General features: G+C 62.1%; 52 protein-coding genes. 25 read left to right on the forward strand and 27 right to left on the reverse strand.

Annotation, left to right across the window (positions count from 1 at the left end; translation table 11 throughout):
• The first annotated feature begins 145 nt into the window (after window positions 1–145).
• From QN413_RS07855 to QN413_RS07900, 10 genes are all read left to right on the forward strand, one after another.
• Entirely contained in the window at window positions 146–499 is a 354-nt protein-coding gene (locus QN413_RS07855) for a hypothetical protein (RefSeq protein ID WP_323496069.1), read from the forward strand.
• On the forward strand, window positions 500–859 hold the full coding sequence (locus QN413_RS07860) for a hypothetical protein (protein ID WP_323496070.1): 360 nt from the start codon (window positions 500–502) through the stop codon (window positions 857–859). It begins immediately after the preceding gene.
• A gap of 23 nt (window positions 860–882) precedes the next feature.
• Complete coding sequence (locus QN413_RS07865) at window positions 883–1,110, forward strand: hypothetical protein (RefSeq protein WP_323496071.1); 228 nt, start codon at window positions 883–885, stop codon at window positions 1,108–1,110.
• Between the two features lie 14 nt (window positions 1,111–1,124).
• Window positions 1,125–2,924, forward strand: coding sequence for a hypothetical protein (locus QN413_RS07870; RefSeq protein WP_323496072.1), 1,800 nt, complete (start codon window positions 1,125–1,127; stop codon window positions 2,922–2,924).
• Complete coding sequence (locus QN413_RS07875) at window positions 2,921–3,853, forward strand: hypothetical protein (RefSeq protein WP_323496073.1); 933 nt, start codon at window positions 2,921–2,923, stop codon at window positions 3,851–3,853. The genes QN413_RS07870 and QN413_RS07875 overlap by 4 nt, the downstream gene beginning before the upstream one ends.
• A gap of 3 nt (window positions 3,854–3,856) precedes the next feature.
• Window positions 3,857–4,603: a DUF6339 family protein gene (locus QN413_RS07880; protein ID WP_323496074.1), complete on the forward strand. Its 747-nt coding sequence runs from the start codon at window positions 3,857–3,859 to the stop codon at window positions 4,601–4,603.
• Window positions 4,600–5,901: a DNA cytosine methyltransferase gene (locus QN413_RS07885; protein WP_323496075.1), complete on the forward strand. Its 1,302-nt coding sequence runs from the start codon at window positions 4,600–4,602 to the stop codon at window positions 5,899–5,901. Before QN413_RS07880 ends, QN413_RS07885 begins: the two co-directional genes overlap by 4 nt.
• Window positions 5,902–5,907: 6 nt before the next feature.
• A complete protein-coding gene (locus QN413_RS07890; protein ID WP_323496076.1) occupies window positions 5,908–6,333 on the forward strand; it encodes a very short patch repair endonuclease in 426 nt (141 codons plus the stop codon).
• A 143-nt stretch (window positions 6,334–6,476) separates the two neighbouring features.
• Window positions 6,477–7,142 (forward strand): HNH endonuclease, encoded by a 666-nt coding sequence (locus QN413_RS07895; RefSeq protein WP_323496077.1) that lies wholly within the window; start codon window positions 6,477–6,479, stop codon window positions 7,140–7,142.
• Between the two features lie 90 nt (window positions 7,143–7,232).
• Complete coding sequence (locus QN413_RS07900; RefSeq protein ID WP_323496078.1) at window positions 7,233–8,504, forward strand: glycosyltransferase; 1,272 nt, start codon at window positions 7,233–7,235, stop codon at window positions 8,502–8,504.
• Between the two features lie 70 nt (window positions 8,505–8,574).
• Here QN413_RS07900 and QN413_RS07905 read toward each other — a convergent pair whose 3' ends face one another.
• A complete protein-coding gene (locus QN413_RS07905; RefSeq protein ID WP_323496079.1) occupies window positions 8,575–9,657 on the reverse strand; it encodes a hypothetical protein in 1,083 nt (360 codons plus the stop codon).
• Between the two features lie 804 nt (window positions 9,658–10,461).
• Here QN413_RS07905 and QN413_RS07910 point away from each other — a divergent pair.
• From QN413_RS07910 to QN413_RS07920, 3 genes are read left to right on the forward strand one after another with little or no spacing between them, the layout of a single operon-like run.
• A complete protein-coding gene (locus tag QN413_RS07910; RefSeq protein ID WP_323496080.1) occupies window positions 10,462–12,096 on the forward strand; it encodes a primase-helicase family protein in 1,635 nt (544 codons plus the stop codon).
• Window positions 12,093–13,853, forward strand: a complete 1,761-nt coding sequence (locus QN413_RS07915) for a DNA polymerase (protein ID WP_323496081.1) — start codon at window positions 12,093–12,095, stop codon at window positions 13,851–13,853. Before QN413_RS07910 ends, QN413_RS07915 begins: the two co-directional genes overlap by 4 nt.
• Before the next feature lie 7 nt (window positions 13,854–13,860).
• Window positions 13,861–14,268 carry a TnsA endonuclease N-terminal domain-containing protein gene (locus tag QN413_RS07920; protein WP_323496082.1) on the forward strand — a complete coding sequence of 136 codons (408 nt, stop codon included), beginning with the start codon at window positions 13,861–13,863 and terminating at the stop codon, window positions 14,266–14,268.
• Window positions 14,269–14,405: 137 nt separating this feature from the next.
• Here QN413_RS07920 and QN413_RS07925 read toward each other — a convergent pair whose 3' ends face one another.
• Window positions 14,406–14,690: a hypothetical protein gene (locus tag QN413_RS07925; protein ID WP_323496083.1), complete on the reverse strand. Its 285-nt coding sequence runs from the start codon at window positions 14,688–14,690 to the stop codon at window positions 14,406–14,408.
• Complete coding sequence (locus QN413_RS07930; RefSeq protein ID WP_323496084.1) at window positions 14,687–14,872, reverse strand: hypothetical protein; 186 nt, start codon at window positions 14,870–14,872, stop codon at window positions 14,687–14,689. Before QN413_RS07930 ends, QN413_RS07925 begins: the two co-directional genes overlap by 4 nt.
• Before the next feature lie 177 nt (window positions 14,873–15,049).
• On the opposite strand from QN413_RS07930, the gene QN413_RS07935 reads away from it, so the two are divergent.
• The gene (locus QN413_RS07935) at window positions 15,050–15,664 is read left to right on the forward strand and encodes a tyrosine-type recombinase/integrase (RefSeq protein ID WP_323496085.1); all 615 of its coding nucleotides are present in this window, start codon (window positions 15,050–15,052) and stop codon (window positions 15,662–15,664) included.
• 46 nt (window positions 15,665–15,710) lie between these two features.
• On the opposite strand, the gene QN413_RS07940 is transcribed toward QN413_RS07935, so the two are convergent.
• Window positions 15,711–16,742 (reverse strand): ComEC/Rec2 family competence protein, encoded by a 1,032-nt coding sequence (locus QN413_RS07940; protein WP_323496086.1) that lies wholly within the window; start codon window positions 16,740–16,742, stop codon window positions 15,711–15,713.
• A gap of 210 nt (window positions 16,743–16,952) precedes the next feature.
• Between QN413_RS07940 and QN413_RS07945 the strand changes: the two genes are divergently transcribed.
• From QN413_RS07945 to QN413_RS07960, 4 genes are all read left to right on the forward strand, one after another.
• Window positions 16,953–20,567 (forward strand): transglutaminase family protein, encoded by a 3,615-nt coding sequence (locus QN413_RS07945; protein ID WP_323496087.1) that lies wholly within the window; start codon window positions 16,953–16,955, stop codon window positions 20,565–20,567.
• Window positions 20,568–20,649: 82 nt separating this feature from the next.
• Window positions 20,650–23,358 carry a circularly permuted type 2 ATP-grasp protein gene (locus QN413_RS07950; protein WP_323496088.1) on the forward strand — a complete coding sequence of 903 codons (2,709 nt, stop codon included), beginning with the start codon at window positions 20,650–20,652 and terminating at the stop codon, window positions 23,356–23,358.
• A gap of 22 nt (window positions 23,359–23,380) precedes the next feature.
• On the forward strand, window positions 23,381–24,391 hold the full coding sequence (locus tag QN413_RS07955) for a transglutaminase family protein (protein WP_323496089.1): 1,011 nt from the start codon (window positions 23,381–23,383) through the stop codon (window positions 24,389–24,391).
• A gap of 24 nt (window positions 24,392–24,415) precedes the next feature.
• On the forward strand, window positions 24,416–24,874 hold the full coding sequence (locus QN413_RS07960; RefSeq protein WP_323496090.1) for a RidA family protein: 459 nt from the start codon (window positions 24,416–24,418) through the stop codon (window positions 24,872–24,874).
• Here the strand turns inward: QN413_RS07960 and QN413_RS07965 are convergent, their stop codons facing one another.
• The 8 genes from QN413_RS07965 to QN413_RS08000 are packed head-to-tail and all read right to left on the reverse strand — an operon-like array spanning window position 24,875 to window position 31,589.
• Window positions 24,875–25,924, reverse strand: a complete 1,050-nt coding sequence (locus QN413_RS07965) for a LacI family DNA-binding transcriptional regulator (protein WP_323496091.1) — start codon at window positions 25,922–25,924, stop codon at window positions 24,875–24,877.
• A 14-nt stretch (window positions 25,925–25,938) separates the two neighbouring features.
• On the reverse strand, window positions 25,939–26,919 hold the full coding sequence (locus tag QN413_RS07970) for a D-glycerate dehydrogenase (protein WP_323496278.1): 981 nt from the start codon (window positions 26,917–26,919) through the stop codon (window positions 25,939–25,941).
• An 8-nt stretch (window positions 26,920–26,927) separates the two neighbouring features.
• Window positions 26,928–27,893, reverse strand: a complete 966-nt coding sequence (locus QN413_RS07975) for a sugar kinase (protein ID WP_323496092.1) — start codon at window positions 27,891–27,893, stop codon at window positions 26,928–26,930.
• Between the two features lie 16 nt (window positions 27,894–27,909).
• Window positions 27,910–28,644, reverse strand: coding sequence for a sugar phosphate isomerase/epimerase family protein (locus QN413_RS07980; protein WP_416352155.1), 735 nt, complete (start codon window positions 28,642–28,644; stop codon window positions 27,910–27,912).
• The gene (locus tag QN413_RS07985) at window positions 28,644–29,399 is read right to left on the reverse strand and encodes an amino acid ABC transporter ATP-binding protein (RefSeq protein WP_323496094.1); all 756 of its coding nucleotides are present in this window, start codon (window positions 29,397–29,399) and stop codon (window positions 28,644–28,646) included. The genes QN413_RS07980 and QN413_RS07985 overlap by 1 nt, the downstream gene beginning before the upstream one ends.
• Window positions 29,399–30,205, reverse strand: a complete 807-nt coding sequence (locus QN413_RS07990) for a transporter substrate-binding domain-containing protein (protein WP_323496095.1) — start codon at window positions 30,203–30,205, stop codon at window positions 29,399–29,401. Before QN413_RS07990 ends, QN413_RS07985 begins: the two co-directional genes overlap by 1 nt.
• A gap of 40 nt (window positions 30,206–30,245) precedes the next feature.
• Entirely contained in the window at window positions 30,246–30,899 is a 654-nt protein-coding gene (locus tag QN413_RS07995; RefSeq protein WP_323496096.1) for an amino acid ABC transporter permease, read from the reverse strand.
• Between the two features lie 18 nt (window positions 30,900–30,917).
• Window positions 30,918–31,589 carry an amino acid ABC transporter permease gene (locus QN413_RS08000; protein ID WP_323496097.1) on the reverse strand — a complete coding sequence of 224 codons (672 nt, stop codon included), beginning with the start codon at window positions 31,587–31,589 and terminating at the stop codon, window positions 30,918–30,920.
• Window positions 31,590–31,747: 158 nt separating this feature from the next.
• On the opposite strand from QN413_RS08000, the gene QN413_RS08005 reads away from it, so the two are divergent.
• The 5 genes from QN413_RS08005 (at window position 31,748) to QN413_RS08025 (ending at window position 37,505) form a co-directional block, all read left to right on the forward strand.
• Window positions 31,748–32,623, forward strand: a complete 876-nt coding sequence (locus QN413_RS08005; RefSeq protein ID WP_323496098.1) for a hypothetical protein — start codon at window positions 31,748–31,750, stop codon at window positions 32,621–32,623.
• Window positions 32,624–32,799: 176 nt separating this feature from the next.
• Complete coding sequence (locus QN413_RS08010; RefSeq protein WP_323496099.1) at window positions 32,800–34,068, forward strand: ABC transporter substrate-binding protein; 1,269 nt, start codon at window positions 32,800–32,802, stop codon at window positions 34,066–34,068.
• 145 nt (window positions 34,069–34,213) lie between these two features.
• Entirely contained in the window at window positions 34,214–35,095 is an 882-nt protein-coding gene (locus QN413_RS08015; RefSeq protein ID WP_323496100.1) for a branched-chain amino acid ABC transporter permease, read from the forward strand.
• A complete protein-coding gene (locus tag QN413_RS08020) occupies window positions 35,092–36,018 on the forward strand; it encodes a branched-chain amino acid ABC transporter permease (RefSeq protein ID WP_409053809.1) in 927 nt (308 codons plus the stop codon). The genes QN413_RS08015 and QN413_RS08020 overlap by 4 nt, the downstream gene beginning before the upstream one ends.
• The gene (locus QN413_RS08025; RefSeq protein ID WP_323496102.1) at window positions 36,015–37,505 is read left to right on the forward strand and encodes an ATP-binding cassette domain-containing protein; all 1,491 of its coding nucleotides are present in this window, start codon (window positions 36,015–36,017) and stop codon (window positions 37,503–37,505) included. Before QN413_RS08020 ends, QN413_RS08025 begins: the two co-directional genes overlap by 4 nt.
• Before the next feature lie 24 nt (window positions 37,506–37,529).
• Here the strand turns inward: QN413_RS08025 and QN413_RS08030 are convergent, their stop codons facing one another.
• The 6 genes from QN413_RS08030 to QN413_RS08055 all read right to left on the reverse strand — a co-directional run bounded on the left by QN413_RS08030 (window position 37,530) and on the right by QN413_RS08055 (window position 43,756).
• Window positions 37,530–38,588, reverse strand: a complete 1,059-nt coding sequence (locus tag QN413_RS08030) for a tartrate dehydrogenase (RefSeq protein ID WP_323496103.1) — start codon at window positions 38,586–38,588, stop codon at window positions 37,530–37,532.
• Window positions 38,589–38,613: 25 nt separating this feature from the next.
• On the reverse strand, window positions 38,614–39,504 hold the full coding sequence (locus tag QN413_RS08035) for an NAD(P)-dependent oxidoreductase (protein WP_323496104.1): 891 nt from the start codon (window positions 39,502–39,504) through the stop codon (window positions 38,614–38,616).
• Between the two features lie 60 nt (window positions 39,505–39,564).
• Window positions 39,565–40,224, reverse strand: coding sequence for an aspartate/glutamate racemase family protein (locus tag QN413_RS08040; protein ID WP_323496105.1), 660 nt, complete (start codon window positions 40,222–40,224; stop codon window positions 39,565–39,567).
• A gap of 34 nt (window positions 40,225–40,258) precedes the next feature.
• Entirely contained in the window at window positions 40,259–41,764 is a 1,506-nt protein-coding gene (locus QN413_RS08045) for a sugar ABC transporter ATP-binding protein (RefSeq protein WP_323496106.1), read from the reverse strand.
• A gap of 49 nt (window positions 41,765–41,813) precedes the next feature.
• Window positions 41,814–42,761, reverse strand: a complete 948-nt coding sequence (locus tag QN413_RS08050) for a sugar-binding protein (RefSeq protein ID WP_323496279.1) — start codon at window positions 42,759–42,761, stop codon at window positions 41,814–41,816.
• 80 nt (window positions 42,762–42,841) lie between these two features.
• Complete coding sequence (locus tag QN413_RS08055) at window positions 42,842–43,756, reverse strand: ABC transporter permease (RefSeq protein ID WP_323496107.1); 915 nt, start codon at window positions 43,754–43,756, stop codon at window positions 42,842–42,844.
• A gap of 253 nt (window positions 43,757–44,009) precedes the next feature.
• Here QN413_RS08055 and QN413_RS08060 point away from each other — a divergent pair, with 253 nt between their 5' ends.
• Together QN413_RS08060 and QN413_RS08065 are read left to right on the forward strand one after the other, a co-directional pair.
• Complete coding sequence (locus tag QN413_RS08060) at window positions 44,010–44,921, forward strand: LysR family transcriptional regulator (RefSeq protein ID WP_323496108.1); 912 nt, start codon at window positions 44,010–44,012, stop codon at window positions 44,919–44,921.
• 39 nt (window positions 44,922–44,960) lie between these two features.
• Window positions 44,961–45,815 (forward strand): SDR family NAD(P)-dependent oxidoreductase, encoded by an 855-nt coding sequence (locus QN413_RS08065; RefSeq protein ID WP_323496109.1) that lies wholly within the window; start codon window positions 44,961–44,963, stop codon window positions 45,813–45,815.
• Here QN413_RS08065 and QN413_RS08070 read toward each other — a convergent pair.
• From QN413_RS08070 to QN413_RS08110, 9 genes are read right to left on the reverse strand one after another with little or no spacing between them, the layout of a single operon-like run.
• Complete coding sequence (locus tag QN413_RS08070; protein WP_323496110.1) at window positions 45,788–48,034, reverse strand: molybdopterin oxidoreductase family protein; 2,247 nt, start codon at window positions 48,032–48,034, stop codon at window positions 45,788–45,790. The two genes, QN413_RS08065 and QN413_RS08070, sit on opposite strands and share 28 nt — an antisense overlap.
• Window positions 48,031–49,161 carry an iron-containing alcohol dehydrogenase gene (locus QN413_RS08075; protein ID WP_323496111.1) on the reverse strand — a complete coding sequence of 377 codons (1,131 nt, stop codon included), beginning with the start codon at window positions 49,159–49,161 and terminating at the stop codon, window positions 48,031–48,033. The genes QN413_RS08070 and QN413_RS08075 overlap by 4 nt, the downstream gene beginning before the upstream one ends.
• Window positions 49,162–49,173: 12 nt before the next feature.
• Window positions 49,174–50,415, reverse strand: a complete 1,242-nt coding sequence (locus QN413_RS08080; protein ID WP_323496112.1) for a Zn-dependent hydrolase — start codon at window positions 50,413–50,415, stop codon at window positions 49,174–49,176.
• Between the two features lie 30 nt (window positions 50,416–50,445).
• Window positions 50,446–52,131, reverse strand: a complete 1,686-nt coding sequence (locus QN413_RS08085) for an ABC transporter ATP-binding protein (RefSeq protein WP_323496113.1) — start codon at window positions 52,129–52,131, stop codon at window positions 50,446–50,448.
• Window positions 52,128–52,970 (reverse strand): ABC transporter permease, encoded by an 843-nt coding sequence (locus QN413_RS08090; protein ID WP_323496114.1) that lies wholly within the window; start codon window positions 52,968–52,970, stop codon window positions 52,128–52,130. The genes QN413_RS08085 and QN413_RS08090 overlap by 4 nt, the downstream gene beginning before the upstream one ends.
• A complete protein-coding gene (locus QN413_RS08095) occupies window positions 52,967–53,944 on the reverse strand; it encodes an ABC transporter permease (RefSeq protein ID WP_323496115.1) in 978 nt (325 codons plus the stop codon). The genes QN413_RS08090 and QN413_RS08095 overlap by 4 nt, the downstream gene beginning before the upstream one ends.
• Window positions 53,945–53,963: 19 nt before the next feature.
• Window positions 53,964–55,556 carry an ABC transporter substrate-binding protein gene (locus tag QN413_RS08100; RefSeq protein WP_323496116.1) on the reverse strand — a complete coding sequence of 531 codons (1,593 nt, stop codon included), beginning with the start codon at window positions 55,554–55,556 and terminating at the stop codon, window positions 53,964–53,966.
• The gene (locus tag QN413_RS08105; protein WP_323496117.1) at window positions 55,553–56,563 is read right to left on the reverse strand and encodes a fatty acid desaturase; all 1,011 of its coding nucleotides are present in this window, start codon (window positions 56,561–56,563) and stop codon (window positions 55,553–55,555) included. The genes QN413_RS08100 and QN413_RS08105 overlap by 4 nt, the downstream gene beginning before the upstream one ends.
• Window positions 56,560–57,603, reverse strand: a complete 1,044-nt coding sequence (locus tag QN413_RS08110) for an alpha/beta fold hydrolase (protein WP_323496118.1) — start codon at window positions 57,601–57,603, stop codon at window positions 56,560–56,562. The genes QN413_RS08105 and QN413_RS08110 overlap by 4 nt, the downstream gene beginning before the upstream one ends.
• Window positions 57,604–57,671: the final 68 nt, after the last annotated feature.

Genomic DNA, 57,671 nt, shown 5'->3' on the forward strand with positions numbered 1-57,671 from the left:
GGACCTCGGGTGAGAACTTGTTCGACTTGTTCATGGCTCAATCCTCTCAGAGTGTTGAGCCTCCTCAAAAACCGGGGGCGATTCAAAATGGGACCTCAAGGAGCTTCAAGCAACGGTTGAGCGGCTGCATGGTGGCGACCAAGCCATGAGGGTGGGCAAGTCGGCGCAGTCGATCGTGAAGCGCCAGGAGTACATGAAGTGCCACTACAGCGAGGTAGAACGGCTTGTGGGAACGGAACTCCAGACTGCCGACTCCGAAGCTGTGCTGTTCAAATTGATGTGGAGCGATACCGCCGAATCGCGTGACTTTCACCATCGGCGCACCCATGTCGAAGCGAACTTGGTGGCCCTACTTCAATGCGTACACGCCATTGAGGACACGCTGGCGCACGTCATCTACTTCGCCAAGAACTTCGATCAGCTGGACGCGGACAAGGTCAACATTTACGCCGTGAAGAAGTTGCTTTCATCCGGGGACCTCAAAGACGAGGTTCAGTGAATGCTCGACAACGCCGATCTTCGACATGTAGCGGCACTGGTGAACACCTCAAAGCACCGCAGCGTGGTGGGTACACCTCTATCGGTGAGCTTTGTGGAAAGCGAGCTACCCCACGGGCTGAAGTTTGAGGCGTTCGAGCACCGCGGAAAGTCGTACCCCCAACATTGGGCGGTGCCGTTCTCCAAAGTCGCATTCGATGCCATCCAGCAACACATGCTCAAGATCGGTACGGTGCTGAACGCAGCGATAGAGCAAGCCGGCGACTCGCTCCAACCGAGTTCGGCGAGAAGCTTATTAAGGACATCGCAACACGCTTGTCTGCCGTATCCTATGCAGGTGTGCTACATTTTGAACGTGTAAGCAATAAACGATGAGGGTTGTCGATGAGAGACAAACGCGATCGATTTGTCGAGCTGGCTCAAGCTAGGGTTACCAAGGCCGCTCAAACGATCCGGTTGATCGGGAATCTGTCAAACCAGAACAACTACGCGTACTCGGAAGACGACGCGCAGAAAATCCTCACCACGCTTGATGGTGAGGTGAAGCTTCTTAGGGCCAAATTCCAAGCGGCTTTGAGCAAACGTGACAAAAGCGAGTTCAAACTCGACTGAAAGTGAGGGACAACATGGGATGGTTTTTCCACGTTAGCGACCCGATGGGGGGCGCTGCGGGCGAGGCGTACGCAAACACGCTGGCATCACCGGGCATGCCGCCGGCTCACGTGCTCGCACGCGAAGCGATCCAAAACTCATGCGACGCGGGAAATGGCAACAAAGTCGCCGTGAGATTTCGCTCTGATGCTCTTAGCGGGGCGCGGAAGGCCACTTTCGTGGAGGCGGCTGGGCTGATGGATCTAGCGGCGCGAATTGAGGAGCTGAAACTCACCAGCCCAAACTGCCTGCATACCCTCGACAAGCCACGTGCAGCATTGCCATTGCTTTACGTTGAAGACTACAACGCAGTGGGACTTACTGGCGAGCCACACGACTCACAGTCGAACTTCTATCGGCTGCTCTTGTCGCTGGGCGATCGATCAGAGGTCGAAACAGCAAAGGGAAGCCGAGGTGGTTCGTACGGTTTCGGAAAGTCGGTCTATTCGTCAAGTTCAAAGATTCGCACCATCTTCGCCTACACGAGGTTTAAGGCTGAAAACGGAAAGGAAATCACGCGTGTCTTTGGCTGCGGCTACTTCGTCAGCCACAGATTTAAAAAGAACCCTTACAGCGGCCGGGCTTGGCTCGGAGGAAAACCCCGCGAGGACGACCTTGGCCGCGTTGTGATTGATCCACTAGAGAACGCAACTGCCGATGCGCTCGCTACCAAGTTGGGTTTTAAGCTGCGCAAGGCGGGCGAGACCGGCACTTCGATTCTGATTGTTGATGCCCATGTAGACACAACAACGGTGATCAGGGGTGTTGAAGAGTGGTGGTGGCCGCGACTGGAGGACGGCAAGCTTGACGTCGAGTTTCTAGACGCAGACGGAACCCCCCACTACCCGAAGCCAAAGAAAAATGAAGCATTGCGTCCGTTCATTGAAGCGTTTGAGATTGCTAAGGGACGCGCTGCGGCGAAGTCCGGCACACAGAAGTACGCTGCCTTCAATCGTGAAGATGGCGTACTGATGGGAGGCTGTGGATTTGTCGTTGCTCCGGTAGCAAAGGATGGCACGCTGGTAGTTCCTGGGAATAGGCTCAACGCGGTTGCTCTCATCAGAGAGCCGCACATGGTCGTCGCTTACCATGTTGTGTCTCAGGCGCTGCCGGCCGTGGTTGGTGTTTACCTTGCGCCGGACGAAAAAAGCGTTGAAGAGGTGCTTCGCAAGAGCGAGCCCCCGGCTCATGACCGGTGGGATCCAGACTCAGAAAATCTTCGTGACGAAAGCGGCAAGAGGCAGAAGATGGTGCGGTCGATTCTGAGCCGTATCCAACAAGGTCTTAGGCGCTTCCAAGGCGAAGCTTCACCACCCGCACAGGCAAAAGAACGTCGGCTAAATCAACTGGAACGCTCACTCGGAGGCTGGTTTCGGCCTCGCGGCGCAGGAAGTCAAAACCCCGACGCATCGCCATCACCCCTGCACTTGGAATTTTTGAAGCCGGCATACGCCGAGGCGACTGACGACGGAAAGCTTCGCCTTCGAAGCACCTTCGCCATTCGCCTTGACAGTTCTTCAGAACTTGATTCCGTTGATCTGCGACTGAAGTTGAACTGCCCCGTGATGGAGGACGACAACGAAGAAGGGGAAGACCTTGATTTGAACGTATCAATTGAGGGTGTGAAAGCCCAAGTCGACGAGTCCGACCCCCTGGTGTATCGCTTCACGCTGCCGAAAAATGTGAAGGCGAAGTTCAAGGTTGAGTCGGCCCCCTACGACGCAGCTTGGACCGTTCGTCTGCGCCCTGACTTTGAGCGGGAGTCAGAACTGTGAGCAAGATCACCTGGCGCAAGTCTGCTTCGAAAGACGTCCGCCCTTTCTTTGGTGCGGCAACTCTCGAGAACAGCACGGATACCGCAGAGATCCGACTTTTTGAAGATGGTGAATTCAGCGGCGAAATGAGCTACTTGGTTGAGCCGTCTGACGCAAGCCGTCTAGCAATCACAATTCGACCACACCTATCAGCTCCTGCACTCTTGACCGGCACCATAAAGAGAGGCGATCTAGTCTTGGCGGTTAGCGTGCTCCAGCCGTTTTTGAAGAAGACGGTCGTGATCGGCCAGTACCCTGTCTCACATGCATTGCCTGACGAGATCGCAGTCGGAGCTGAGGTGCTTGAGCAACTCGGAGGTGGGTCCAATGTCGTGATTGAAGTGGCGTTGTGCCTGGCGAAAAGGCTGTCCAAGACGCCTGGCAGCCCATTTCTCCTTGGTCACTGGCTCTCGAAGAAGAGTTTTGCGCTCCGCGTCCCGAAGCCTGTCGAAGTGTTCAATGTCATTCCGATGAGTGACAAGGACTGGGAAGCGATGGGCTGGCCAGCGAAAACCATGTATTCGGTGGACTACATCGGAGGCTTTAATGACCCCGCGGCAAAAGACCGCCCGCTGGCGAATGTGCGCGTGCACTCTGACGTTCACCGCAAGCTGACTCTCGAATCGAGTCAGAGACTGGCAAAGCCGATTGAAGCAGCGCTTGCGGCCGAGATTACTGCCCAAATCGTTGCGTCGAGCCTTCACGAATGGCAAGACGCTGATGATGTGGTGCCACTGAGCCCCCTCTCGGCGTTCATGAAGCGTTTGGATGCTGTGCAAAAAACGAGCTTTGCAGAGCTCAAGAAACTCGCGATGCAGCCAGGCATGGCGAAGCTAAAGGCGCTTCTGCACTCAAGCGAGCAGACCGTCCGTTTCATCAAAGAAGGTTAAAGCATGCGCTACCCCATCATCACAGCCGTTGATGCGACAAGGTATTTACTCGCAAAGCGTGAAGGCACTGAGCCGGAATTAGACTCAATAGTTCAGCACCGTGGCTCCGGGACGGAGCTTGATCAGTGGTTCATCAAGCCATTGCGGGAGCATCTTGAACGCCAGTGCGCGAAGCTGCCAAATGGCCTGTCGTCTAAAACGGATCCCGCGGCCAATACATTCGAGGCAAGGGCGTCCAGGATCGTTCACGCAGCGATACCGAACTCGACCGAGATGCTGATCGATCCCGACTTTTGGGTCTGGCTTGCAGTCGTTCATTTTCCTGAGGTTGTCGAGTGGCGGTACCGGTACCAGAACCGGAAAAGCGACACGTTCGCGCAGCTTGACAACTATGGGATCGGTTCGCGGTCCGACAACCTCATCTATCGGCTATGGCTTAGAGCTGAGCTTGTGCTCGACGCAGACGCAAAGGATCGTTATCATTTGGCTGACGCGGGGCAGATCGACTTCTATCGGAGTCATCTGTTCCGTCAGGGGTACGCAAACGCGCGCAACTTCTCGCGCGCGCTGCTCCGCTATCAATACCCTAACAAGGACCTCACTGAACCGCGGCTCAAGACGCTTGAAATTCGCGAGCTAGTGAAGAGGCTGCGCCGCATGAAGTCCAATCTTTTTCTAGAAATCCTCGCAGAGGACGACTGCCGATACGTAATCGAGACGGAGGCAGCCGTAGTTTTGGCGGCCGAATGAATAGCGAATTGATAGAGGTCTACGCCTATGAGGGCTCAAAGGTTGTCCGCAAGATAAACGCCGCATACGGCGTTCGTAGTTCTGCGGTCGAGAACATTGCTGACAAAAACTTATCAGCATCAGCGGCTTGGTGGCAGAGCTTTCTCCGGGGCGCAAAAGTTTTTCCGGACGCCTCGGGCGCGACGATGCCGCCCCTGAGATCTGTTGACGCATTCTGCGGGTGTGGAGGGCTGACACTCGGGGCAGCTCAAGCCGCGATCGCAACTGGACGCCGGCTAGAGTCCGTCGCTGCAATTGATGTCGACAGCGGCGGCTTGGCCGTGCACCAAGCCAACTTCGGGACTAAGCTTTTGATGCACACGAATGCATCAAGCCTGGTTGATTGGCGCGTGCGGGGAGAAGGCGAGTCATCTTGCTTCGCGTATGAACCAGAAATTCTTGATGAAGAACTCGCTGCTGAGATTGGAAAAATAGACGTTTTTCTTGCTGGCCCACCTTGTCAAGGACACTCAAACTTGAATAACAAAACGCGGCGGGAGGATCCCCGTAATCTGCTCTACATCACCGCAGTCGCGCTGGGTGTTGGCCTGCGCGCCAAGTCCATCGTGATGGAGAACGTGCCGGAGGTCGTTAACGACAAAAGTAACGTGGTTAACACCGCTAAGGCGCTTCTTAAAGCGTCCGGCTACGAGTGGATCGACAGCGGTGTCCTAGCGACTGACCACCTTGGTGGCGCGCAGACACGAAAGCGATACTTCCTGATTGCGTCGCGAATTGCCGTTTCTGAAAGTACCGTACACATTAAGGACATCGCAAAGGCATTGAAGCAGCCACCTCAGCCCGTGTCGTGGGCCATCCACGATCTAATGCGCGACCCCAAGGAACTTAGCGTCTCAATCATGGACAAAACGCCGATTATGTCTGCCGAGAATGCTGCGCGCATCCAACACCTTTTCGAGCACGACCTCTATGACCTCCCGGACAAAGAACGACCTGACTCGCACAAGAACGGGAACACGTACCCGTCGGTTTACGGTCGAATGCATTGGGGTAAACCAGCACAGACGATCACTACCGGGTTCTTGACTCCGGGGCGCGGTCGTCACATCCATCCACTCCGCCGTCGAGTGATCAGCCCGCATGAGGCAGCGCGCATACAGACTTTTCCCGACACGTTCAATTTTGTTGTCGACCCGCAGGAACCACCAAGCCGCACCGCTCTTCAAAAGTGGATCGGCGACGCCGTACCTCCTCTGCTCGGTTACGCTGCGACGCTACCCCTGATGCTGCGCATGTAGGCCCCGATGGACAGTTTGCCGCCCGAACGCCGCTCTGCGCTCATGAAGCGCGTCAAGCGGTCGGACACCGAACCCGAGCTGACCCTTCGCAAAGCCCTGCACCAACTGGGCTTTCGGTACGTAATCGGTGACAAGCGTCTCCCGGGGACACCAGACCTATCATTTCCCAAGCTCAAAGCTGCGGTTTTTGTGCATGGTTGCTTTTGGCACGGACACCATTGCCGCCAAGGCCGAGCGCCTTCCAGCAATGAAAGCTACTGGCTCCCGAAAATTGAGGCCAATCGCGAGCGTGATAAGCGTAAGGAACAGGGTATTCGTGATCTTGGTTGGCGGGTCTTCACCGTTTGGGAGTGCCAATTGAAAAAGGCTCACAAACAGGAAACGGTCGCGGCGCTCGCAGTAGACCTCAAGGTCAATAACCAGGTGCGATAGACGCCTCATTAGGAGATTGCATGGCGAAAACGCAGGGTCACGGCAACCCGGATTGGAGTCGCGACGAAGTAATACTTGCGCTCGATCTGTACCTGTCATGTGGCGGAACCATTCCGAGTGGCTCGGATCCAAGAGTTAAGCACTTGTCGAAGATCTTGCGCGGTCTCGTGATTCACCCAGCGAGCAGCCGAGTGGGTTCCTTCCGGAATCCAGATGGTGTTTCCTTTAAGCTTCAAAACATCAAACAGGTGGCTTCTGGAAAAGGACTAGCGAATGTCTCACGGATAGACCGCGAAGTGTGGGCTGCCTATGGTGACAAGCCAGGAGAAGTAAAGCAAATTGCCACGGCGATTTTGGCGGTCGCGTCGCTTAACAGTCTGAGTGACGACAAAGCTGAAATTGAGGATGTATTTCCTGAGGGGGGCGTCTTAACGGCCGTTCACCACCGGCGCGAGCGGTCTCCCAAACTTCGCAAGGCGCTTTTATCCAAACGAGCGAAGACTGGAAGGGTCTGTTGCGATGCTTGCGGCTGGATTCCTTTGAACGGCGATGAGCGCTTGGCGCTAGCGGCTTTTGAAGCACACCATCTCTTGCCTTTGGCGAAAGCAGGTGAATCAAAGACCAAGCTTGACGATGTCGCGCTTCTCTGTGCGAACTGCCATCGCCTTGTACATCGGTGGATATCTGTTACCGGTGAGTGGTTGAACGCGTACAAGATTAAGTCGTTAATCGTCAATAGCGCAAACATCAATAAGGCAGGGTCTGTTGCTGTAGGCGTCGGCGATCGTTTCCACGAAAGTGGATATTGATGCATTCCTCGGAACTTTAGCTTCAAGACGTTCGACGCGATCCTGCATAACAGCTGTAGTCGCTAGCCTCGGACGGACCTTAGTCAGGCCGTGATCAAACAAGGCTTGGTGCGGTCGCCGAGCCGGCGCTGGTTGGATGTTGACGCGGATTTGCTGCATCCAATAATTGCGGGCTGGTTACCACAAGACTGGTGCTCGGTGAATGCAAATCTTGATCCACAAAGACGCGCCCGACGCCTGTTTTCGCAGGACGATGAGCGCATGAAAATTCTTGTAGAACATATCGTCCAGGAGCCCTACACCGGCAAGATCACCGGTGGCAGTGAGCGCAGCGCCTACCTTGCAGTTGATGCCCTGCGGCTTGCCGGTCATCAGGTCGACCTTGTGGTCCCCGCCGACAGCGTCAAGGGCGACCACATTAGGTCGCCGGTGCTTTCAGGTCGACGCGGCCGGCTGAATATGCGGCTCTGGTATCAATTTCTCGCAAAGGTCGGCGCCAACTACGACGTGATCTTGTTGAACCACCCTCTGGATTCGCCAACCGCGTTTCGGATGCCGCCGGATATCCTGCGTCGCTGCACTTACGTAAACCACAATGGATCCCCGTGGTACGTGTCCGCACAGGCCGGAATGCGACTGCTCGGTCATCTGAAACTGCTTCGCCACCTGGGCGGAAAGGCCATGTACCTCTCCGAACAGAATCATTTCAAGCTGCAGCGGCAATGGGCAAAGGTCGGACCGCAGTCGTACAGCACGAGTCGATTTGGCGAGGCTGGGAAGCGAGTCGTAGGCAACGCTAATTATCTCGCTGTTGACATGTTCGACGACAGGCTAGACGAAGCGATTTGTCCGCCAAACATTGCGGCACCGAGGAAAAGCGGCGTCTGCGTCGTCTCTGTCGGCCGGCCAGGTGGGGAAAAGCGGTTGCCGCTTGCGAGCCGGATGGCGAGAAAGCTTGAACTGTCGCACTTCGTCTTCACGACGAAATCTGAAGGCGGGCAGGCTGAGCAGGTGCAGAAAGTTCGAGCGCTGGGCTCAGAAGTGTTTGTAGACGCCAGCCACGACGAGATTATGGAGGTGCCGGCCGGCGCCGACGCCTTGATCCTATCCTCGCGCAAAGAGACGTACTGTCACGTTGCGATGGAGGCGATGGCGCATGGCGTGCCGGTGATGGCAATGGAAGTGCCGCCTGCCCTGCAAAGTTTCAAGGAACTGATTCTCGAGTGGGGCAGCAGATTCGAAACGACCTCGCTCAACGACAGGCAACGGATTCAAAGCTTGGTGCGCGAAAAGTACTCGCTTGAACGACTAGGCCACCGCCTTTCCACTGCGCTGATGAATCGCAATATAAGGATCTCATGAAAATTCAGAGGATCATTGCTCGGCGTTAGTACCTTGATCAGCCAGGTGGGCGCCTCCGTACCTCAAGCATTCATCTGGCGCGCGCATACGGCGCGCCCGGCCAGTTGCTCTCTGACTTAAGTTTGATCGAAAAGCCGGTTCTCTTAAAGACCGCGCCCTCGACCATCCGAGCGTCTACCGGGCGGTCGGTTCGAAATCCGTCGTGCTCAGTGAAATGTCTGACTCCGGCTCGACTCAATTCATCAACGATGGCATCGAGGATCTTGCGTTCTTGAGAAAAGTAAAAACACCATTTTTGCGAGCCAGTCTTAAACCTCCGTTTGCAAGGCGGCGCACTGGAACTGGAGAGCCCTTCCGTCGTCGGACTCTCCTTGTCCTGCTCGATTTGTTCAAGGCGGTTCCACACGAGTGCGATTTCCCAGCGCAAGCGTCGTATTTCGGCGCAGCTTTGCAAGCTTTCCATAGCTGCTCGATCGCAACGCAGCATGCGAAAAATGGCGCAGTATCGGCTGCGGGCCAAGCGAGCGCCATTGAACAGACTATTGATCAGGCGCTTTGACTCCTTCATGGAAAGTCCCGTCAGCTCCATGACGTGCTTTCTGAGAATCGCCTTGTCGTGCAGGTAGCTCTGAAGGCATAGGAGCAAGCTCGCGCAAAGTCCCGCCCTACGCGCAAGTTGAAAGAGAACGGTCGGTGCACATGCCTCAATGTCATAGTCGAAAGGAAGATAGTCAGCCCAAAAAGCCTTTTTCTCTCCAGACGGCAACTGCTGCAACCGATGAAAATACCGATCCGACTTGAGGCTGTACTCGAACTTCAAGGTCCGCAGTTCAGGCTCTGAATCTATGGCACTTGTAGCAACCATATGCTGTGTGCTGTGCAGTAACTTGTCGAAGCCAATCTGCTTTCGAAGGTAACTGTAAGAAGATTTACCGGGCTGGTAGCTCCCCGTTAAAACTAGCAGGTTCGCCCGCAAGAACTTTGTTAACTGATTGGTTGCATTGCCAAAAACTCGGTGAAGCACGTCGTGATGAACTGGTATTGCCCTTTTCTCGGACAGGTGATGGGAACACCAGTCGAGAACTGCCGTAACGCGCCGTCGAACGCGGGGGTCGTTGAAGTTGGGCTCGTATGTGGTCAGTGTCAGGCGCATGTTCTTGTCTTCCGTCGTGTGGCCTGGCGCCGCCAAGTACCAGGGTCAGCAGAGGAAAGCCCACTCACTAGGCAGTACGGCTATGCGCCGGCAAGATGTCGGCGACAGCGCTTCCCAATGCTGACTCTGTATGTATAGCGGCGCGAAAAGCTCGACGCGCCATCGACCTCCACGCGTTGAGCTCAGAACGTGTGGAGGTCGACTGCCATGCACGAGCAAACGCAATTTGCGCGTTGACGTCTGCCATGCCGCCATTCTTCATCCGGCTAGCAGATGTTCCCCTGCACGGCGTACGCGCCCGCTGCCCGCCATAACGCGAGGCTCGCGCAACGGCTCGCGCTTCTACTTCACGCAGACACTCCGTCAATGTGGATTTTTCTTTGCGCAGCGCGTGGAGTCGACGTATAGTCCAAGTACTGTCTGGACCGCCCCTTTGTCACAGACGGGACCCACTGTCCGACCCTGGTCGGCACAGCACTGGGGAGTGCGCAATGCGCCACAAATTCGCTTTTTCGTCCTAGGCCGCGCCAGCGCGGCCTTGCGCTAGCCATGCCGATCATCCGGCATGCGCCTCCTACGCGTGTCGGATCGCCCGGTGTCGAAACTGCGGCCGTCCTGTTACGTCTGTATCTGCGCCCGCGTGCGCCCCAATCTGCCCCGCCGGAATTCGGACACAGCACGTCGGCCGCCGGGGTGGACCACCACCGGCGCCGCTGCCTCCGGAGCGCGTTCTGACTCCTTCGCGACCCAGCGCGCCGCGTCCAGTGGACCCCAGTCATTCACCTGATTCCTGATCGATTTGTCATGTCCAAAACAGTGCTGCGCGCTGAAAGCGCAACCGAGGCGTACACGCTACTTGAGCGAGAGGTCTTTGGCCTCATCTCAACCTACTTCCGTCTGTTTAAGACGGCCCAGCGCAGCCAGGACGAATACCTCCTGATCCGCGCGCTGCCTGGCTCTGACCCGAACCGGTTTTTGCCGACAACGTACCGTGCCGATCGCGACGTCATCGACATGCTTGCAGCTGCCGATATCCCCACTGCCATCGTTTATCCGACTGTCTCAGATTCTGGCAACGCGAAGATGTACCGGGACAACATTCTGGCTGCCTGGCGTCGGCAGCCGGCGACCCAGGTCGGGCGCCTGTCTGGCTTCTGCTACCTGCCCGGCGGTCCCGAGATCGTCAATGACAAGCTGAACATGTACAAGGATGTCTCCGTCGTAGCGATCGAACCCCCGGACTCCGGCGCCTTGCAAGACATTTTCGGCCACCTGCTGGAGAACATTTGCAACGAAAACGTCGCCTACTTTGAGTACCTGCTCAAGTGGTTGGCGCACATGATGCAGAAGCCTGCTGTTCGTCCAAAGACGGGCATCGCCATCATCGGCAGTCAAGGTACGGGCAAAGGCGTCTTCATGGACTTCCTACGCGTTCTCCTCGGCGGCGATCGGAACTGCAACACCACCGCCTCCAGCACCGACACGAAGTCGTTCAATTTCGCTCTTGCCAACAAGGTGCTAGTCGTCTTTGACGAGGCCACTTTCGCCGGTGACCGTTCGCAGTCCGACTTTATGAAAAAGCTGGTCACCGAGCCCCGCCTGCGGGTTGAACAGAAAGGCATTGACGCCTTCGAGGTGGATAACTTTGCCCGTGTCCTGATCACATCGAACAACATGCACAGCGCCGTGCCGGCCTCACTGGCCGATCGGCGTTGGCTCATCATGGAGTGCAAAGCTGGGGTACCGGCAGCCAAGCTCAAAGCGCTGGCAGACAAGATCGGTAACAACGGCGAAGTGCCTGGCGCCGAGCCGAACTACGCCAGTTGGTTCAAGCACCACCTGATGTCATTGGACATCTCCGCTTTCGATCCGGTCGCACTGCCCATGCAGGACACCGGCTTCGACACCAAGCTGCGCGGCTTGTACAAGGATGACCCGATCACGGCGATGTGGTGGGAGTGGTTGCGCGACGAGAACCTCACGCTCTACCGCCACAGCTCGGTGTCGATCGGTGGTGGCGATAGGCAAGAAATCGATTTGCCACTCACCTGGAGGCGTGAGGTTCTGTTCGCTGACTTTTACGCTGTGCTTGAGGAGCTGTGCAAAGCGTCATATGCGAACGTGCCAGCGCGCAACCGCATTAAAGGCCTGCTTTTGCCCTATGGCGCAAACACCGTCACGCGCGCGCAGCACACCATCTACGTTGCGTTGCCAAAGCCAGCGGACATGCTCGCCGCGCTCCAGAAGAGCGCGCGCTTTGACGCGCCGATCAGCGACGCGCAATTTGAAATCATCGCTGGCTGGTCCGATGACGAGCCCGCAGCGCCGCAGGCTCTCCCACAGCAGCCACCGCCGGACGAACCCCTGCAACCTGGCCAGATGGTGCCACTCACCATTCAAACCATCGACGAGTTTTTCGCGGAGGTGACCAAGCCATGAAGCTCTTCGACATCGAAGCCAATGGCCTGCTCCACATGGTCACGAAGGTGCACTGCATCGTCATGATGGACACAAAGACGGGCCGGAGGGATCAGTTCGCTGGTGAGACGCTGGAGGACGGCGTGCGCGCGTTAATGGAAGCGACCATGGCCGGCGAACTGATTGCTGGCCACAACATCATCAAGTACGACATCCCGGTACTCAAAAGGCTGTACGACTGGTTCAACGTTCTCGACGCCTCACTGGTCGACTCGCTGGTGCTTGCCCGCGTGATGTGGAGCGATATCGGGGCGCAGGACGATGTTTTGATCTCCCGCAACACGCCAAGCAATACGCGGTTCCCGAAGGCCCTTCGGGGCCGCCATTCACTGCAGGCTTGGGGCTGGCGACTGGGCAATCGCAAGGGTGACTTCGGTGCTGACGATGAGGAGCGCAGGTGGGACGTCTTTGTCCCCGAAATGCTCGATTACTGCACGCAGGACGTTGATGTCGCGCACACGCTCATGCGTTTCCTCACGCGCCAGCCATATCCGCGCGGTGCAATCGCGCTGGAGCACGCGGTGGCGCACACCTGCGCCCAAATGGAACGCGCTGGCTGGCCCTTTGATGAGACGACGGCCGCGACGCTGACGTCTAAGCTCGTCGCTGAGCGGACGGCCATCAGCGAGCAGCTGCAGGTGGCGTTTCCGCCCTTGACAGTCGAAAAGGCTGGCAAGGCCACTATCCAGGATTTCAACCCTGGCAGCCGCAAGCAGATTGCCGACCGCCTAACCGCCAAGTACAGGTGGGTACCTACCGAGAAGACGACGAAGGGCGCGGTCAAGATTGATGACGACATCCTGGCCGCGTTGCATTTTCCCGAGGCGAAGATCCTGTCCCGATACTTCACCGTCGACAAGCGTCTCGGTCAGTTGGCTGAAGGCAATCAGGCCTGGCTCAAGCTGGTGCGAGATGGGCATCTCCATGGGTCGATAAACACAAACGGCGCGGTGACGGGCCGTTGCACGCACGCGCGTCCCAACATCGCCCAGGTGCCCTCCTCTAACACAGCGTATGGCCCTGAGTGCCGGGCCCTTTTCACAGTGCGGCCGGGGTTCAGCGCCGTCGGTGCTGATCTCTCGGGCATCGAGCTGCGTTGCCTGGCGCACTACATGGCTCCCTGGGACCACTGCAAGTACGTCGAGACCATCCTCTATGGGGATGTGCACACCGAGAACCAGCACACGGCGGGCCTGCCGACCCGTGATGCCGCAAAGACGTTCATCTATGCGTTTCTGTACGGTGCCGGTGACGAGCGCCTTGGCCAAGTGATCGGTGCTGACCGAGCAGCTGGCGCGCGCCTGCGACAGACGTTTCTCTCCAGAACCCCGGCGCTACGCTTCCTGAAGGCGTCCATCGCGCTGGAAGCTCAGCGGGGTGTTCTCACTGGTCTCGACGGTCGCCACTTGCCCGTGCGCAGCGCGCACGCCGCGCTGAACACCAAGCTGCAATCCGCAGGCGCCTTGATCAGCAAGCGATGGCTCGTCGAGTGTGTGCTGGAAGCTGAACGGCGCGGTCTTCGGCACGGCTGGGATGGCGATTTCGTGCTGCTTGGTTACATCCACGACGAACTGCAGTGGGCTACGAGGACTGATATCGCTGACGACTTCGGAAGGATGGTGGTCGTGTGCGCAGAGCGGGCCGGCACGTTCTTTTTGTTCAAGTGCCCGATCGCCGCCGAGTTCAAGGTCGGCGCGAATTGGCACGACACACACTGATGACAAGATGAAAACCGATCGCTACCTGTTTAAGCCGGTCAACCGATCCAGGTACACCGGCGATCTGTCGTACCTTCGCGCCCGCAGCTCATGGGAGATCACTTTCATGGAGCACCTTGATCTGCATCCAGCGGTCATGTGTTGGAACTACGAGCCGTTTTTCATCCCCTACTTGAACCCACTTTGGCCCGACCGCGTCAGCAAATACCTCCCGGATTTTTGGGTGGAGTGCAGCGGACGTGGCGGTGAGGAGATGAAGTTTATCGTTGAGATTAAGCCGGCGAAGCACCTCGTCCTAGCGGCCACGGCGGGCCAAGACGAGCGCTTCCGCTACATCGTCAATCAAGCGAAGTTCAAGGCTGCTCGATCGTTCGCGGTGCAACAGGGCGCGACCTTCCGAATACTCACCAGATAGCTCTGGAAGGGGGAGGGCTACAAGGTGAGATGGTTCTCCCATAAGGGACCAGCATGAACGTCGGGAGTACGGCCGCAGAACATCAGAAGCCGCATGAACTCCAACTGCTTCGCTTGCAGCTGTCGCATTCAGCGCCCTCAGTAGTCGGCCGGCAGCATCAGCGTCGTGCTCGCTCTCTGCCCGTCATCGCTGACCGCTTCCGTAATCACCCAGACTCTGGCACCGCTCTTGAGATGGTACGCCGAGAAGATGCGGCTCCCATGGCGAAGCGCCTGTATGTTCGCCGCGCGATCCTCGTTGCCGAGGTCGCCCCAGTCGCCGCGCACATGGCGCCCGAGCAACTCCGCAAACGACACCCCGGCACGCTCGATCGCGTCGAGCGCTCCGGGCGTCGCATAGCAATTCCCGGTGTCGAACTTCATGCGGACATGAACGTCTTCAGCGCGCCCGCGAGGTTAGAGATCGCGTCGAGGTCTTCGTTGCTGATCTTCCCTTGCAAAGCGGCTCGCTTCATCTGTTCGGTCACGCGCTGAACCGTGGCGATAGGCGCCTTTGCGACCTTTGGTGCAGACGGTGCTTTAGTAGCTTGAACTTGAGTTGCCATTTGATTCTTCCAGTCTTAAACACCACGACGATGTGGTACTGGCTATTGAATCAAGACGGGGGTCGAGTGCCTATTTTTTAGGCAAACGTTACACCCCTTGTGTTCCCTTGAGAACTGCTTCACCCCGGGTCAGTGTTCTTCAATATCTTGTGTACTTTTTGAGGGCCTTGATTACGATTGACTGAACAACTGTCAACGTCTACTGCAATGTTCAACCCTGGTCATAAGCCCGCACACAAAGGCCGGATCGTCACGACCGACCCCATCCGAGGAAACGACATAATGCGGGTGCGCGACTACCTTCGCGACCGTCCACGAGATCTCGCGATCTGGTCTGTGGGAACGAACTGCGCGCTGCGTGCCGGTGACCTACTGGCACTCAAATGGAGTGACCTCGAAGATTCTGCTGGTCGCTTCGCCATCCTTTTGCGTGAGAAAAAGACAGGAAAAATCCGTCGGATCGTCTTGAATCTCGTCGCGAGTGCTGACCTTCGCGCTTGGAAAACTCTTTCTACTTCTGACTATGTGTTCTCCGGTCAGCGTGGCCCGCTCACCGTTGCATCGGTAGGTCGGATGCTTAAGTCAATTGCATGCGACGCCGGTGTGAACGCACAGCGGGTTTCGACTCACAGTCTTCGCAAGACCTGGGTCCGAGCGCAGCATGAGATCCACAAGGTACCGCTCTATATCCTTTCTCAAGCATTGGGTCACGCCTCCGAAGCCCAAACGCGCGTCTACATGGGCCTGTTAGCTGATGGAGTTGCTGAGGCCTATGACAACGTAATTGCCTGATGCCCAGAGCCTCCTGGATGTGTCGATATCGAGTTCGTTGTTAGACCTACACCTGCATAAGACCGAGCGCACTGGGTGTCACGCCGCAAGTCCAGATGGAAAAATGTGCTATTTCTAAAGTGACATATACACCTGAAATGCTCATCAAATGGGCGACGCCGGTGGCACGAAAGACATCCCAGTCGGCTCGATCGATCGCGTTCTGATCGCCGGTGATGAGCGCCGCGATGACGCCGGCCAACTTGCGATCCGGCACGTGCGTGAACACGGCATCGCGCACCGACTCGCGCCCACGCTCGATCGGGTGCTGCCATGTATCGGCAAGGCGCAAGGGGGCCGCATCGCCCGCGCCGGTGCGCACGTAGCCGTTGGCCTGCAAGCCCTGCTCCCACATCCACAACTCGAAGTCGTAGCCATGCGGGTTCGAGCTGCCATGCTTTGCCTTGAGCCGCACGGTCATGCGCCAGCGTTCGCCTGCGTGCAGGGGGCCGGGTGCAACCGCAGGTCGGGTGCGCGCGCCATCGTCGGATGCATTGCCCCACGCCGAGGTGTTGGCGGCATACCAACCGAGAGCGATGCCCGGCGGCACGACAGGTGCGGCCGGTGCCGTCCGTGTGGCCCGTGTCGGTCCGGACGAGTCGTCGTCGTTTGCGGGCGCGGACGTTTGCATGGCCCATCGTGCCGATGCGACTTCCAACCGGAAGCGCGTACCCGTCTCACTGTGCTGCGGCATCTGCGCCACCACGCCCTCGACCACGACATCACGGCCTTCGAGTGCCGGGGCGAGCGCGTCACGCAAATAGCTTGCAGCGCGCCATCCGGCGGACCCAGCGCCGGCCAGCATGCCCGCCGCACACGCGATGACGAGCAGGAGACTGCGGAGCCTGGTCGTGTCCGCTCGAATCCGTGCCATCAGGCACAACCCGACCACGCCGACAGCCAGAAAAGCCGCGTAAACAACTGCATTCCAGAGCTCGCCCTGTTGCAACTGCACGACAGCGCCAGCGACCGAACCCGCCAGTGCGGCAAAGGCACCGCGGCCGCGCACCCCCGTGTCCGACTCCGCGTCGGCGCTCACGAACGCACACCCGCAGCGCCACAAAACCGACGCACGCGTGTGCTCAGATCCACTCCCTGTGGCATGACTTGAATCACTCCCTGATCAATCTCGTTGAGGCGCTCTTTGGCGCGTTAATTGCTTGACCTCGGCTAGTATGCGTCTCGAACGAGGCCTTCGCTCAACCGCCTCTCAGCCTGCACTTTTCGACGCTTCCGGCGCCCAAAAAACATGTCTATTCACGCCGCACTTCACCACGTCACGCATTACAAGTACGACCGTCCGGTGCAATTGGGGCCGCAGGTCGTTCGGCTCCGCCCGGCACCACATTGCCGCAGCAACATCATTTCGTATTCGTTGCAGGTCGAGCCTGCAGAGCATTTCGTCAACTGGATGCAAGACCCGTTCGCCAACTACCAGGCGCGGCTGGTGTTCCCGGAGAAGACAACCGAATTCAAGGTCACGGTCGACCTGGTGGTCGAAATGGCGGTCTACAACCCGTTCGACTTTTTCCTCGAGCCGCAGGCCGAGAACTTCCCCTTCAAGTACACCGAGTCGCAGGCTGTCGAACTTGCGCCTTACCTTGTCGCAGACCCGGGGACACCGCTGGTCGAGGCCTATCTTGAAAAAGTCGATCGCAAAGAGCAGCCCACCATCGACTTTCTGGTCGGCATCAACCAGCAGGTGCAGAAGGACGTCAACTACCTGATTCGCATGGAGCCCGGTGTGCAAACGCCGGAAGAAACGCTGACCAACGGCAGTGGTTCTTGTCGCGATTCGGGCTGGCTGCTGGTTCAGTTGCTGCGTCACATCGGCCTGGCGGCGCGCTTCGTTTCGGGCTACCTCATCCAGCTCACGCCGGACGTGAAAGCACTCGACGGCCCGAGCGGTACGACGGTCGACTTCACCGATCTGCACGCATGGTGCGAAGTGTTCCTGCCGGGGGCAGGCTGGGTCGGCCTCGACGCCACCTCCGGCCTGCTCGCCGGCGAAGGCCACATTCCGCTCGCCTGCACGCCGACGCCGTCGAGTGCCGCGCCGATCGAAGGCGTGGTCGACGATGCAGAGGTCGAATTCGGCCATGAAATGAAGGTCTCGCGCATCTACGAATCGCCGCGCGTGACCAAGCCCTACACCGAAGAGCAATGGGCCGAAGTGCTGGCCCTCGGCGATGCGGTCGACAAGCGGCTGCAAGCCGGCGACGTGCGCTTGACGATGGGCGGAGAACCGACCTATGTGGCGACCAGCGACCGCGATGCGGCGGAATGGAACATCGACGCCCTCGGCCCGACGAAGCGCGGCTACGCGACCGAGTTGGTCCAAAAGCTGCGTGCCGAATACGGCAAAGGCGGCTTTCTGCATTTCGGCCAGGGCAAGTGGTATCCCGGCGAGCAATTGCCGCGATGGGCACTGTCGATTTTCTGGCGTGGCGACGGCGAGACGCTGTGGCACAACCCCGAACTCTTCGCCGACGAACGCGTGCCGACGCACTACACCAGCGAAGACGCGCGCCGCTTCACCACCGTACTGGCGCACAAGCTGGGCTTGACCGAGCGCTACATGCAGCCGGGCTACGAAGACGTTTACTACTATCTCTGGCGCGAGCGTCGGCTGCCTGTCAACGTCGACCCGTTCGAGTCGAAGCTCGACGACGAACTGGAGCGCGTGCGCCTGCGCCGCGTGTTCACCCAAAAGCTCGATGCGGTCATCGGCTACATGCTGCCGATCGAGCCCGGCAGCGCCGACAAGGATGCGCCGCCGCTGGAGGGACCGGGCTGGAAAACCGGCCCGTGGTTCCTGCGTGACGACCGGCTGTATCTCATCCCCGGTGACTCGCCGATGGGTTACCGCTTGCCGCTCGATTCGCAGCCCTGGGCCAGCAAGGGCGACTACCCATACCTGATCGAACGCGATCCGACAGCACCGCGCGCCGCGCTGCCGACTTCAGCGGACTACCGCGAACGCTACGCGACCAGCTCTGAGCCCCCGACAGGTGACCTGGGTGCCGTGCCCTATGTCTTCGGCGCGCCACCGGTTACCGCGCCGGAGCTGCGCTTTCAAGGCGCTGGTGGCCATGCTGCTGCTGCTGCCGCAGCAGACGGTGCGAGCGCTGCCGCTGAGGCATCGGCCACCGGCGCAGAGGCCACGACCGCCGCTGCTGCCGGTGAAGGCCCTGCGGCGGAGGTCGATGCCGCTTCAGCCAGTGCTGCTGCCGCGTCCGTTGCACCCGGCGCCACGCGGCAACCGCAACGCGGCGAGTCGGCCCATTGGGTCACGCGCACCGCGCTCTGCGTCGAAGTGCGCGACCCGCGCCGCGCCAATGGCCCGGCCGCTGAAAAGGTCGGTACTGCATCGGGCGTGCTGTACGTCTTCATGCCGCCACTGGCACGCCTCGAGGATTACCTCGACCTCGTCGCCGCCATCGAAGCGACGTCGGCCCAACTCGGCGTGCAGGTCGTCATGGAAGGCTATCCGCCACCACGCGATCCGCGCTTGAAGATGCTGGCCGTCACGCCCGACCCGGGCGTCATCGAAGTCAACATCCATCCCGCCAGCAACTGGAAGGAACTGGTCGAGCACACCGAGTTCCTCTACAACGCCGCGTTCGAGACACGCCTGTCGGCCGAGAAGTTCATGACCGACGGCCGCCATACCGGCACTGGCGGCGGCAATCACTTCGTGATGGGCGGCGCCACGCCGGCGGACAGCCCGTTCCTGCGCCGACCGGAGCTGCTCGCCAGCCTGCTGCTGTATTGGCACAACCATCCGTCGCTCAGCTACTTGTTCTCGGGCATGTTCATCGGCCCGACAAGCCAGGCGCCGCGTGTGGACGAAGCCCGCAACGATCAGGTGTACGAGCTTGAAATCGCGCTGAAAGAGATCGCTCGAAACCGCGAGATCTACGGCGAGAACATGCCGGCCTGGTTGGTCGACCGCACGCTGCGCAACATCCTGGTGGACGTGTCGGGCAACACGCACCGCAGCGAGTTCTGCATCGACAAGCTCTACTCGCCCGATTCGAGCACCGGCCGCCTCGGCCTGCTGGAATTGCGTGCCTTTGAAATGCCGCCGCACGCACGCATGAGCATTGCGCAACAGTTGCTGATTCGCGCCTTCGTCGCCCGCTTCTGGGACGAGCCGTATAAGGCGCCGATGACGCGCTGGGGCACCGAGCTGCACGACCGCTTTCTGCTGCCGACATTCGTCAAGATGGACTTCGACGACGTCATCAGCGAGATGCGCCAAGCCGGCTTTCCGTTCGATCCGAACTGGTTCGCGCCGCACCTCGAGTTCCGCTTTCCGCTGGTCGGCCAGATTCAGGCCATGGGTGTGGAGCTGTCGCTTCGCAACGCGCTCGAACCGTGGCATGTCATGGGCGAAGAAGGCTCCTCGGGCGGCACCGTTCGCTATGTCGACTCGTCGCTGGAGCGAATCGAAGTTCGCGTGACCGGCCTGAACGAGAGCCGCCACGTCATCACCGTCAATGGCAAGGTGCTGCCGCTGCAACCCACCGGCACCACCGGCGAGTTCGTGGCCGGCGTGCGCTACAAGGCCTGGAATCCGCCGTCGGCGCTGCATCCGAGCATCGGCGCGCATGCACCGCTGACCTTCGACCTGGTCGACACCTGGATGAAGCGTTCGCTGGGCGGATGCCAATACTTCGTGGCGCATCCGGGTGGTCGCAACTACGAGACATTTCCGGTGAATGCCTACGAGGCCGAGAGCCGGCGCCACTCGCGCTTTACGCGCATGGGCCACACCCCCGGCGTGCTCAATACGCCGCCAGCGACCATCGAACTGGCGGGCAGCCGCGAGTTCCCGTTCACGCTCGATCTGCGTCGTTGATTGTGTCTAGCCACACTTCAGCCGGCTATTTCGTTTAGTGGTCACTCCATCAAAGTGAGCGCGATGTGACAATCCACAGTCTGTGGAACCTCTGAACGAATCTCTCTTCGGCGCGCAAGCGCTCGAATCACCCGCCGCGCTTGCCTCATCGCTTGCGCCTGCGGCCGCGCCCGGTCATTACGATGAGTTGCGAGGCGAGGCCACGCGGCCGACGCCGGCGCGAACCGTCAACCCGCCGCCCGGCGCACCGCTGTACGACACGGCGTCGGCTCAGCCCGCGCCTCCAGTGCCGGCGCCTGAAGAAGCCGCAGGACCGCAAGACAAGCCGCCGCTGACACCGGCCTGGGGCAAGTTTTTCGAGAACCTGGGTTCAGGCAGCTTCAGCGACCTGCCGCGCCGCGCCGTCAGTCTTGAACGGCAGATTCGCGACAACGGCGTCACTTACAACGTCTATGCAGACGCCGACGGTCCGCAGCGGCCTTGGTCGCTCGACCTGTTTCCGCTCATCGTCTCGCCCGAAAGCTGGGCGCAGATCGAGGCCGGCGTGCTGCAACGCGTGCGCGTGCTCGATCGCGTCATGGCAGACGTCTACGGTCCGCAGCAATTGCTGGCAGAAGGCTTGTTGCCGGCGGCGCTGGTGCGCGGCCATCCGGGCTACCTGCGGCCGATGCACGGCGTCAAACCGCCCGGCGATACATGGCTGCACATCACCGCGTTCGATCTCGCTCGCGGCCCCGACGGCAACTGGTGGGTCGTGTCGCAGCGCACGCAGGCGCCTTCAGGCCTCGGCTACCTGCTCGAAAACCGGCTCGCGATCTCACGTCAGTTTCCGCAGGCGTTCGAAGCGCTCGACGTGCAGCGACTGGCTTCGACCTACAGCGCAATGATGGAGGGCCTGCAGGCCATGTGCCCCGCGGGCGCGCCGCCGCACATCGCCCTGCTGACGCCCGGCCCGTACAACGAAACCTACTTCGAGCACGCGTACCTCGCGCGCTACCTCGGCGTAACGTTGGTCGAAGGCAGCGACCTCACCGTGCGCGACCAGCGGCTCTATCTCAAGACCTTGCAAGGCTTGCGGCCGGTGCACGGCCTCATCAAGCGGCTCGACGACCAATACCTTGACCCGCTCGAACTGCGCCCCGACTCGACGCTCGGCGTACCGGGCTTGCTACAGGCTATTCGCGCCGGCAACCTTCTCGTCGCCAACATGCCGGGCTCGGCGTTCCTCGAATCGCCGGCGCTCCTTGGGTTCTTGCCCGCACTGGCCCGTCGGCTCATCGGCGAAAAGCTGCAGCTCCCCGCCTTGCCGACCTGGTGGTGCGGCGAGCGCGCGGCCATGGAAGCCGTGCTGCCGCAGCTTGGCGATTGCGCCATCAAGCCCACCTACCCCGGCTCCAACGCGCACACCACCTTCGAGGCAGTGCTCGGCAGCCAGTTGGGTCGCCGCGAGCTCGACGAATGGGCCGGCCGCATCGTGCGACAGGGCGAAGCGCACACCGTTCAAAGCTACCTTCCGCTGTCGCAGATGCCGACCTGGACGGCCGACCTCAGCCCCGGCCACATCGCGCCGCGCGCCATGCTGCTGCGCGTCTTCGCAGTGAGCGATGGCGCCCAGTCCTGGCGCGTACTGCCAGGCGGCCTGGCGAGGCTCACCGGCTCCAACGCGCAAATCGCATCGATGCAGCGTGGCGGCAGCAGTGCCGACGTCTGGGTTCAAACGCACGGCGAGGTCGACCGGACCACCCTGCTGCAACCGCACGCCACGCCCGCGTCGCTGGCGCGCCATCGGGCCCCGGTCACGAGCCGTGCCGCCGAACACATGTTCTGGTTGGGCCGCTACACCGAACGCGCCGAAAACGCCGTGCGTTTGTCGCGCCTCACCCTCGATCTGCTGCGCGGCGAAGACCAGTCATCGCGCCCGCTCCTCGCCTGGCTGCATCGCCTGGCGCTGCGCAATGCACTGGTGCCACGCGACGTTCCAAGCGCTCCCAAATCGCGCCGCGTGTTCGAACGCGCGCTCATCGCCGAGTTGGGCAACGTCGACAAAGGCGGAAGCGTCGGCTTCAGTCTCCGCTGCATCCGTGAATCGGCCGCCGCAGTGCGAGAACGTCTGTCGCAAGATCACTGGAACCAGATCGTTCGCGCTGAAGACGAATTCCTGCGCCGCAGCGTGGAGCAGGCGGGTGAAGTCGGCGAAGGCAGCTACGCCACCGGCGCGGCCATGCGATCACTCGAAGCCGCCAGCGCAGCGCTCGCAGCCATGACCGGCGCGCAAACCGACCGCATGACGCGCGACGATGCCTGGCGCCTGCTGTCGATCGGTCGCCACATCGAGCGGCTGGGATTCCTGTCGAGCGCACTCGCATCCGGCTTTGCGAACGGCGCCGTCCACGAGATCAGTGGTTTCGAAGCGATGATCGCCCTGTTCGACAGCACCATCACTTTTCATGCGCGCTACCAGCAGCGCCGCGATGTTGCAACGATGGTCGACCTGCTGGTGCTCGACGGGGACAATCCGCGCTCGCTGGCATGGGTCACACAGACGCTGCGGGGCCGCATTGCAAAGTTGGCCGGCAGCGCACCGGGCAAGCTGAGTGCCCTTTCCTACGAGCTGCCCGACCCCGCCAGCTGGACGCTGGAACGCATGTGCGAAGCCGGCGCCGAGGCCCAGTACCCCGCCCTCGTGGACCTGTTCGGCGCGTGCGAGCTGGCGGCTTACCATGTGTCGGACGCGATCGGCATTCGCTACTTCACCCTGACGTCCGAATCGCTTCGCTCCGTCGGAGCCTAGCCGGAACGCACCGGAGCCAAACATGCTGCTGCACGTCACCCACGAAACCCGCTACGACTACACGCCGCCCGTCGAGACGGCGCAGCACCTTGCGCACTTGAAGCCGCTCGCCACCGCGTCGCAGCGGCTCGTGAGCCACACGCTGCGCATCACGCCCGAGCCGGCGCAACGCAGCGAGTTGCCTGATTTGTACGGCAACGCACGCGCATTTTTTGCGCTCGATTCGACGCACGACGAATTGGTCGTCATCGCTGAAAGCGTGGTCGATACGAAGACCCCCGTGCTCTCGCCGGCCGTGGCACGCGACCTGGCTTGGGAAGCGGTCCGCGAGCGCTTCATCTACCGCAAGGGCACGACCTTCGATGCCGCCTCGGACTTTGTCTTTCCGTCGCCTTACGTGCCGCGTCACGACAATTTCGCGGCCTATGCACGGCCCAGCTTCGTGCCCGGCCGGCCGACCTTCGACGTCGCGATGGACTTGACGCAGCGCATGTACCGCGACTTCGACTACGAGCCTGAAAGCACCGAGATCAACACGCCCGCGGTCGAGGCACTGGCGCAGCGCAAAGGCGTCTGCCAGGACTTCGCGCACATCATGATCGCGTGCTTTCGCACGATGGGTCTGCCGGCGCGCTATGTGAGCGGCTACCTGCTCACGCAACCACCGCCCGGCAAGGCCCGCCTCATCGGCGCCGACGCTTCGCATGCCTGGGTATCGGTGTACCTGCCGGGCCGCGGCGACGGCGCGGGAAGCGCTGGCGACTGGGCCGACTTCGATCCCACCAACGGTCGCCAGCCTGGCGAAGACTATGTGACGCTGGCGCTGGGCCGCGACTATTCCGACGTGTCTCCGATGCGCGGCGTGCTGCACGGCGGCGCCAGGCATACGCTGCATGTCGGCGTGACGGTGCAGCCTGCCGAAGAGTTGCGGGAGCGCGAAGCGAAAGCGGCTGCTGCACTCGCTGCCGCCGGTTCTGCGTCTTCATCCCAATCTCAATCTCAATCTCAATCTCAATCCCAATCGCAGCGCTGACGCTGCCCTTCTTTCGGAATCCCCATGAGCGTTTACGACAAACTGACCCAACTCGGCATCTCCCTGCCAGCCGTCTCCGTGCCCGCCGCGGCCTATGTGCCCTTCGTGCAAACCGGCAACCTGATCTTTCTGTCGGGTCACATCGCCAAGCAAGACGGCAAGCCATGGGTCGGCCAGCTGGGCGTCAACATCGGCACCGACGAAGGCAGGAAGGCGGCCCGCGCCATCGCCATCGACCTGCTCGGCACCCTGCATGCGGCAGTCGGCGATCTGAACAAGATCACGCGCATCGTCAAGGTCATGAGCCTGGTCAATTCCGCGCCCACCTTTACCGAACAGCATCTGGTCACCAACGGCGCCAGCGAGCTCTTCGCGGAAGTCTTTGGCGCCGTCAAAGGCGCGCATGCGCGCAGCGCGTTCGGCGTGGCGCAGATCCCGATGGGTGCTTGTGTGGAGATCGAGCTGATCGCTGAAGTAGGCTGATCAGCCCGCCACGCGCAGCGAAGATCCTCGCACCACCAGCTCCCCCGGCAGCAACAACTGCCGCGGTGCCGAATCAAGCCCCTTCAACCGTTCGATCAGACAATTCGCTGCCGCGCGGCCGATCTCGTCGGTCGGCTGCGAGATGGTGCTGAGTCCCGGCCCGATCAACGAGGCCCAGTCCGGGTCGTCGAATCCCACGAAGCCGATGTCGCGTCCGAACTGCAGATCGAGCCGCGCCATCGCCTGCGCCACGCGCAGCGTGACGACTGCGTTGCCGGCAATGACTGCGGCACCTTTGCCAGAAGTTGTTCGCTGACCCCGCATGGCGCGCTTGCGCAGTGCACGCAGTGCTTCGTCGAGCGCTGCACCTCCATCTCCTACGCTCTCGAAGACTTCTCCCGCTACCTTCGGCTGGTGCGCGGTCATGCAGGCGCCGAAAGCCGCTGTGCGCTCGCGCCGTGAACTCACGCCCTTCGACGGTTCGGTGATGTAAAGCAATTCGCGATAGCCGCCATCGACCAGATGCCCGCAGGCAGCTCGCATCGCAGAACGGTTGTCGAGTGAGACGAAGTCGGTGTGCATGCCCGCGTGCCGACGGTCGACCAGCACCGCCGGTTTGCCATGCAGCGCATCGGCATCGACCAGACCCGCGCCGCGGCCCAACGTATTGAGGATGAAGCCGTCGACCTGGTACCCGGCCAGTGCATCGATCGCCTCGCGCTCCCGATCGACGTCGTTGCCCAGGTTGAACAGCATCACGAGGTAGCCAGCGTCCTGACAGGCCTTCTCGGCGCCGCGCAACACCGCCACCGAATAGGGGTTGGTGATGTCCGCGACGATCAGGCCGATGAGGCGCGAACGACCGCGGCTCAGCGCTTGCGCCATCGGGCTCGGCGAATAACCGAGCGCGGCGATGGCGGTTTCGACGCGCGTCGCGATGTCGGGGCTCAGCAATCGTTCGCGGTGATTCAGAAAGCGCGAGACCGTCGCTTTCGAGACGCCCGCCGCCGCTGCCACATCGGCGATGGTGGATTTGCCGGGGCGCTGCAAGGAAGCCTTTGCGGTCAACCTGCGGCCGTGTCGTACGCGGCAGTCGGCTGCTCCCCCGCCAACGCCTGCAGCAAGTTGGTAGTGGCCAGCGCAGCCATCGCGTGTCGCGTCTCGTGCGTGGCCGAGCCGATGTGCGGCAATGGCGTGACGCGCGGATGCGTGCGCAGCGGTGAATCGAGCGGCAGTGGTTCTTTCGCGAACACATCGAGCCCGGCTGCACGAAGGCTGCCTTGATCGAGTGCGGCCAGCAACGCGGCCTCATCGACCGTTGCGCCGCGGCCCACATTGATGAAAGCCGCACCCGGCTTCATGCGCGCGAAGAACTTCGCATCGATCATCCCGCGCGTTGCATCAGACAAAGGCAGCATCGCCAGCACGATATCCGACTGCGCGAGCAGCGCATCGAGCGGCGTGTGGGTGGCGCGGCCTTGAAGTTCCGGTGCTTGCGTAGCAAGGTCGACCGCGCGGCGCGAGTGATACAGAACCGGCATGCCGAAGCCGAGCGCCGCACGACGCGCCACCGCTTGACCGATGCGCCCGAAGCCGAGGATGCCGAGCGTCTTGCCGTGCACGTCGTAGCCGAACAAGTCTTCGCCCACGCTGCTCTTCCATTGCCCATCGCGCACCAGATTCGCCAGCTCGACCACACGCCGTTGCGTGGCCATCAACAACACGAACACCGTGTCCGCCACGGTTTCGGTGAGTACGCCGGGGGTGTGGCACAGCACGATGCCGCGCGCATTCAGCTCGGCCAGCGGGTAGTTGTCGACGCCGACCGAAATGCTGGAAATCACCTCGAGTCGCGGTGCTGCATCGAGCAGCGCCGCGTCGACCGGATGGCTGGCGCCGATGAGTCCGTGCGTCGTCGGCAGCGCGGCGTTGAACACGTCGGGCAGCGTGCGCGGATCGGCCACCGTCACTTCATGCGCCGCTCGCAGACGAGCCAGTTGATCTTCGGGGAGATCGCGAAACACCAATACGTTCTTGCGCGTCATAGTCACTGTCACAGTCCTGCCTCATTGAGTTGTGCCCGCGTCGGCAGGCCTTCGGTATCGCCCAGCACCTGCACCGCGCGCGCGCCGATCCAGGCGCCGCGACGGACGGCCTCCGGCACGCTCTTGCCTTCGAGCAGCGCGCTGACGACACCAGCGGCAAAGCCGTCACCGGCGCCTACGGTGTCGATCACTTCCGCCACGGGAAAACCTTCGATGCAGCCCGTGCCGACCACGTCACTGTCGTAGTAAGCGCCCTGGGCACCGAGCTTGACCACGACCAGTTTCGCGCCGAGCCGGCGGTAGAACTTAGCGATGGCTTCCGGCTCGGTTTCGCCGGTCAGGAGCAAGCCTTCTTCCAAGCCTGGCAAGACCCAGTCGGCACGCGACGCAAGCTCGTTGATCCAATGCCGCATGGCCTCGGTCGAAGTCCAGAGCGTCGGCCGCAGGTTAGGGTCGAAAGAGATGCTGCGGCCTGCCGCGCGCATGACGTCCATCGTTTTCAGCGCAGCTTGCAGACTCGTGTCGGAGATGGCGGCGAAGACGCCGGTGGCGTGCAGATGTCGCGCCGATCGCAGCCATGCCTCGTCGACATCGGCCGACCCCATCTGGCTCGCAGCCGAACCCTTGCGGTGGTACTCGACCGGCGGATCGCTGCCGTCGGTCACGCGACCTTTGAACTGAAAGCCGGTGCGCTGTGCTGCGTCGCAAATCACATGCGAACAATCGATGCCCTCGCCCTTCATGGCCGCAATCAGGTAGCGCCCCATCGAATCGGTGCCGAGCCGGCTGGCCCAGCCGACCTTGAGTCCGAGGCGCGCCAAACCAATGGCCACGTTGGTTTCGGCGCCGGCGGTACGCTTGTAAAAAGACTCGGCGTTCTCGAGGGGACCGGGCCGGTCGGCGACCAGCAACAGCATCGCTTCCCCGAACAGCGCGACATCGAACAGCGGGATGTCGAGGGCAGCGTCTGTCATGCGGATTCCAGTGCGCTCACAACGCGCGGACGAACGCGATCTGCTCGCGCGCCACGGCCAGCAGGTCGTCGCCCGTCAGCGGGTATTCGATGGCGCGCGGCACATCGGCTGGCAAGACCCGGAACAGCGCACGCCAGGGTGCTGCGGATTCAGCGAGCGGCACCGCCACCCACTTCGCAGGCAGCCGTTGCACGCCTTTGCAATGGACATAGCGCACGCGTTTGCCGAGCGCCTTGGCCGCCTCGATCGGACATTCACCGACGTAGTGCCAGTTGCCCATGTCGAATGTCATTCCGAGTGAAATGCCGGCGGTCTCCGCCGCATTGAAGAAGGTCATCAAGGCCGGCAGCGAGCCCGCCGACACGGTCTGGTCGTTCTCGATCAGGAGCTCGATGCGCGTCTCGGACAACTGCACCTTCAGGCCCCACAGCGATCCGTGCGAGCTGGCCCGAAAGTCACCGATCGACATCTTCAACCGCTTGGCACCGAGTGTGGTCGCTGCCGCGATGCCGCGACCCAGCGCGGCGCTGTCGAGCCAGCCGCCTTCGGCCCACAAGCCTTCGGGACTCGAGTAGACCGAAGCCAGGCCAGCCAGTGCAGGCAATTCAGTCGCCGCATCGCGCAGCATTTCGCCGCGCACTTCGACCGAATCCGCACCGGCGGATTTCGCCAACTGGGCGTACCACAACTGACCATGGCGGCCGACTTCGGCAGCGCCGAAAGACGACAGCGAAACGAGAACGGTGGACATCAATGCGCCTGATTCGAGCTGAGGATCTGTCCGAGAAACTGCTTGAGCTTTTCGTTCTTCGGGTTGCCGAAGAATTCGGCGGGCGGCGCTTGTTCGAGGATCTTGCCGTCGGCCATGAAAATCACGCGGTCGGCCACGCTGCGGGCAAAGCCCATCTCGTGCGTGACGCACAGCATCGTCATGCCGTCGTCGGCCAGGCTGATCATGGTGTCGAGAACTTCCTTGACCATCTCGGGGTCGAGCGCAGAGGTCGGCTCGTCGAACAACATGATCTTCGGCGTCATGCAGAGCGCGCGCGCAATCGCCACGCGTTGCTGCTGGCCACCCGACAACTGGCTCGGGTACTTGTGCGCCTGCTCGGGGATGCGCACACGCGTGAGGTACTTCATCGCGACTTCCTCGGCTTGCGGCTTCGTCATGCCGCGCGAGCGCATCGGCGCCAGCGTGCAGTTTTGCAAAATCGTCAGGTGCGGGAACAGGTTGAACTGCTGGAACACCATGCCGACCTCGGCCCGCACCGCATCGACGTTCTTGCCGCCGGCCGTGAGGTCGATGCCGTCGACGACGATCTTTCCCTTTTGCACGGTCTCGAGCCTGTTGATGCAACGAATCAGCGTCGACTTGCCCGAGCCCGAAGGCCCGCACACCACGATGCGCTCACCCTGCTTCACGTCGAGGTCGATGTCGGTCAGCACCTGGAAAGTGCCGTACCACTTGTTGACCGCTTCGATGCGGATGATCGAATCGACCGCCATCACTGCATCTTCGGCAGATCGACGCCCAGCCATTTTCTATACAGCTTGTTGAGTTCGCCGTTTGCGGTGTTTCGCGCAACGAACTCGTTCAGGTTCTTCAGCAGATCGTCTTGCCCGAGTCGCATGACGATGCCCATGAATTGCTGGCGCACCACGAATTTCTCTTCGAATGTGTTGGCAGGCACGCGCTTGGCGATTTGCGCTGCAACGGTGGTGGGGCAGCCGATGGCGTCGACCTGGCCCGAGATCAGCGCCTGCATGGCCGAAGCATCGTCGTCGAAGCGGCGGATCTCGGTACCTTCAGGTGCCACTGCCGACAGCGCCACGTCCTGCGTACTCGCACGCGCCACGCCAACGCGAATCCCCTTCAGATCGGCTGCGCTCTTGATGGGTGATTTGACCGACCCGTAGAGAACGATGGTCGCGGCCGAATATGGCGACGAAAACTGAACCTGCTTCGACCGTTCGGGCGTGATGGCGAGCACGGCGACCAACACATCGACCTTGTTGGTCAGCACATAGGGAATGCGGTTCGGGCCGGTCACCGTCACGGTGTTGACCTTGACGCCCCAGTCCTTGCCAAGCAACTTGGCCACGTCGGCGTCATAGCCATCGGGCTGATTCTGGACGTCGGTGGTCGCATACGGCGGTACGTCGACCATCACCCCGATGGTGATCTCGCCCTTCTTCTTTATGTCGGCCATGGACTGTGCAAACGCGAGCGGAGAAAAAGCGACAAGCGCGGCGCCAAGACCCAATGCGGCCATGGCACCCGTCAAAGCGCGGCGAAAAATAGGATGGGACATTCGTTATCTCCTAGGTATGTGAATGTGATTGGACTGGGAATCAGCGCGTGAAAGTACGGGCACCCCGGCGCTCGATGCGAGCCGCCAGCAGCGAAAGCGGCCAGCAGATCGCAAAGTAGATGACCGCCACGACCGAGAAGACAACGAGCGGCTGGAAAGTCGCACTGTTGATGATCTGGCCGGCGCGCGTGATCTCGGTGAAGCCGATGATCGCGGCCAGCGATGTGCCTTTGATGATCTGCACCAGGTAGCCAACCGTCGGCGCCAAAGCGATCTTGAATGCCTGCGGCAACACGACGTCGCGCATGCGGGCGACGTACTTCAGGCTCAACGCTTCGGCCGCTTCACGCTGACCGCTCGGTACCGCCTCGATGCAGCCGCGCCAGATCTCGCCGAGGAAGGCGGCGCTGTTCAGGATCAGTGCGACACCTGCGGCGATCCACGGGTTGATGTCGAAGCCGAGCACCGGAGCGCCGAAGAAGATCAGGAACAGTTGCAGCAGCAGCGGCGTGCCCTGAAAGATCTGGATGAACACGGTCGACCCGCGGCGCGCCGCCATCGAGTCCGACGTGCGCATCAACGCGATGATCAGGCCCAGAACGGCGCCGCCGATGAAAGCGATGAGCGACAAGGCCAGCGTCCAGCGCGCCGCCTCGAGGATGAACATGAATTCGGGAAATCCGAAGGTACGCATGGTCGTGGTGCCCCTGCCTTACCGGCGGTCCGGATAGTTGAGCGTGCGCTGATAGATCAGCTTGAACAACGCCGAGAAAGCGAGCGCCAGCAGCAGGTAGATCGCAGCCACGACGATGTAGATCTCGAAGCTGCGAAAGGTCTGCGACTGCAGGTTGGCGGCGACAGAGGTGAGGTCGTCCGCCGAGATCACCGACACCACCGCCGAACTCAGCATCAGCAAAATGAATTGGCTGGTGAGCGCCGGGTAGATCGCCTTCAACGCTGGCTTGATGATCACGAAGCGAAAGATTTCCCACGCCTTCAGGTTGAGCGCGCGGCCCGCTTCGATCTGTCCCTTGGGAATCGACTCGATGCCAGCGCGAATGATCTCGGTCGCATAGGCGCCGAGGTTGACCACCATCGCCACCAGCGCGGCGGTTTGCGGCGACCAGCGCAGCCCGATGGCCGGCAGCGCGAAGAAGAAGAAAAAGAGCTGGACGAGGAAAGGCGTGTTGCGAATGACCTCGATGTACGCATTGATCACGAAGCGCAGCCAGCCCGGACCGGAGGTCTTGCCCCATGCACAGAAGATGGCGACGACCAGGCCGAGCACGGTCGCGATCAGCGACAGCTGGATGGTGATCCAGGTGCCCTTGAGCAGCAGCGGCCATGCCGCGAACACTGCATCGAACTGGAATTGATAGTTCACTCGTGCGACCCGCGTGCGACGGGTTTCGTTTCCACGAAGCGGATTGTATGAAACCGGTTTCAGGCGACCATCAGGGATTGCCCTAGTCACCCGTTGGCGTGACGGGGCACGCAGGCCTAGACTTGCGAACGCCCCAAGACACAGACGAGACCGAACCCATGCCACACACGCCCACCCGCCTGAATTTTCCCGCCCGTCGCTGGGCTGCCCACGCGAGCGCAGCGGCTTTCGCCTTGGTCGGCCTCGCGGCCTGCGTGGCGCCGCCCGCGCGAGGACCGGACCAGCCGACACTCTCACCGGACCGCATCGCGCAGATCGTCTCCAGTCCCGACCGAAGCGAAGCGGACCGCCGCAACGACGCACGACGCAAGCCGCAGGAAATGCTGGCTTTCATCGGCGTGTATCCCGGCATGGTGGCGCTGGACCTGAGCGCCGCCGGGGGCTACACGACCGAACTCATCGCGCGCGCAACGGGCCCGACCGGCCGTGTCTACGGACAGAGCCCGCCGCGTCCGCCGAGCAGTCGGCCCGCACAACCGGAAGGCGCTACCGGGCCCATGCCAGCAGCCGTTGCAGGCGCCGCGCCGCGGCCATCACCGATGGCGCTGGCCGAACGCGCAAAGAACCCGAATGCGTCCAACATCGTGGCGGTCGTCCGGCCGTTCGAGGACCCCGTGCCACCGGAACTCGCATCGAACGGACTGGACCTGGTCACGCTGATGTTCAACTACCACGACTTCGGTCATATGGGCGTCGACCGCGCGGCGGTCAACCGCGCCGTCTTCGCTGCCCTGAAACCCGGCGGCGTCTACGTCATCGCCGACCACGCGGGGCGGCCGGGTACGGGCATTTCAGAAGCGGGCACGCTGCATCGCATCGAAGAGAGCTTCCTGCGTAACGAGGTCGAGCAGGCCGGATTCAGGTTGGCCGCCGAGGGCAACTTCATGCACAACCCAGCCGACGCACGCGACAGCAACACGCCACCGCCACCCCAATCCAAGGACGAATTCGTGCTCAAGTTCGTCAAGCCCTGAAGGTGCAGAGCCAAGGCGCCACAACGTCTCCTTTCAGAACCCTGTTCCAGGACGTTTCTGCGAGGCGCTAAGGCGACCCGCTCTAAGGGAAAGTCCTTGAGACCGTCTGCGGGTAGCGTTGAACAATGGACCCGTTGACCTCGCCAACATCCAAAACAACATCGAAGGCACTTGACATGGCACGACGTACTGCTTTGCTTTATTCACGCGCATTGCGCAACCGCTGGCTTCCGGTCGCGCTCACACTGTGCGCAACCGGCGGCGCCTCGACGCTGGCGGTGGCGGCCGACACCATCAAAATCGGCGTGATCGCCGAGGCGCAGGCCATTGCCGGCGCGTCCATCCCGCAGGCAGCGCAACTGGCCGCCGACGAGATCAATGCCAAAGGTGGCATCGACGGGCGAAAGATCGAACTCGTCACTTACGACGACCACAGTTCCTCCGCCGATGCGGTGCGTGCGTTTCAGCGCGCGGTGAGCGAAGACAAGGTGGTGGCCGTGATCGGCAGCTACATCAGCGAAGTGGTGCTGGCGCTCGAGCCCTGGGCGGCGCGCCTGAAGACGCCCTTCATCACGCCAGGCGCCGCCTCCAACGAGATCAGCCTGAGCGTGCACAAGGACTACGAGAAGAACAAGTACACCTTCCACGGCTACCTGACCTCGGATGCGCTAGCCAACTCGGTCTGCGATGCCGCCAAGGACGTGCTGGTCGATGGCATGCACATGAAGACGGCAGTGATCATGAGCGAAGACGCAGCGTGGACCAAGCCGCTCGATGTCGCCTACGAGGCCTGTCTGCCGAAGGTCGGGCTGAAGGTGCTCGACCACATCCGCTTCTCCCCGGACACCACCGACTTCACGCCGATCTTCAACAAGATCGAAGGCGTCAAACCGGACGTCATCATCACCGGCATCTCGCATGTGGGGGTTCAGCCGACGGTGCAATGGAAGACGCAGGAGGTGCCGATTCCGATGTTCGGGATCACCTCGCAGGCCTCCAGCAGCACGTTCTGGAACGATACCAACGGGGCGGCCGCGGGCGTTGTTTTGCAGGCGGTGTCGGCACCTGACGCACCGATGACGCCGAAGACGATTCCCTTCGCCGATGCCTTCAAGAAGCGCTTCGGCAACTTCCCTTCGTACGCCGGATACACCTCTTACGACGAGGTCTACTTCATTGCCGATGCCATTCATCGCGCCGGCTCGACCGATGCAGACAAGTTGGTCGCGGCACTCGAAAAAACCGATTGGGAGGGCACGATTGGTCGCGTCCAGTTCTACGGTCAGGCCGATACATTCACCCACTCCATCAAGTACGGCAAGGGCCTGATCACCGGACTGATGTCGCAATGGCAGGACGGCAAGCAGGTCACGGTGTGGCCGAAAGAGCTCGCGAAGGGCAAGCTCAAGTTCCCCGCTTTCGTCAAGCTGAACGCCAGCAACTAGCCGAGGCGATCCCGCCGCCGATGCCGATGCCCGTGCCGGTGCAAAGGCGGGCGGTTCGCAAGCTGGGCGTCACGCGCCTGATTGCACGGTTCGCTATTTTTTCCGCTCATTACCCAGACCAGCCGGTCACGGCGGTCCACGCTCCATGACTGCCCTTCAAATTCTGATAGATGGCTTTGCCATCAGTGCGCTCTATGCCCTAGGCGCGACCGGCTTCACCCTGATCTTCGGTGTCTCCGGCGTACTTAACCTGTCGCACGGCGCGATCATGGTGTCGGCGGCGGTGGCCGCATGGGCGGCCGGGAACGTGCTTCACCTCGACAGCTATGCGGGCGCGCTGGTCGGTCTGGCCACAGCGCTGCTGGCGGCTTTGGCGACCTACTTCCTGATCGTCAAGCCGATCCAGCGCTCCAAGCGGATTGCGACCGAAGAGAAAGAGATCTTCATCCTCACCGCCACCTTGCTGTGGGGAATCATGCTGCAGGAGCTGGTGGCGTATTTCTTCACCAACAACGCCAAGACCGTGATGCCGATCGTCGAAGGCGTGATCTCGATCCTGGGCGTGAGAACACCGAAGAACGAGATCTTCACCGCCATCGTCTGCTGGGGCGTGATCGGCATGCTGTGGCTCTTCGTCAACCGCACGAAGATGGGCAAGGTGGTGCTGGCGGCTTCGATGAATCCACGCGGCGTGACACTGCTGGGCCATGAACTGACGCAGGTGTACATCGTGGTCTGGGCCATCTACGGCCTGCTCGCAGGGATTGCCGGCGTGCTGCTCGGCATGTTTCTCGGCGTCAGCTCGTACAGCGTCGGGCCGCTCACCGCGAGCGCCTTTTCGATCGTGGTGTTGGGCGGCCTGGGCAGCGTGTCCGGCTCGCTCATCGCCGCCTACGTGGTCGGCTATCTCGAAACCATGACGGCCTACCTGATCTCGCCGGCTTACCGCACGGTGCCGGCGCTGCTGCTGCTGATCGTCGTGATGTACATCAAGCCGCAAGGTCTGCTAGGGCGGCGTGCGTCATGAGAGCGCTCGTGACATCGCGCTTCTTCTGGATCACGCTCGGGATCCTGGTGGTCGCCGCCACGTTGCCATGGTACGTGTCGGCCTACATCCTCGGCTTGCTGACGGTCGCCTACTATTTCGGCGTCTTCGCGATGAGCTGGGACCTGCTGTTCGGGTTTGCCGGCGAGGTCAATTTCGGCCCGACCTTTTTGATCGGCGTTGGTGCGTACACGGCCGGCATCCTCAACCACCAATACGGCCTGTCGGTGTATCTCTGCATCGCTTGCGGTGCCGCCGCTTCCGTGCTGGCTGGCTTCGTGCTGGCGTTGCCGGCGCTGCGTTTGCGCGGGCCCTACTTCGGACTCACGACGCTGGTGGCGGTGCTGATCCTGCAAAACTTCGTGGTCGTCTTTGCCGACCTGACCGGTGGCGAGATCGGCCTCACGATCCCGGATGTGCTGACCATCGACGCCGGTGCCAACTACTGGATCGCGCTGGGCTTCATGGCCGTCAGCGGCGCCATCCTGTATGGGCTGGCGCAATCGCCCGTCGGCCTGATCCTGCAGGCCAGCGGCCAAGACCCGGTGCAGGCCGGTGCGTTGGGCTTCAACATCGTCAAGCACAAGCTCGCCGCGTTCATCGTCAGCGCCTTTTTCTCCGGGCTGGCGGGCGCCTTGCTGGTGTTCTACATGGGCACGGCCTCGGTCAGCACGGTGGTCGACGTGGCGGTCGGTGTCCAGGTGATCGTGGCCGCGGTGCTGGGCGGACGCCGCACCGTGCTCGGTGCGGCGCTGGGTGCGGTGTTCCTGATCGTGGCCGGCGAGTTCCTCCGGCCGGCCGGCGAGTTGGCGACCTTCATCGTCTCGGCCGTCGCGCTGTTGGCCATCCTTTTCTTCCCGAACGGCTTCCTGGGTTCCGTGCTGTCGCGAGGCACCCGATCGTGACACGCACTGTGACCGCAGCGGCGCCGCAACCCCTCCTCCAGGTCCGCAAGCTGACCAAGCGCTTTGGCGGCCTGATCGCCGTCAAGGACCTGAGCTTCGACCTCGCGGCCGGCGAAATCCTCGGGCTGATCGGGCCGAACGGGTCGGGCAAATCGACCGCCATGAAAAGCATCATGGGGATCGAGCGCCCGACCGATGGCCAGGTGCTGTTCCATGGCGACAACCTTGCCGGTCTGCCGGCACACAAGATCGCGCGTCGCGGCTTCGGCATGGTGTTCCAGCACTCGCGGCCGCTGAACCGCCAGACCGTGCTCGAGAACATCATGGTGGCGCTGCTCCCCGACAGCCTGCTGAAGGTGTTTGCCGATCGCTCGCTGAAAGAGCGAGCCGAAAAAATCGCCGAGCGGGTCGGCCTCGGTGCCGTGGTCGACCGGCGCCCGCCCACGCTGCCCTTCGCCGACCTGCGGCGCCTCGAACTGGCCAAAGCCATCGCGCGCGATCCGCAAGTCGTGCTGGTCGACGAACCGTTTGCCGGCCTGACGCTCGCCGAGGTCGGCGCCTTCTCCGACCTGATCCGCAGCTTTCGCGACGAAGGCCGCGCCGTGCTGCTGGTCGACCACAACGTCAAGAGCGTGTCTTCGCTGGTCGACCGCGTGCTGGCGATGTACCTGGGCGAAGAGATCGTCACCGGTCGTGCAGAGGAGGTGCTGCAGAACGAGACCGTGCGCCGCGTCTACCTCGGCGGCGCGATCGAGACATCGGCCCGCCCGGAGACCAACTTCGCGGACCAGAGGCCGCTGCTGCAGGTCGAGAATCTCAGTGTTTACTACGGCAAGGCGCAGGCACTCGACACCGTGTCAATCCATGTTCACCGGGGCGAATTCGTATCGGTCGTCGGCCTCAACGGTGCGGGCAAGACGACGCTGTTCAATGCGATCTCGGGCTTTGTGCCCTACGCCGGCGAGATCGTTCGCGACGGTGTCAAGCAGCGCGGCCTGACTCCGGCACGCATCGCCCGCAGCGGCCTCGTGCAATGCCCCGAGACGCGCGAGCTGTTCGGCGAAATGAGCATCCGCGAGAACCTCGACCTCGGCGGCCAGCACCTGCCGGACGTTGAACGGGCTGCACAACTGGCGTGGCTGTTCGAGCTCTTTCCGATCCTGCAGTCGCGCCAGACGCAGATGGCACAGACCCTGAGCGGTGGGGAACAACAGATGCTGGCCATCGGCCGTGCCCTGATGATGAAGCCGGAAATCCTGATCCTCGACGAGCCCACGCTCGGCCTGGCGCCGGTGATCCTGGAGCAGTTGTCCAAGGCGCTCGAAAAACTGCGTCAGACCACATCGATCACCGTGCTGCTGGGTGAGCAGAACGTGACCTTTGCGTTGCCGCATGCCGACCGTGTCTATGTGCTGGAGCACGCGCGCATCGTCTGGGAGGGTGACCCTGCGCGCTTCGCCAAAGAGGCGGGCGCGAACTACCTGTAACGGGCTGCGCGGTCGGCCTGAAGCTCAGGCAGTCAGGGCACGGCACACGGCCGCCGTCACGCTGCGCGTTGTCGCTTGGCCGCCAAGGTCTGGCGTGTGCTCGCCGGTCGCAGTGGTCGCCTCGATGGCATGCATCAGCCGCTGTGCCGCCCTGGCTTCGCCGAGGTGCTCCAGCATCATGACGACCGACCAGAACGTCGCGATCGGATTGGCGATGCCCTTGCCTGTGATGTCGAATGCCGAGCCATGGATAGGTTCGAACATCGAAGGAAACTGTCGTGAAGGATTCAGGTTGGCGGTCGGCCCGATGCCCAGACTGCCCGACAACGCGGACGCCAGGTCCGACAGGATGTCGGCATGCAGGTTGGTTGCCACCATCACGTCGAGCGAGTCCGGCTTCAACACCATGCGGGTGGTCGCCGCGTCCACCAATTCCCGGTCGATCTTGACCGTCGGGTAGTCGCGCGCAACCTCAAAGAAGATCTCGTCCCACATCACCATGCCGAAGCGCTGCGCGTTCGACTTGGTGACCAGCGTCAGATGACGGCGCGGCCGCTGACTCGCCAACTCGAAAGCGAAGCGGTGGATACGCTCGACGCCGACTCGGGTGAACACCGCCGTCTCGGTTCCGACTTCGATCGGCAAGCCGCGGTGCGCCCGGCCGCCGTGCCCTGCGTACTCGCCTTCAGAGTTCTCGCGGACGATGACCCAGTCGATGTCGTCGCCTTTGTCCAACGGACTGCTGACGCCGGGCAACAGCCGCGCTGGCCGCACATTGGCGTATTGGTCGAAGGCCTGCACGATCGCCAGTCGCAAGCCCCACAGCGACACATCGTCGGGTACGCGCTGGCTGCCCACCGCACCGAAAAGGATGGCGTCGAAAGTCCGCAGTTGCTCCAGCCCGCCGTCGGGAATGTAGTGACCATGCAGCAGGTAGTTCTCGGAGTTCCAGTCGAAGGCCTGGATCGCCACGCCGAAGCCACCGTCGGTCGCGGCGCACACACGCAGTACCTCCAGGCCGGCCTCGATGACTTCGGGCCCGATACCATCGCCGGGAATAGCTGCCAATCTGTAGTCGTGCATGCAAGGCTCCGTATATCGTGCGAAGTCAGCTGACGTGGCTGCGCCAGTTGTGCTGCTGCTTGAAGCCGAGCAGGCGCTTGATCTTCTCGTTGCTCAAGAGCGTTTCGAACTCGCCCAACTCCTTCTTGAGTGGCACCGTCGGATAGAAACGTTTGAGCAACTCGGCGGTCGGCAGGTCGGAAGAGACATCGTCGGCAGCAACGTTCATTACCTGAAAACCCAGCCCGTCCGTGTCGACGGCCAGACGCGAAGCCGTTGCAAGGTCGCGCGCATCGATATAGCTCCAGGTAATCCGGCGTCGGAACCCGGGATCCTTGAAGTACTCGGGAAATTTTGCGTACTCGACCGGGTCGATCACGTTGCCGATGCGCAGGCAGTAGATGTCCGAGCCGGTGCGCGCATGGAACGCCTTGGCCGTTGCCTCATTGATGACTTTGGACATGGCGTAGCTGTCCATCGGATCGACCGGATAGTCCTCGTCCAAGGGCAGGTACTCGGGCATGCGGTAACTGTCCGCGAAGACAATGCCGTAGGTGGTCTCGCTCGACGCGATGATCACCTTCTTGATGCCGTACTTGGACGCTGCATCCAGCACGTTGTAGGTGCTCATCACATTGATGCGAAAAACCTCGTTGTCCGGGTGCGTCATGATCCGCGGGATCGCCGCGAAATGAATGATCGCATCGATCGGCTCAGGCTTGATCGAGGGGCTGAATTCGTGGCGCACCGTCGTGCTGCACAGCGCGTTGAAGACCTGGCCCGCGTCGGTCAGGTCGGTGATGACGGTGCGTGCCGCCGAGTCCTTGAGCACGGTGCGATCGAGGTTCATCACGCGGTGCCCGTGATCGAGCAGGTCCTTGACGACCCACTTGCCAGCCATGCCGCTGCCGCCTGTCACGATGATATTTTTTGACATGTCGATGCCTTCTTCAGAATGTTGTTGGTCGGTTAAAAAGTAACAAAAGCGGCAGTGGACTCAAACAAGCGTTTCGAGCAAGGCGCGCACCGCCTCCACGCCGCTGCGCGGAGACGACAGCACGGGCACTTTCAGGTCACCGAGCGAGCTGGTCAGTCGCGCCATGGAGGCCTGTGCCAGGACGATGACATCGACCTTGTCCACCAGCGACAGAATCGTCCGCCGTACGACTTCGTCGTGTGCCTCGGTCTTGCCTTCGAGCAAAGCCTGGAAGGCGCCCTCGGCCAACCCCTCGCTGATCTCGATCTGTTGGCCGGTCTCCTCGGCCTTGGCCCGGATCAGCCGGATGGTCGGCTCCAGCGTCGTACGGACGGTTGCCACCACACCGATGCGGGGCCCCAGGGCAACGGCGCGTTCGGCCATCCTTTCGTCGATCTTGACGACCGGAATCGAAAGCCCCGCACGCGCAGCCGTGGCCGCTTCCCCTACCGATGAACAGGCATTGAGGATGGCGACTGCGCCCATCTTCTGCCCCTCCTGCATGTAGGTGAGGATGCGGCCGGCAACCGCCTCGGTCAGATGACCTGCTGCGATCACGTCGTTCAGCAGGCTGTCGTCGACGATATTGATCACACGCACGTCGGGCAACAGTTCCTGAAACTGCTGTTTGATCGGTTGCACGGTTGCGGGTCCGGTGTGGACGACTGCGACGGTTTTCATGGTTCAACTTTCAAATGGATTGCAAAGAAAATATTCAAGCTGCGGCGGCTTCCATCACCGAAGTTTGCGATGCGTTTTCACGACTCAACTCTGCGACGATGCGGCCTTCCCGCACGACGGTCACACGATCGCTGATCGCCAGTACTTCGGGCAAGTCGGAGGACACGACGATGATCGCCATCCCGCGGCTGGCGAGCTCCTGAAGGAGCTTGTGGACATCGGCTTTCGCGGCAATGTCGATGCCGCGCGTCGGTTCGTCGACGATGAGGACTTTGGGCGAGCGAGCAACCCATTTCGCGATCACGATTTTTTGCTGGTTACCTCCGCTGAGCTTGTCGGATCTCTGTTCGACGGTCGGAGTTTTTATGCCGAGCCGGCGCACGAAAGTCTGACAACCCAGCGCTTCGGCAAGACGATCGATAAAACTCAGCTTCGTATAGCTTTCTAGGTGGGTCAGGCTGAAGTTCTCGCGCACTGTCATACCGAGCACCAGTCCATCTTTTTTGCGGTCTTCGGTGACAAAGCCAATACCGTTGTCGATCGCGTCGCGTGGACTCCGGATAGCCACAACCTGGCCCCCGATGGCCACCGAGCCGCGATGCGGACGAAGGCCGAAAACCATTTCCATCATCTCGGTGCGCCCTGCACCAATCAATCCGAAGAACCCCAGGATTTCGCCCTCATGAACCCGAAAGCTGTTGCCCCCGACCGCACCCGACTGGGTAAGCCGGTGATTCAGGTCCAGGCCTTTGACTTCGAGCGCCACTGTCCGAGTGGCATGACACTCGTACTCGCCGTAGAGGTCGCTGTGTTCGCGGTCGACCATCATTCGCACCAGTCGGGTGCGATCGATATCGCCGACGGCGAGGGTGCCGACACTTTGCCCGTCGCGCAGCACTGCAACGCGGTCTGCAATGTCGAAGATCTCTTCAAGCCGGTGCGTGATGTAGATGACGCCGATACCGTCGGCCTTGAGCTTTCGAATCGTCGCCTTCAGGGCCATGGCCTCATGGTGACTGAGGGAGGCGGTCGGCTCGTCCATGATGACGATCTTGGAGCGATTCGAAATCGCCTTGGCGATTTCCACCATTTGCTTTTGGCCGACGCTGAGTCGACCTACGCGGGTGGTGGGATCGAGCGTGATGCCCAGCGTATCGAGCAGGCCGCGTGCCGCCGCGTTCATGCTGCGCCTGTCGAGAAAACCAAGCCGGTTGGTTATTTCTTTGCTCAGGAAGATGTTCTCTGCAATCGTCAGGTTGTCGACGACGGACAGCTCCTGGTAAATGATGCACACGCCGAGGTCCCGCGCGTGAGCCGTGCCGGTGAGCTGCGGCACGCGCTTGCCGTCGATCCAGATCTCTCCGCCTTCGTCCGGCTGGTAGACGCCGGTCATGATCTTCATCAAGGTGCTTTTGCCAGCGCCGTTCTCGCCAGCGATAGCCAAGACCTCTCCACAGGCCACATCGAGGCTGACTTGACTCAAAGCCTTCACTCCCGTGAAGGTCTTCGATATATTTTTGACCTGCAGAAAAGATGCCACGCGCGACTCCGGAAGACAAAGGCCCGCGTCGGGCCCCTGTCGACGCTGGTTACTTGGTGTAAGACCCAAGGTTCTGACTCGTCACGACGTTGACGCCGGTGTCAACGTTGGACGAAGTCGTTTCCTTCCCGCTGATCTGATCGACCAGATGTTCGACCGACAGCTTGCCCATGGTGACCGGACGCTGGACCATGATTCCCTGGATGTAGCCCTCCTTCACACCCTTGATGGTGTCCGGCAGATCATCAAACGCAAAGACTTTGACCGTGTTCTTTTTGGCGGCGAACTCCTTGGTCGCCATGACTTTGGAGACTGCCGGACCACCGACCTGGCTGACACCGAAGATTCCCTTGAGCGCAGGATGGGCGCGCATGATCGATTCGGTCGTGGCGACAGCCTTTGCCAGATCGTCTTCGGTGCCTTCGGTGGCGACGATCTTGATCTTCGGATACTTGCCTAGCGCCGATTTGATTCCTGCAATGCGCTCGTTCAGGTTCACCGCACCGAGTTGACCCGTCACCACAGCGACTTCCCCTTCGCCATCGAGTGCCTTGGCCATCGACTCACCCATCGTCTCACCCGCTGCGGTATTGATGGTGCCGATATACATCGACCGTCCGCTGTTAGGAGAGTCCGAATCGAAGGTGACGACCTTGATGCCACTCGCAATGGCCTTCTTGATGGCAGCTTCGACCGACTTCGGCTCATTCACCGAGATGGCAATGCCATCGACCTTCTTGGCGATCAGATCTTCAAGGATTCGCACTTGGGTCGAGCCCTGCGTGTTTTGCGGCACTACCCACTGGTACTGAACACCCAGCGCTGCGGCCGCTGCCTTGGCGCCGGTATTGCAATCATCGAAGAAGGGTACCGCCACCTTGGGGATCACGGCGATCTGCAGATCCTTCAGGTCCTTTGCGAATGCGCTGGTCTGAGATGCCAGCGACAGGGGCAAGGCAAGAACGGCAACTTGAATTAGCGAAAGAATTTTTTTCATGATGTCTCGTAGTTTTTGAGTTTGAAGATTCGGGCTGGTTACCTTGCGGCCCAAAGTGGGCCTCTGTTTGATCGGCGGGGTTAGTTCTCCTTTGCTCCATGGCGCCAAACATCGATGCTCACGGCGATGAGGATGACCGCTCCAGTGATGGCCTGTTGCGCATAGGTATTGATGTTCATCAGCACTACGCCATTTGCAATGATTCCAGTGAGGGCGGCGCCAATGACGGTGCCCTGCACGCTGCCCACGCCGCCCGCGAGGCTGGCGCCGCCGATCGCAGCGGCGGCAATCACGTCGAGTTCGACGCCGAAGCCAGAGGCCGGCTCGGCCGACAGAAAGCGAGAGAACGCGACGATGCCAGCCAGGGAAGAGATGGCTCCGGACAGCGTGTACACGATGAGCTTGGTGCGGGCGGTGTTCACGCCGCTGATCCAGGCGGCATGCTCGTTGCCGCCGGTCGCATAAACGTGCCGGCCGAAGGTCGTATAGGACATGACCACGGAGAAAACGATCGCCAGCACGACCATGATCACCACAGGTGCCGGCACGCTGCCAAGGTAACCCTGTCCGATCTGGTTGAATATCTCCGGAGTCTCGGGCGTAACGGGAACACCCTTGGTGACGATGTACATCAGGCCGCGTCCGATACTCAACGTGCCCAGCGTCGCGATGAAGGGCGGCAAGCGCCCGACAGTCACCAGCAAGCCATTCGTCATTCCGAACGCCACTCCGACACCCAGCCCGCACGCCACACTGACGACAGTCGAAAAGCCGTGCTGAAAAGCCAGAGCGGTGACCAGACCCGCAAGTCCCATTACCGAGCCGACCGAAAGATCGATGCCCCCGGTGATGATGACCATCACCATGCCGATCGACATGATCGCGGTTGTCGAAAATGAGCGGAAGACGCCCATGAGGTTGTCGCTCGTCAGAAAGTACGGCGTCGCCATCGCAATGCCCGCACTGACCAGCACCAAGGCTATCAGCACGCTCATTTCACGGGCGCGTGTGAGACTCAGCAACGCCCGCCCTATCGCAGGCAGCGTCCACCGGCTCGGCGGGTTCAATCCAGCTTCCACTTTGTCTCCTGGCATTGCTCTTATGGCTGAAGGGACGGGCGGGGCTCCGCATCGTTCTCCTCCACTCGCAATGCAGATCGCGAGCAGTGCAATGTAGGGTCATCGGTACGGCGCTACGCTCCCGTGAAAGCAATCCTTTGTTAACTTCAAGTCAAGAATGCAGGCAACCATGCTGACGGATATCCAGCCCGGCGATCTGGGGTTTTTTTCGACTCTCGCCGCTTCGGGGAGCCTCACGGCAGCAGCGCGCGAGCTGGGAATTTCACCGCCGGCGGTGAGCAAACGACTTTCCCAGATGGAAGCTCGGCTCGGCGTGGCACTGGTCACCCGGACCACGCGGCGAATGAGCATGACTCCAGAGGGAGAAATTTACCTGGAGCACGCGCGCCGCATCCTCGGAGAAATCGATGAGCTGAAGCAGTTGCTCGGTAGTGCCAAGGTGACGCCCAAGGGGCTGCTGCGCGTCAATGCGACCCTGGGCTTCGGTCGCTGCGAGGTGGCGCCGATCATTTCAAAATTTGCACGCAAGTACCCGTTGGTCGAGGTACAACTCCAGCTCTCGGTCAATCCACCGCTGATAACCGACGACGTCTTCGACGTGTGCGTGCGCTTTGGCGAGCCGCCCGACTCGCGCGTCATCGCCCGCCGCCTCGCCAACAACCGGCGCCTCCTGTGCGCAGCGCCCAGTTACATCGCGCGCCACGGACAACCCAAGACTCCACAGCAACTGACCACCCACAATTGCATCGGTATCCGGCAAGGCGATGAAGCCCATGGCGTCTGGCGACTCAGCAGTGGCCGAGGTGAAAGCCGTCGAACCGAGTCGATCAAAGTACGCGGAAACCTGGTGACCAATGACGGAGAGATTGCCGTTAATTGGGCGCTCGAGGGGCATGGCATCCTGATGCGCGCACAGTGGGACGTCGCCCGGCACCTGCGCAGTGGTCGCCTGGTGGAGATCCTGCCGACCTTCGAGACGCCGGACGCGGATATCTTTGCTGTGTATCCGCAACGGCATCAACATTCCCCGAGGGTGCTGGCCTTCGTGGAGTTTCTGGCCCAGTCGCTTTCTGCGCGCTGAGGTGCCTTTTTTCAACAAAACTGATCAATGGACTCATTCATGACACACCCAGCACTTACACCCGGTTCCGTCGCCGTGGTCACGGGCGCCGCCGCCGGCATTGGCTTTGCGGCCGCGCTACGTTTTGCCAAGTTGGGGCTCAATGTGTGCCTCGCGGACATTGACGTCGACCAACTTTCACGCGCGGCGAAACAGGTCGCCGCAGTAGCTTCCGGCGGTGAAAGCCAAGTCATTTATCAGCAAACCGATGTCGCCGAAGTCGAAGACCTGCAGCGGCTGGAGCAAGTGGTGAGGGACCGCTTTGGCGGCACGGATGTCTTGATGAACAACGCCGGTATCCAGCCGGGCAGCACTGTCTTCGGGCCTGTCGAAAACTGGCACCGGGTGCTCGGCGTGAATCTGTGGGGTGTAGTTCATGGGGTGCAGGCGTTCGTGCCTTCGATGATCCGGCGCGGCCGACCTGGTTGCGTGATCAACACCGGCTCCAAGCAAGGCATTACGACCCCGCCGGGCGATCCGGCATACAACGTGTCCAAGGTTGGCGTCAAAGCATGCACTGAAGCGCTGCAGCACGAATTGAGAAATACGTCGAGCTGCCAAATCAGCGCGCACTTGCTTATTCCGGGATTCGTGTTTACCCAACTCACTGCACAAGGTCGAGCCGAAAGGCCTGCCGCCGCATGGACACCCGAGCAGACTGTGGACTTCATGATGGAACGATTGGATGCCGGAGACTTCTACATCCTGTGCCCGGACAATGACGTGCCGCGGTCGCTCGACGAGAAGCGCATCCTGTGGGCGGCTGGCGATATCGTCGAGAACAGGCCACCTTTGTCCCGTTGGCTTCCCGAGTACCAAGAGGCCTTTCAAAGCTTCAGTCGCGCATTGGAGTGAGCCGGCTCCGGTTGAACCGGCCCTATCGGCTCCAGACTTCGCTCCCATGCCGCCAGCGTGAAGCCGGCCGCCAAGCCGTCGGACTTTGTACTGGTGGGGAGCCCGATGGTCCCTAGTGGAAAAAGCGGCGCTATCTCCACCGCAGTGTCGTAATAAGTAGCGCCGCGGCCGATATCGGTCAGCCCGTCGGAGGTCACGGCGTTCGAGTTTTCCCCGTCCGCCGACTTCTTCTGCCACCAGATCGACGGCGCCACCAACACGCCGGGGCGCACCTTGGTGTTGACGCGCGCGTTCACGGTAAAGGTGCCACGCTGGTTGAAAACTCGCACGCGGTCGCCATCTGAAATTCCTCGCGCGGCAGCATCGGCCGCATGAACTTCGACCCACGGCTCACCAACTTCTTTGATCAGCGAGTCGATCGACGAGAAGCTTGAATTCAAATAATGCCGCGCAGGCGGTGTCAGCAACATCAACGGAAATTGCTTCGCAAGCTCGGGGTTTCCCAATGACGATTCCCGCGGCGGAATGAACTCCGGCACGGCGCTCCATCCCTGTTTCGCCGCGGAGGCACTCTCGAACTCGCACTTACCCGAAGGCGTCGGGAAGTTGCCGTTGGCAAACGGCGCATAGCGGTCCGCCACGTCGAGCCGCTGCCAGCCATTGCGCTTCAGCGCATCGAAATCCAGCGTCGCATTGACGGGCGCTGTCATGTCGTGAGCCTGTCGCGCGACCTCTTCATCGCTTTGCTTGAAGCAGTCGTCGTCGTAGCCCATGCGCGCTGCCAGCCGACGAAACAGCTCGGCGTTGGAGCAAGCCTCGCCAAGCGGCGCGATGGCCTGCTGGTTGAGCATGGTGTAGAGCGTGCCGTAAGGCCGATGCACATCGAACTGCTCCAGCTGCGTCGTGGCGGGCAGCACGATGTCGGCGTAGTCGCAGGTGTCGGTCAAAAAGATCTCGTGCACGACGGTGAACAGGTCGGGCCGCAGGAAGCCCTGGCGCAACAGCATGTTGTTGGGAGCGACCGCCATCGGATTCGAGGCGTAGACGAACATCGCCTGGATCGGCGGGTCATTCAACTCGTTGAGGGCGCGGCCTATCTGCGCCATGTTGACGCTGCGCGGCGGATGCGCCGGGTCGGGCAACAAGTGCCGGCCATCGAGCGCAGCCAGGTCGATCGCGTGCGCCCCTGCGTTGTCGAGCAACACGCCGCCGGCCGCTTCGCGCCATGCGCCGGTGAGCGCCGGCAAGCAAGCGATGGCGCGCACCGCATTGCCGCCGCCGGCATGGCGTTGCAGGCCGAAGTTGACGCGGATGGCGCTGGCCCGCTCGGCGCCGTATTCGCGCGCCAATTGGTAGATGTCGTCGGCATCGAGCCCGGTGATGCCGGCAACCACGTCGGGGGTGAAGTCCGCCGCACGCTTCGCCAGCGCATCGAAGCCAAGGGTGTGCTTGTCGATGTAGTCGCGGTCGATCAGGCCCTCGCGGATCAGCACATGCATGATTCCGAATGCCAGCGCGCCATCGGTGCCGGGCAGCGGCGCCAGGTGCCAGTCGGCCTTTTCCGCCGACTGCGAGCGGTAAGGATCGATCGCGATCACGCGCGCTCCCTTGCGGCGCGCTTCGGCAATGCGCGTCCACAAGTGCAGGTTCGAGGTGATCGGGTTGGTGCCCCACAAAATGATCAGCCGCGACTCGGCGAAGTGCGTGATGTCGGTGCCGATCTGCGCACCGATCACGGTGTTGTAGCCCATGCGGCCCGCGGTTGCGCACAGCACGCGCTCGGGTTGCGAAGCGCCCAGCTTGTGGAAGAAACGCCGCGGCATGCCGAAGTTGTGCACCAGCCCGAGCGTGCCCGAATACGCGTACGGCATGACGCCCTGCGCGTCGACTGCGGCGATCGCTTTCAGCTTTGCCGAAACGATGTCGAGCGCCTCGTCCCAGCCGATTCGCTCGAAGCTGCCCTGCCCCGGTCCCTTGCCGCCGACGCGGCGCATCGGGTACAGCACGCGGTCGGGGCTGTAGGTGCGCTCGAGGTAGCGCGAGACCTTGGTGCACAGCACGCCTTGCGTGGTCGGGTGATCCGGGTCGCCCCGCACCTTGGTCGCAACGCCATCCTTCACCGTGATCAGCATGGCGCAGGTGTCCGGGCAATCGTGCGGACAGGTGCCATGGACGATGCGTTCGGCAACCGTGTCGGCAGCCGCGATGTCGGTGCTCATTGGTAGGCTTCCGTGAACAGGGCCGCCAGGTTCTCGCGCGTCAGCGGACGCGGGTTGGTCGGTGTCGAATGATCGGCCAATGCGCCGTCGACGATGTGCTCCAGCACATCGGGTGGCACGCCCATGGCGCGCAGGCTCGTCGGCAGTCCGAGCCGCAGGTTGAGCGCCTGCACCGCATCGGCCAGATCGACACTTTCGTCAAGCCCGAAGGCCGTGCGCAACCGTGCGTATTTGTCGCCCACGTGGTCCGCGTTGAAGCGCAACACGGCTGGAAGGATGACCGCATTGACTGTGCCGTGGTGCAGTGACGGCGATGTGAGCGCGCCCAGCGGGTGCGCCAGCGCATGCACCGCGCCCAGACCCTTTTGAAAGGCCAGTCCGCCCTGGATGCCGGCCATCATCATCTCCCAGCGCGCCTGCCGGTCGTCCGGGTGCGTCACGGCACGTTCGATCCAGCGCCATGCGCGTGCCGCGCCGTCGAGCGCGATGGCCTCGGCCGGCGGATTGATGCGGGGCGAAAGAAAAGTCTCGATGCAGTGCGTGAAGGCGTCCATGCCGGTGCCCGCCGTCAGCGCAGCTGGCATGCCGAGTGTCAGGTCCGGATCGCACAGCGCGCGCCGGGGCAACAGATGCGGGCTGACGAACACCAGCTTGCGGCCGTCGCGCAGCCGGATCAGCGCGCCTCGGCCGACCTCACTGCCGGTGCCGGCGGTCGTGGGCACGGCGACGATCGGCGCCGCGTGCGCGCCGATCAAAGGCATCGCGGCCATGCCGGCATAGCGCGCGAACGGACCTTCGTGCGTTGCCATCAATGCCACGCCCTTGGCCAGGTCGATCGGCGAGCCGCCGCCGATGGCGACCAACCCGTCGCAGCCTTCCGCGAGGTATTGCGCAGCGGCGGCTTCCACTGCCTCTTCGGTCGGATTGGGCGGCGTTCCGGTGAACACGGCGACGTCGTCCGGCGAAGGCAATAGCGCGAGGATGCGGGCGAGGATCCCGGTCTGCACGATGCCCGCATCGGTGACCAGCATGGGTCGCCTGATGGCGAGTTCAGCGAGCACGCCGGGCAGCAGCGCAACCGCGCCGGCCTCGAGCTCGATGTGCGTCAGATAGTGAATGGCAGCCATGGGTCGTGTTGCTCAGGCAGCCGCGTGCAGCATGGCGTCGAGCAGCACGTTGCAGCCGGCGGTCAGGTGCTCTGGCTTGGCGTCTTCGATTTCGTTGTGCGAAATACCGTCCTTGCAGGGGACGAAGATCATCGCCACCGGTAACTGGCTCGCGACGTACACCGCGTCGTGGCCGGCTCCGCTCACCACGTCCATGCAGCTATAGCCGCGCGTCTGCGCGCCCTGGCGCACGCCTTCGACAAGATGGGGTGCGAAGGCGGTCGGCGGGAAGTACACGACCTGTTCGATGTCGACCTTGGTCCGGGTCGCGGCAGCCACTTCGGCACAGGATGCGCGGATCTCGGTGTCCATCTTCGACAGCGTTTCGTCGTCGATGTTGCGCAAGTCGGCGGTGAACTTCACGCGGCCAGGGATCACATTGCGCGAGCTCGGGAACACGTCGACCGTGCCGACCGTGCCGCGACCGTGCGGCGCGTGGCGCAGCGCGACGGCTACGGTCTCCTGCATCAGCCGGGTAGCGGCCTGCAGCGCGTCGCGGCGCAACGCCATCGGCGTCGGGCCGGCGTGCGCCTCCTGGCCGGTCACCGTGATGTCGTACCAGCGCTGGCCGAGCGCACCGGTCACGGCGCCGATCACGATGTCGGCGTCTTCCAGCACCGGGCCCTGTTCGATGTGCGCTTCGAAGTAGGCCGCGAAGAGCGGTGCGCCGGCCGATACGGCAGCGGCCGTGTCGCCGGCGTAGCCGATGGCCTTGAGCGCGGCCTCGACGCTGATGCCCTCGCGGTCGACCGCAGCCAGCGCGGTGGCGAGCGTGAAGGCGCCGGCATACACGCCCGAGCCCATCATCACGGGCACGAAGCGCGAGCCTTCCTCGTTGGTCCAGATCGCCATCTCGAGCGGTAGGCGCGTCTGGATGTCGTGGTCGTTCAGCGTGCGGAACACTTCCAGCACCGCCAGCACACCGTAGTTGCCGTCGAACTTGCCGCCGGTCGGCTGCGTGTCGATGTGGCTGCCCGAGGCCACCGCCGGTGCGTCGTTCTCGCGACCGAAACGGCGCGCGAAGATGTTGCCGATCTGGTCGATGCGAATGGTGCAGCCGGCCTCACGAGCCCAGCCGATGACCTTGTCGCGGCCTTGCCTGTCCAGGTCGGTGAGGGCCAGGCGACAGACGCCGCCGGCCGGTGTGGCGCCGATGGCGGCCAGTTCCATCAGGCTGGCCCAGAGGCGGTCGCCGTTGATCGATAGCGTGCTCATGTGGTTCAGTTCCTTGTACGTGATGGCCGCTCAGGCGGCCCGGGAAAGAAGTGCGGCGCCAGGCGCCTGCGTCGGATTCCATTGCTGGCCGGGCACTGCGGCGATCAGCCGTTGCGTGTAGGTGTGCTGCGGGGCGTCGAAAATCTGCTGCGAACTGCCGCGCTCGACGATGCGGCCACGGTGCATCACGAGCACCGTGTCGCATACCTGTGCCGCCACGCGCAGGTCGTGCGTGATGAAGACCAGCGCGATCTGCAACTGCTGCTGCAACCGATGCAGCAGCGCCAGCACCTGCGCCTGAACCGATACGTCGAGAGCAGAAACCGACTCGTCGGCCACCAGCACCTGCGGGTCGAGCGCCAACGCGCGTGCGATGCCGATGCGCTGCCGCTGGCCACCGGAAAACTCGTTCGGATAGCGGTCGAACGATGAATCTTCCAGCCCGACCAGTGTCAGCAGTTCGCGCGCCCTGGCCTCGGCCTGGGCCCGCGTCTTGCCGCTCGCGACCGGGCCGTCGCTGACGATGCGACCCACCGTCTGGCGTGGATTGAGCGAGGCGAACGGGTCCTGAAAAATCATCTGGATGTCCTTGCGCAGCGGGCGAAAGGCGTGCGCCGACAGCGCGGCGATGTCGCGGCCGTTGAACAGCATTTGCCCAGCGTCGACCGACACCAGCTTCAACAGGCACTTGCCGATGGTCGACTTGCCTGAGCCCGATTCGCCGACGATGCCCAGCGTCTCGCCACGGCGCACCGTGAAGCTGACATCGTCGACAGCCTGCACCACGCGCTTGGTGCCGAACCAGCCGCCGCCGGTGGCGTAGGTTTTCTTCAGGTTGCGCACGTCCAGCACGGGAACGCTGTCGGCCACGGCCTCGCGCACGGCGCTGCGCCGACGCGGCACGGCGGCTATCAGACGCTGCGTGTAGGGATGCTGCGGTGCGTTGAGTACCTGCGCCGCCGTGCCGACCTCGACCAGCACGCCTTTCTCCATCACCGCCACGCGATCGGCGATCTCGGCGACCACGCCGAAGTCGTGCGTGATGAACATCACGCCCATGCCGCTGGCGCTGCCATCGCTGCCGCCTCGCTTGCTGCGCTGGATCGACTGGATCAGCGCAAGGATCTGCGCCTGCGTGGTCACGTCCAGCGCGGTGGTCGGTTCGTCGGCGATCAGCACAGCCGGTTCGAGTGCCAGTGCCATCGCAATCATCACGCGCTGGCGTTGGCCACCGGACAGGCGAAACGGGTAGGAATGCCGGATCACGTCGGGATCGGGCAGGCCGACAAAAGCGATCAGCTCACGCACGCGGCGCGCCACCTGCGCGGTGTCGCGCACGCCATGCACCTCGAGCACCTCGGCGATCTGATCGCCCACGCGCATCACCGGGTTCAGTGCCGACAACGGCTCCTGGAAGATCATGCCGATGGCGCTGCCGCGCAGTTTGCGCAGTGCGGTTTCCGGCAGGCGCAGCAGATCCTGGCCCTGAAACAGGATGCGGCCGGCCGAAGGCTGCATGTACGAAGGCAGCAGGCCCATCACGGCATTGGCGCTCATCGACTTGCCCGAGCCGGACTCGCCCACCACGCACAGGATCTCACCCGCATACAGCGTGAGATGGATGTCCTGCACGGCGAAGGCGCGGTCGCCGCCGCCCGGGATCGGGATCGACAGGCCCTCGATCTGCAACAAGGGCGAGCCTGGGCTGCCGCTCATCGCTCGCCCCGGTTGCGCAGATGCGGGTTCAGCGCATCGTTCAAACCTTCACCGATCAGGTTGACGGCCAGCACCGTCAACAGGATCGCCAACCCCGGCAGAAAGCTCATCCACCAGGCCTCGCGAATCATGGTGCGGGCGGCACCGATCATGAAGCCCCAACTCATCAGGTTGCGGTCGCCCAGGCCGAGGAAGGCCAGCGCCGATTCGGTCAGGATGGCGGTCGCGATCATCAGCGAGGCGGTCACGATGATGGGCGACATGGTGTTGGGCAGGATCTGCGTGAAGATGATGCGCGGCGCGCTCTGGCCGATGACAACGGCCGCCTGCACGAACTCGCGCGAGCGCAGCGACATGAACTCGCCGCGCACCAGCCGCGCCACAGGCGGCCACGACACCACGGCGATGGCGGTGATGATCGACGTCAGGCTGGGCTGGAAGATGGCGACCAGCACCACGGCCATCGCCAGCGTCGGGATGGTCTGGAAGAACTCGGTCAGGCGCATCAGGACGTCGTCGATGCGGCCGCCGTAGTAGCCGGCGACGGCCCCGATCGAGATGCCGATGAAGGTCGCCACCGCCGTGCTGACCAGCCCGACCAGCAACGACACGCGCGCGCCGTAGGCCAGCCCGGATGCGATGTCGCGGCCCAGCATGTCGGTGCCGAGCGGATAGGCCGCATCGGTCAACGGATCGAGCAAAGGTTCGCCGACGGCGTTCCAGGGGCTGCCGGGGAACACCAGGCCGGCGAACAGCGCCACCAGCATCACCACGCCGACGATGACGAGGCCGACCACGGCACCCTTGTTGCGCGCGAAGCGTCGAAAGAAATGTCTCATGAGCTGGCCTCGATGCGCGGGTCGATGAAGCGGTAGAACACGTCGGTCAGCAGGTTCACCAGCACCACCAGCACGGAGGTCACCAGGAACACGCCGAGCAACACCGGATAGTCGCGCTGGATCAACGCGTCGAACATCAGGCGGCCGATGCCGGGCCAGGCAAACACGGTTTCGGTGAGCACCGCGCCACCCAGAATCTGGCCGGCCTGGATGCCGGCGAAGGTGAAGACCGGCAGCACTGCGTTGCGCAGTACGTGGCGGCGCGTGATCTGCCCGGCCGGCACGCCCTTGGCGCGCGCCGTCTTGACGAAGTCGAGCGAGCCGACTTCGAGCATCGAAGCACGCGTCAGGCGCGTGTAGATGGCAGTGAAGAACAGGCCGAGCGTCACGACTGGCAACACCATGTGCTGCATCACGTCCCAGATGCGGGCTGCACCGGTGAGGCCGCCGCCGATGGTCTCCATGCCGAACGGCGGCAACCAGTCGAGGTGAATGGAGAACACCAGCATCGCCATCAGCGAGACCCAGAACAGCGGCGTGGCATAGAACAGCAACGCGCCGGACATGATGAGCGAATCGGCCAGCTTGCCGCGGCGCACCGCCGCCATCACGCCGAGAAGGACGCCCAGCAGCAGCGAAAAAACGAAGGCCGATGCGCTCAACAGCAGCGTGGCCGGCAGGCGGTCGAGGATGAGCTCGCTCACTGGCAGGTTGTTGCGGTAAGAGAAGCCCATGTTGAAGGTCAGCACGCCTTTGACGTACAGCCACAGCTGCATGTACAAGGGCTGATCGAGCCCGAATTGCTGGCGCAACTGCGCCAGGAACTGGGCATCGCCAGCGCCCGACTCCCCGGCGATGACGGTCGCCGGATCGCCCGGCGCCAGGTGGATCAGCAGGAAGTTGAACACCACCACGCCCAGCACCACGAACGCCGCCTTCAGCAGCCGCTTGAAAAGAAACTCGAGCGAGTTCATTCCGACCTGCAGGCGAGCGTTACTTCGAAATCCAGACGTTGTCGAGCGACTCGTTCAGGCCGATGCCGGTCGTCACCAGGTTGTGCACCTTGTTGCGGTAGAGCGTGGCGTACTGCATTTCGATCAGGTAGCCCACCGCCACGTCGTCGACCAGGATGCGTTGAGCTTCCGAGTACATGCGCTGGCGGGCGTCGGCACTCTTGAGCAGGGGCGCAGCGCCCAACAGGCGGTCGACTTCGGGGTTGTTGTAGCCGTGGTTGTTGCCGAACGGCGTGCCCTTGATGATGTTGGTGCTGACGTAGTTGCGCGTCACGCCGATGGCCGGGTCGGCGTATTGGTAGAGGAAGTTCATCGTCAGGTCGAAGTCGAAGTCCGAAACCTTCTTCGACCAACCGGCCGGGTCGGTCGCCTCGATGGTGACCTTGAAGCCGAGCTGCTCCAGTTGCTGCTTGGTGTATTCACCCAACCGGTCCCAGACCGAGCCGTAGGGAATGGGCAGCACCTTGATGGTGTAGTCGCCCGGCTTCACGCCCGCGTCGGCCAGCATCTTTTTGGCCTTGACCATGTCGTAGTTGTAGCTCGGGACGTTCTTGTCGTAGTAGAGCGTGGTCGACGCGATCGGACCGGTCGCGACCTTGCCGACGTTGAAGAAAATGTTCTTCAAAACGAAGTTGCGGTCCATTGCATACATGATCGCCTGGCGCACTTCCTTCTTGTCGAACGGCGGCTTGCGCAGGTTCATCTGCAGCCACAGGTTGGGCGAGAACATTTCCCAGCCGGCGGTGGTCACACCGACGTCGGGCAGCTTCTGCAGGCGCCGCACTTCGAAATTCTCCACGTCGCCGCCGCGCAGCACATCGACCGTGCCGCGCTCGAAGGCCACCGCACGCGAGGCCGCGTCGGGGATCACGCGCAGGTAGATCTCGTCGAGGTAAGGCAGGCCGGGCTTGTAGTAGTCGGGGTTCTTGACCAGGTGGATGTACGAGCCGCGCTTCCACTCCTTCAGCTTGAACGGGCCTGTGCCGATGGGCGTGTTGTTGGCCGGATTGGTGCGGTAGTCGGTGCCGTCGTAGATGTGCTTGGGCACGATCGGCATCGTCGACACCTCGAAGGCATAGATGAAGGGGTTGAACGGTTCCTTGAGCCTGAACACCACCTTGTCGTCGCCATCGGCCTTGACCGACTCGACGCGCTGGTTCATCAGCGCGCGCAGGCGCGGGTGCGTCTCACGCAGGAACTTATCGGCGGAGAACACGACGTCGGCGGAGCTGAAAGGCTTGCCGTCGTGCCACTTGACGTTCTTCTGCAGCACGAAGGTGTAGGTCAAATTGTCGGGCGAGATGGTCCACGAGGTGGCGAGCGAAGGCAGCGGTTTCAGGTCGGGCCCGTACGTCAGCAACGATTGGTAGATCTTGCTGGCCGCGAATTGCGTCGGGCCGAGTTGGTTGAGGCCCAACATCAGCGACGGCGGTTCGGGCTGCACCAGCATGTTGAGCGTCCCGCCCGACACCGGCTTGTCTTGCGCCAGGGCCGCCCCCGGCAGCTGCGTGAGAAAGATGCTTGCGCCGGCAAGGAGCAGCCGCACGAGCAGGCTTCTTTTGTGTGCATTCATGGAAGTTTTCTTTCGGGGGTTGATGAAGACGAGGCAGGAAGCGAACGGAGATGGCGAAGCACGTCGACAGTGGCTGCGGGGTAGCCATCGACGATATGCGTGATGTGCGCGGCCAGCAGCGCATTGAGCCGGGGCAGCGCATGAAAAGGCACGGCGGGGTAGGCGTGGTGCTCGACATGGAACGGCATGTTCCAGGCAAAGAAATGCACGACGCGGTTGGTGTACGTGGTGCGCGTGTTCTCCAGCATGTCGGGCGAATGCGCGCAGCCGGTGTGCTCGGCCAGCAGGTAGGGGCGCAGGAACAACTGGCCGACCGCCAACGGGATGACCCAAAGCCAGAGCGCGGCCAGCGATCCGGCCGCCAGAGAGACGGCAATCACCACTGCGTAGCCTGCAAGGTAGCAACGCGCCTCGCGCACGATCAACGCTCGCTTGTCCTCCGGCACCCACGGTACGCTGACCTTGCCCAACACGCCATGGACGAACAGCAGTCGGGCCCGGCCGATCCAGATCGGCATGCCGGTCCACAGCCATGCGATGCCAGGACGGGTGTGCGGCAACGGCGCCGCGAGTTCGGGGTCCAGCGCAGGGTCCTGCGTGTGGCGGTGGTGCACCCAGTGGTAGGCGCGGTAGTACTCGTAGGGCAGGAAGATCGCGAAGCCGGCAAGGTGGCCGAGCAGGTAGTTGCCGGTGCGTGTCTTGAAAGCAGTCTGGTGCGCTGTTTCATGCACCGCCGTGAACAGGAAGGCGATGAAGTAGCCCTGCAGCAGCGTGAGCGGGACGGCCCACACGGTGCCGAGCGCATGCCACAGCGCGAAGCCGCCGAGCGCGATGGCGCTCAGGTGGCCGGCGGCGCGGCGCACGGCGGCAGCGTCGGAACGCACGGCCAGCGCCTTCAGGTCCTGCGCGCCGACGCGGAAAGTGGCCGGCTTGCGAGCGGCGCGCGGCGCGGCAGTGTTCGTCGCATGGTCGGGAGCGGCGGTGTCGATGTGGATGGAAGTGGTCATGTTGCAAGCAGCGTCTTGACGCGGGTTTCGATGAAAGCCCGGTCCTCCGGCTGGTTCACCGGGTTGCCCGCGCGATGGCCCCACACCGACGGAATCGGTGCGAGCTCGGCATTGCGAAGGTGCGCCATCTCGGCGCGGTTGTCGTCGACCTGGAAGTACAGGTCGTGATCGCCGGGCATCAGCAGCACGCGGGCGCGGATGGCGCCGAGCGCCTTCTTCAAATCGCCGCCATACAGGTCGTTGGCGCTGATGTCGCCGCTTTGCCAGGTTCGGAACTGCGCGAGCAGATCGGCCGGGTCGCGGCGCGCGAAAGTGGTCTCCCACGACGTCACCAGATAGTCTTCGAGCGACGAGGCGCCCAGCCCGCGCCACATCTCTTCGCGGTAGAAAGTCTGCGACAGTGCCCAGCCTGCGTAGACCCGGCCCATGGCGCGGAAGCCGCGCACCGGCCGCTCGGTGAACACGCCGTCTCGGTAGGCCGGGTCGGCCATCAGCGCGTGCATCGCGCCTTCGATAAACACCTTGTTGTGAGGGGCACAGCGGGCCGATCCGCAGACCACTGCGATGCGCTCGACCGCGTCCGGGAACAGGGCGGCCCAGTGATAAGCCTGCATCGCCCCCATCGACCAGCCGTACACCAGCGCCACCTTGTCGATGCCCCACAACTCGGCCAGCATGCGCCGCTGCACGTGCACCGCGTCGAAGTACGTCACATCGGGATAGCGCGTGCCGACGTCCGGCCAGGGCGTGTTCGAGGGTGAACTCGAAAGGCCGTTGCCGAACAGGTTGGGAATCACGATGAAGTATTTCGACGGATCGAGCGCGCCGCCCTCGCTCACCATGAACTGCGTGTCGTGGTGCTGCGCGCTGTACGACGTCGGGTAGACGATCACGTTCGAGCGGTCGGCGTTCAGCGTGCCGAAGGTCTTGTAGACGATCGACATGTTGCGGAAGGTGCGGCCGGACTGCAGCACGACGTTGCCGGCCTGAAAGACTTCGCTGTCGCTCGCGACAGCTGCCGATGCAAAGTCTTTTTTCATGTTTATCCGATTGGTTTGGGCGACTCGTGCATTGCACAGATCGCATTAACTATACGCGTCGTACAGTA

Origin of the sequence: Variovorax sp. LG9.2 (assembly GCF_035018885.1) — a bacterium.
Classification (GTDB): domain Bacteria; phylum Pseudomonadota; class Gammaproteobacteria; order Burkholderiales; family Burkholderiaceae_C; genus Variovorax.

Bases quoted from the DNA above. Each gene is read 5' to 3' on its own strand.
- QN413_RS07880 (WP_323496074.1), top strand. From the start codon at position 3,857: ATGCGCTACCCCATCATCACAGCCGTTGATGCGACAAGGTATTTACTC.
- QN413_RS07995 (WP_323496096.1), bottom strand. From the start codon at position 30,899: ATGCGTACCTTCGGATTTCCCGAATTCATGTTCATCCTCGAGGCGGCG.
- QN413_RS07865 (WP_323496071.1), top strand. From the start codon at position 883: ATGAGAGACAAACGCGATCGATTTGTCGAGCTGGCTCAAGCTAGGGTT.
- QN413_RS07915 (WP_323496081.1), top strand. From the start codon at position 12,093: ATGAAGCTCTTCGACATCGAAGCCAATGGCCTGCTCCACATGGTCACG.
- QN413_RS08100 (WP_323496116.1), bottom strand. From the start codon at position 55,556: ATGAATGCACACAAAAGAAGCCTGCTCGTGCGGCTGCTCCTTGCCGGC.
- QN413_RS08075 (WP_323496111.1), bottom strand. From the start codon at position 49,161: ATGGCTGCCATTCACTATCTGACGCACATCGAGCTCGAGGCCGGCGCG.
- QN413_RS08015 (WP_323496100.1), top strand. From the start codon at position 34,214: ATGACTGCCCTTCAAATTCTGATAGATGGCTTTGCCATCAGTGCGCTC.
- QN413_RS07960 (WP_323496090.1), top strand. From the start codon at position 24,416: ATGAGCGTTTACGACAAACTGACCCAACTCGGCATCTCCCTGCCAGCC.
- QN413_RS07990 (WP_323496095.1), bottom strand. From the start codon at position 30,205: ATGTCCCATCCTATTTTTCGCCGCGCTTTGACGGGTGCCATGGCCGCA.
- QN413_RS08010 (WP_323496099.1), top strand. From the start codon at position 32,800: ATGGCACGACGTACTGCTTTGCTTTATTCACGCGCATTGCGCAACCGC.
- QN413_RS08110 (WP_323496118.1), bottom strand. From the start codon at position 57,603: ATGAAAAAAGACTTTGCATCGGCAGCTGTCGCGAGCGACAGCGAAGTC.
- QN413_RS07870 (WP_323496072.1), top strand. From the start codon at position 1,125: ATGGGATGGTTTTTCCACGTTAGCGACCCGATGGGGGGCGCTGCGGGC.
- QN413_RS07980 (WP_416352155.1), bottom strand. From the start codon at position 28,644: ATGTCCACCGTTCTCGTTTCGCTGTCGTCTTTCGGCGCTGCCGAAGTC.
- QN413_RS08090 (WP_323496114.1), bottom strand. From the start codon at position 52,970: ATGAGACATTTCTTTCGACGCTTCGCGCGCAACAAGGGTGCCGTGGTC.
- QN413_RS08050 (WP_323496279.1), bottom strand. From the start codon at position 42,761: ATGAAAAAAATTCTTTCGCTAATTCAAGTTGCCGTTCTTGCCTTGCCC.
- QN413_RS07975 (WP_323496092.1), bottom strand. From the start codon at position 27,893: ATGACAGACGCTGCCCTCGACATCCCGCTGTTCGATGTCGCGCTGTTC.
- QN413_RS08095 (WP_323496115.1), bottom strand. From the start codon at position 53,944: ATGAACTCGCTCGAGTTTCTTTTCAAGCGGCTGCTGAAGGCGGCGTTC.
- QN413_RS08065 (WP_323496109.1), top strand. From the start codon at position 44,961: ATGACACACCCAGCACTTACACCCGGTTCCGTCGCCGTGGTCACGGGC.
- QN413_RS07945 (WP_323496087.1), top strand. From the start codon at position 16,953: ATGTCTATTCACGCCGCACTTCACCACGTCACGCATTACAAGTACGAC.
- QN413_RS07890 (WP_323496076.1), top strand. From the start codon at position 5,908: ATGGACAGTTTGCCGCCCGAACGCCGCTCTGCGCTCATGAAGCGCGTC.
- QN413_RS08020 (WP_409053809.1), top strand. From the start codon at position 35,092: ATGAGAGCGCTCGTGACATCGCGCTTCTTCTGGATCACGCTCGGGATC.
- QN413_RS08080 (WP_323496112.1), bottom strand. From the start codon at position 50,415: ATGAGCACGCTATCGATCAACGGCGACCGCCTCTGGGCCAGCCTGATG.
- QN413_RS07930 (WP_323496084.1), bottom strand. From the start codon at position 14,872: ATGGCAACTCAAGTTCAAGCTACTAAAGCACCGTCTGCACCAAAGGTC.
- QN413_RS08055 (WP_323496107.1), bottom strand. From the start codon at position 43,756: ATGAGCGTGCTGATAGCCTTGGTGCTGGTCAGTGCGGGCATTGCGATG.
- QN413_RS07985 (WP_323496094.1), bottom strand. From the start codon at position 29,399: ATGGCGGTCGATTCGATCATCCGCATCGAAGCGGTCAACAAGTGGTAC.
- QN413_RS07885 (WP_323496075.1), top strand. From the start codon at position 4,600: ATGAATAGCGAATTGATAGAGGTCTACGCCTATGAGGGCTCAAAGGTT.
- QN413_RS07970 (WP_323496278.1), bottom strand. From the start codon at position 26,919: ATGACGCGCAAGAACGTATTGGTGTTTCGCGATCTCCCCGAAGATCAA.
- QN413_RS08005 (WP_323496098.1), top strand. From the start codon at position 31,748: ATGCCACACACGCCCACCCGCCTGAATTTTCCCGCCCGTCGCTGGGCT.
- QN413_RS08030 (WP_323496103.1), bottom strand. From the start codon at position 38,588: ATGCACGACTACAGATTGGCAGCTATTCCCGGCGATGGTATCGGGCCC.
- QN413_RS07860 (WP_323496070.1), top strand. From the start codon at position 500: ATGCTCGACAACGCCGATCTTCGACATGTAGCGGCACTGGTGAACACC.
- QN413_RS07905 (WP_323496079.1), bottom strand. From the start codon at position 9,657: ATGCGCCTGACACTGACCACATACGAGCCCAACTTCAACGACCCCCGC.
- QN413_RS07925 (WP_323496083.1), bottom strand. From the start codon at position 14,690: ATGAAGTTCGACACCGGGAATTGCTATGCGACGCCCGGAGCGCTCGAC.
- QN413_RS08085 (WP_323496113.1), bottom strand. From the start codon at position 52,131: ATGAGCGGCAGCCCAGGCTCGCCCTTGTTGCAGATCGAGGGCCTGTCG.
- QN413_RS07920 (WP_323496082.1), top strand. From the start codon at position 13,861: ATGAAAACCGATCGCTACCTGTTTAAGCCGGTCAACCGATCCAGGTAC.
- QN413_RS08040 (WP_323496105.1), bottom strand. From the start codon at position 40,224: ATGAAAACCGTCGCAGTCGTCCACACCGGACCCGCAACCGTGCAACCG.
- QN413_RS07910 (WP_323496080.1), top strand. From the start codon at position 10,462: ATGTCCAAAACAGTGCTGCGCGCTGAAAGCGCAACCGAGGCGTACACG.
- QN413_RS07855 (WP_323496069.1), top strand. From the start codon at position 146: ATGAGGGTGGGCAAGTCGGCGCAGTCGATCGTGAAGCGCCAGGAGTAC.
- QN413_RS08070 (WP_323496110.1), bottom strand. From the start codon at position 48,034: ATGAGCACCGACATCGCGGCTGCCGACACGGTTGCCGAACGCATCGTC.
- QN413_RS07955 (WP_323496089.1), top strand. From the start codon at position 23,381: ATGCTGCTGCACGTCACCCACGAAACCCGCTACGACTACACGCCGCCC.
- QN413_RS08035 (WP_323496104.1), bottom strand. From the start codon at position 39,504: ATGTCAAAAAATATCATCGTGACAGGCGGCAGCGGCATGGCTGGCAAG.
- QN413_RS08060 (WP_323496108.1), top strand. From the start codon at position 44,010: ATGCTGACGGATATCCAGCCCGGCGATCTGGGGTTTTTTTCGACTCTC.
- QN413_RS08105 (WP_323496117.1), bottom strand. From the start codon at position 56,563: ATGACCACTTCCATCCACATCGACACCGCCGCTCCCGACCATGCGACG.